Below are 55771 nucleotides of genomic sequence, written 5' to 3'. Positions count from 1 at the left end.
ATGAGCACGATCGCGAGGATCGGCAGCACGTAGGCGAGCCCCGTGATGACGCCACCGCGCGCGATCGCGATCGGGGTGTCGCGCTGCGCGTCGAGCATCTCGCCGGATGCCGCGCTCGGCGCCTCGAAACCGGTGACCGCGAACAGGGCGATCGGCACGATCGCGAGGAACCCGGCGGCCGTCGGCATGAAGTCTCCGGCGTCGATGCGGGCGACGCCGTGCGAGATGACGTAGATGACCGCCGTCACGACGAGCACCAGGAGCACGATGAGCTTGAGCGCCGCACCGATGTTGAGCAGCACCTTGCCGCGGCGCAGGCTGACGACCGCGACGAAGATCGCGACCCAGATGAACAGGAACTTGAAGAGGTAGTCGCCCCAGCTGCCGTCCGCGATCGGGAAGACGAAGCCCGACCACGCCTCCTCGGTGATGAAGGCGAGCGAGCCGCCCAGCCAGATCGGGTTGGTGACCCAGTACAGGATGCTCGAGATGCCGGCCCAGCGTCCGCCGAACGCGCGCTTGACCCAGGTGTACGGCCCGCCCTCCTGCGGGAACGCCGCGGCCGACTCGGCGAAGATCATCGCGTTCGGGATCATGAAGACGACCGCGAGGATCGTCGTCCAGATCAGCCCCTGCGGGCCGCCCTGACCGAGCGCGGTGATCGCGTCGACGCTGATGACGACGGCGACGATGAAGAAGACGATGTCGGCCCGTCGCAGCGACTTGAAGAGCCGGATCGCGCTCACGGCGGGGACGGCCTCATCGGCCGTCGCGGTGTCCTGGGGAATCATCGTCGATCTCCTCGCTCGGGTGTCCGTTGCGAGCATCCTGGCGTGCGAGCACCCCATCTGGCCAGCAGGCAGAGCAGAAGCGCTGCATCGGCGCAACTGATGCGCTACCCCGTGGACGCATCCGCATACAGCTCGCCCGGCCCCAGGATGCCGTCGGGCCTGATGGCTCCGACCCGGGACGGGACGAACAGATCTTCGCTGAGGGACTCGACGCACATGCGCAGGCAACCGGTCAGCACGCTGCGCTCACCGAACTGCGACCCCCGCAGCTTCGACCAGATCGGGCGGTCGTTGCCCTCGAGGGCCGTCTCCAATGCAGGAAGCAGCAGATCCTGGATCGTGCCGAGGGTGCCCCCAGGATGATCTCCTCCGGCGCGATCAGCCACGCGATCGCCGTGATCGCGGGCACCAGAGCTTCGGCGACCTTCCGGATCTCCGCGAGCGCTTCGGTCTCGCCCGCGCGGGCCGCGTCGACGATCGCCTGGGCGGTCGCGTGGGCGGGGGCGTCCTCATCGTCGAGGCCGTCCAGCGCCGGGCTCGACAGGGCGTGCAGCCCCAGCTGGGGGCCCAGGTGATCTCGCCCGCGCCGCCGTCGCGGCCCCGGTAGAGCTCGTTCTGCACGACGAGCCCGATGCCGATGCGCGCCTCGTCGGCGAAGACATAGACGAAATCCCGCACTTCGCCGTCGCGCGACCACTTCTCACCGAGCGCGGCCAACTTGGCGTCGTTCTCGACGCGGACGGGGCAGTCGAAGAGCTGGCCGACGGCGTCGGAGAGTGAGAAGCCGGTCCAGTCAGGCATGGTCATGGGCAGATCGATGGTGCCGTCGTCTTGCACGATGCCGGGTGTCGAGACGGTGACCGCGACGACGCTCGAGCGCTCAACGCCCGCCGCGCCCAGGAGGCCGGCGACGCACCGGTCGAGCAACGCGAGGCGCTCATGCCGCGAGGTGGCGATGGGCAGGGTCATTCGGCGCTCGCCCAGCACCTCGGCGGCGAGATCGGCGACCGTCGCCTGGATCTGTCCCGCCTCGAGCTGCAGTGCGACGAGGTGGGCGGCGCCGTAGCGGAAGCCGAAGCTGCGGGCCGGCCGGCCGACCGTGCGCACCGGCGTCGAGTTGATCTCGGTCACCCAGCCGCTGGCGATGAGGTCATCCAGGATGAGCTCGAGCGTGCGGCGGAGAGCCCCGATTCGCGCTGGAGGGCCGCCATCTTCATCGGGCCTGTCCGGAACAAGATCGCCAGCGTCTGCGCGGCGTTCTGCTGTCGCATCGCGACGTGATCCATCGTCATCCTCCAGACCCGATCATCGTAGGCGACCCGATAACGATTCTGCTATCGCCGCGCAAAATGTTTTGCTATCACCGCGCATAATTGCTAGCGTTCCCGATCAACGCCCGGAGCTGCTTCGCTCACGGGTCGAGACGGCTTCGAAGGAGAAGAGGGAACGTGGCATCGGGCAGCGGTTCGGTCGGCGTGGGAATCGTCGGCTGCGGGAACATCTCCGGCGCGTACTTCCGGGGACTCGACCGCTTCGACGGCCTACACATCGTGGGTTGTACCGATCTGGATCGTGGGCTCGCGACCGCCGCCGGCAAGCGCTACAGCGTGCCCGTCTTCGATTCGTCCGAGGCGCTCGCCGCGGACCCCGACGTGCAGATCCTCATCAACCTCACGCCGCCCCTCGCTCACGAGACGGTGACAAGGGCGCTCATCGCCTCGGACAAGAGCGTCTTCACCGAGAAGCCGCTGACCGCGTCGTTCGCGAGCGCCGCGACGCTCGTCGATGAGGCGCGCGAGCGGGGCGTGCTCTTCGGCTCCGCGCCCGATACGTTCCTCGGGGCAGCGGGCCAGACGGCGCGCGCCGCCGTGGACGACGGTCTCATCGGCGACGTGATCGGCGCCACGGCGTTCGTGACCCACAGCCGGGCCGAGCTCTGGCATCCGGACCCGACGTTCCTCTTCATCCGCGGCGGCGGCCCCGCGCTCGACATGGGCCCGTACTACGTGTCGGCTCTCGTGAACCTGCTCGGCCCGGTCGCCTCCTCTACGCCGCGGTGCGGATCGGCAGCACGGTGCGGCCGGTCAGCACACCGGGCCGCCGGATCGAGTCGGTCGACGTCGCCATCCCGACCCATAGCGGCGCCGTGCTGACCTTCGCCTCCGGTGCGATCGCGACCGTGCAGATGAGCTTCGACGTGTGGGAGCACCGACTGCCCTTCATCGAGCTGTACGGATCGAAGGGCACCCTGAGCGTGCCGGACCCGAACGATTACGACGGGGCGGTGAGCGTCCGCCTGAACGGCGAGAGCGAGTGGCGCGAACTGCCGCCCGTCATCCGGGGATTCACTGCGAGCGTCGACACCGACCAGCTCCCGCTGCGCGGGCCGGGCGTCGCCGACCTCGCTCACGCCCTCGCGGGCGAGCCGCTGCGCGTCGGCGCCGACTTCGCGCTGCATGTGATCGAGGTGCTCGACCACATCGCGAACGGGACGCGCGACGGGGCCGTCGCCCTGACCACGACCACCGATCGCCCCGCGCCGGCGAAGGAGACCTGGACTGCATGACCGTGACCGACACCGCCACCACGACCCGCGCCTTCGGCGTCGACCTCATCACGTTCTTCGACCCCGGCTTCTGGGGCCTCGGCGAGCGCGGCGACCTGCAGGAATTCGCGCGCCGCGAGCCGCGGCGCGTGTGGGACACGATGCTCGGCGCCCTGCTGGAGGCGGGGGTCTCGGAGCTCGAGATGACGTTCCCGCCCGCGGACCGACTGACGGCGCTCGCCGCCTATGGCTCGGCCGAGGCCTTCGTCGCCGAACTGCAGCGTCGCGAGCTGCACGTGGTCAGCGGCTATTTCGGCGACATCGAGCACGCCGCCGATGTGACCGATCCGGCCACGCGTGCCGCGATCCTCGAGGCCGCGGAGGCCGAGTCGGCGTTCCTCGCGTCGATCGGGGCGTCGTTCCTCGTCGCAGGACTGCCGATGCGACGCAACAACGAGCGCGGCGACGGGCTCGCCCCCGTCGACCTGGCGACAGCGGCGCCCATCGCCGACATCGCGAACGAGGTCGGCGCGGTCGCGCAGCGGCACGGCATCACCCTCGCCCTGCACCCGGAGAGCCACTCGGTGTTCTGGACCCCTCGCGACGTTGACCTGTTCCTGCTGCTGACCGACCCGTTCCTCGTCGCGTTCTGCCCCGACACCGGCCACATCGTGCTCGGCGGCGGCGACCCGGTGCAGCTCGTCTCGCGGCATCGCGAGCGTGTGGTCATGGCGCACTGGAAGGACGCGACCGGACCCTTCCGTGAGCACGTGCTCGTCGACGACCAGGTCTTCGGGCGGCACAAGCCGTACTTCCGGCCGGCAGGGGAGGGCGTGGTCGACTGGCGCGCCTTCGCCGCGACGCTCGCCGGCATCGGGTACGAGGGCGGCATCCTCCTCGAGCTCGACACCGCCTCCGACCCCGTCGCGCAGCTCGTCGCCGCGCGCGAGTATCTCGAGCACGCCACGCAGGGCCTGCTCTGACAGACCACCCACCAGGAGTGGATCCCACCCCACATCGCACCACGTACGGACAAAGGAGAACCGAAGTGACATTCTCGCGGAGCTTCACCGGGCAACGACGCCGTTCCCTCGCACGTCGCCTCGCGGTGGCGACCGCGACGGTCGCCACCGCCGCGCTCGCACTCACCGGCTGCTCGCTCTCGCCCAGCGGCGGCGGCAGCGACGACAGCAAGACCCTCACGGTCGCCATCTGGAAGGGCTACGGAGCAGACCTGCCGTTCGTCGCCAAGGACTTCAAGAAGGAGACCGGTGCCACCCTCAAGTTCCAGTACATCGACTCCGAGGCGAACCAGCTCCAACTGGTGAAGAAGGCGAACGGCGGCATCGACGTCGCGCTGCCGAACATCCAGTACATCGGGCCCGGGATCGCCGAGGGCGACTTCCACGCGCTCGACACGTCGAAGCTGACCAACTACAAGGACATCTTCCCGGCATTCTCCGGTCGCAAGGAGATCCGGCAGGGTGGCAAGCTCTACGGCATCCCGTGGACCTACGGCAGCACCGGCTTGTTCTACGACAAGACGAAGGTGACCTCCGGCCAGGACTCGCTCGACGTCTTGTGGGACCCCGAGTACAAGGGGAGATCGCGCTGATCGACGACCCGACCGTTCTGATCCCGATCACGGCGATGTACCTCGGTGAGGACCCGCAGAAGCCCGACATGACCAAGGTCGCGCCGGCCCTGCAGGCCCTGAAGGACAACTCGAAGGTGCTGTACTCCAGCACCGACGATCTCGCCAAGGCCATCTCGTCCGGCTCCGTCGTCGCGGGCGTCGGCAACTCGGATGCCATCGGCGGGCTCATCACCGGCGGCGTGACGGGTGCGCAGAACTTCACGTACGTGATCGCCAAGCAGGGCGCCGTGGGCTGGATCGACAACTGGGCCATCGCGGCCAAGACGAAGAAGCTCGACTTGGCATACAAGTGGCTCAACTACATGACCAGCAGCGCCTTCCTGAAGACGTGGGCCGAGAACCCGGCAGACGCCTCGCCTGCGCCCGCCAACAAGGCCGTCGTCGATTCGCTCAATCCGGAGACCGTCGAACGGCTGCAGGCCAACCCCGACAAGGTCAGCAGCTACTCCTTGCAACTTCCCGAGCCGGCCGACGTGCTGCAGTCGTGGATCGACGCCTGGACGAAGGTCAAGGCCGGCTCCTGATGTCCGACACCATCGCCCTCCAGACCCGTCGCCCTTCGGCGCGGCGGGTCCGGGGGCTCTGGGCACCGGAGCGCTGCTCACCCCGGGCGGGATCCTGCTGATCCTGTTCGCCGTGCTCCCGCTCGGGGCGCTGCTCGTCGTCGGCTTCACGACCGATGCCGGTGCCTTCACGCTCGACAACTTCGCAGAGATGCTCGGCACGCCGACCTATCTGATGCTGCTCGGCCGCACCCTGCTCATCGCGTTCGCCGTGACGGTGATCGCGATCGCACTCGGCTGGCCGGCCGCCTGGGCCCTCGCCCGGTACACGCGCCCCACGACGAAGCCGCTCATCCTCGGGTTCGTCATCATCCCCTACATCACGTCGCAGCTGCTGCTGATCTACGGCTTCGTCACCCTCATCCAGGCCGGCGGACCGATCATGTCGCTGCTGTCGGCGATCGGCTTGACCAGCCCGCAGAGCTCGATCATGTACACCCCGCTCGCGGCGATCCTCGTGATGGTGCAGGAGAGCCTGCCGACCGCGATCCTCGTCATGTACTCGGCGTCCGAGCAGATCGATCGCTCGGTGCTCGAGGCCTCGCGCACCCTCGGGGCCGGGAAGGGCTTCGTCTTCACCCGAGTCATCTGGCCGTTGTCGTCGGCGATGATCGGCGTCAACTTCGCGATCACCTTCGTGCAGACCGTCGGTGCGTTCGCCGAACCCGCGATCCTCGGCGGCCCGAGCGGTCAGATGCTCGGCAACGTCATCTCCTCCCAGCTCTCGACCGGCGTGCACCAGCAGTTCTCCGTCGCGATCTCGCTGGTGCTGCTGGTCGCAAGCCTCGCCATCGTCGGCATCGTGACGGGACTGCTCGGCTGGTCGCGTCGCGCGATCTCGGGGGTGGCCAGGTGAAGCCCGTGCTGCCCCGGCTGCTGAAGGTCTGGCTCGTGATCATGCTCGTCGTGCTGGCGCTGCCGCTGCTCAGCATGATCGCGCTCGGCCTCAACCACTCGCGTTACGGCACGTTCCCGTTCCAGTTCTCGCTCGAGTGGTACGCGGCGCTCGGCAACGACCAGGCGCTCGTCGATGCGCTCGCCACGAGCCTCAACCTCGCGACCCAGGCGACGATCTTCGCGGTCATCGTCGGCACGCTCCTCTCGATCGGGATGGTGCGATCCGGTCGGTTCGTGAACCTGCCGGTCAACGGTCTGCTGCTCTCTCCTCACGGTGCCCGCGCTGATCCTGGCCGCCGGGTTCGTGATCGTCTTCGGCTGGTTCGGCCTCGGCTCCGGATCCGTCGGGCTCATCGTCGCGTCGGTCGTGACCTCGATGCCGTTCGTCGTGCTCATCGTGAGCGGCCGGCTGCGCGAGCTGCAGGGGTCCTATGCCGAGGCGGCGCGATCGCTCGGCGCGGGGCCGCTGCGGGTGTTCTTCACGATCACCGTGCCGCTCATCGCGCCGTCGATCGTGGCGGGGGCGATGCTCGCGTTCGTCATCACCTTCAACAACTTCGCGATCCAGCTCTTCCTCGCGCCGATCGGCATCTCGACCCTGCCCGTGCAGATCTACTCGATGGTGCGGCTCGGCGTCACGCCCGACGTCGACGCGCTCGCGACGATCATCATCCTCGCGACGATCGTGCTGGTCGTCGTCATCAACTGGATCACCGGCAACGCCGCCAAGATCTTCACCGCCACGAACAGGGGTCGCTGATGTCCGAACTCACCGTCACCCAGGTCGCGAAGACCTTCAACGGAGCGGCCGCCCTGCTGCCGCTCGACCTGAGCGTCGCCGACGGCACGTTCTGCATCATGCTGGGGTCGTCGGGGTCCGGGAAGTCGACGCTGCTGCGCATCATCGCCGGGCTCGAGGAGCCCGACACGGGCAGCATCCGGATCGGCGCCCGCGACGTCTCGAAGCTGCCGGTCGAGAAGCGCAACATCGGGTTCGTCTTTCAGAACTACGCCCTGTTCCCGCACCTCAGCGTGCTGTCGAACGTCATGTACGGGCTGCGCGCCCGGCGCGCGCCGCGCGCCGGCGCGAAACGCAAGGCCGAGGAGATGCTGGGCCTCGTCGGTCTGGCCGGCTTCGAGACCCGATCGCCCGCGCAACTCTCCGGCGGCCAGCAGCAGCGCGTCGCGCTCGCCCGCGCGCTCGTCACAAGCCCCGAGCTGCTGCTGCTCGACGAGCCGCTGAGCGCCCTGGACCGCAAGATCCGGGGCGAGATGCAGCGCGAACTCAAGCGGATCCACCGCGAGACGGGCCTCACGACGGTCATGGTCACCCATGACCAGGAGGAGGCCATGGACCTCGGCGATCAGGTCATGATGCTCGACCGCGGCGCCGTGCAGCAGGACGACAGCCCCGAGGCCATGTACCGGGAGCCGGGCAACCGGTTCGTCGCGCAGTTCCTCGGCGGGCAGCTGCTCGGCAGGGGCGTCGTCCGCGCATCCGGCGGTGCCCCGCGCGTCGAGGTCGGATCGCTCTCGGTGCGCGCGGCGCAGGACGACCTCGCCGACGGCGCGGCTGTCGACGTGCTCGTCATGGCCGAGAGCGTGCGGATCGTGGGCGATGGGTCGGCCGACGCCTTCCCCGGTACGCTCGCGTCGCTGAGCTTCTTCGGCCCGTTCGCCCGCGCCGAGATCACGGCGGGCGAGCTCACCGTGCCGGTGACGATGCTCTCGCAGGAGGCCGAGGCCCTGCGGGTCGGCGACGGCGTGCGCTTCACGATCGCGCCCGAGGGACTGCACGCCTTCGCGTCTGACCTCGAGCGGATCGAGTAGCGGCTACTCGGCCCGCCCGGCGGCGTCGGCGCGGATGAGGTCGGCGGCGCGCTCGCCGACCATGAGCACCGTGATGACCGGGTTCACCGAGGGCACGGTCGGGAAGACGGAGGCGTCGGCGATCCGCAGACCTTCGACGCCGCGCACCCGGAGCCGGCGATCGACGACGGCGAGCTCGTCGTCGTCCGCGCCGATCCGGCAGGTGCCGCTCACGTGGTACACGGTCTGGTGGATCGCGCGCTCGACCGCGCTCAGCTCCTCATCGGACTGCACGTCGGCGCCGGGGAACACCTCGCGCACGATGCGGCTGCGGAACGGCTCGGCCTCGCCGATCGCCCGCGCGGCGCGCACGCCGGCGAGCAGCATCCGCTCGTCGTGGCCCTCCGGGTCGGTGAAATAGCGGTAGTCGATGAGGGGGCGGCATCCGGATCGGGGAGGCGATCCAGACCCGGCCGCGGCTCGACGGCTTCGCGACGTTCGGGGCGATCGCGACGATGTGCTCCGGGAAGACGATGCCGTGGTTCTTCGGGTGCTCCACCCACGCCTCGACGGGGAAGTGCATCATGACGTCGGGTCGCTCGGGGCGGCCGGCATCGACCTGCAGCATGGCGCCCGCGTCCCAGCCGCTCGCGCTGATGTCCGGCGGATCCTCGACGGTCTCCCACACGACCAGGCCCTCGGCGTGGTCCTGCAGGTTCTCGCCGACGCCGGGAAGCTCGACCGCGACCGGCACCCCCGCCGCCTCGAGTACGGCGCGCGGCCCGATCCCCGACAGCAGCAGCAGCCGGGGCGTGTCGATCGCCCCCGCGGCCACGACGATCTCCCGCCGGGCGCGCGCCACATGCACGACGCCCTCGGCATCCCGGTACTCGGCACCGATCGCGCGGCCGCCCTCCAGCAGCAACCGGGTCACCCGGGCGCCGGTCACGAGCGTCAGGTTCTCCCGCGCATCGAGGATCGGATGCAGGTACCAGATCGACGTCGAGCCGCGCACGTTGGTCGCGGGGTCGTAGCCGAGCTCGAAGAATCCGGTGCCGTGCGCGTCGACGTCGGTGCGCCCGTCGTTCCAGCGCTCCTGCACCGGCAGCCCGAGCGCCGTCGACGCGGCCTGCACGATGTCGGCGAGCACCGGGTTGCGGTCGGCCGTGGCCACCGGATGGATCGGGATGGCGAGCCGGTCGAAGTACGGCTGGAACGTGTCGGCGTCCCACCCCGCGGCACCGAGCTCCGCCCACTCGTCGAGGTCGGCGCGCAGCGGGCGCCAGGAGATCATCGTGTTGGTGGTCGAGCAGCCGCCGAGCAGCCGGGCGCGGGTCTGCCGGATGCCGGAGTTGCCTCGCGTCTGCGGCACGCTGCGGTAGTCGAGGTCGTACTCGCTCTCGACCATCTCGGCCCAGCGCCGCAGGTACCGCGCGCGGTCCTCGCCGCGGTCGTCCGGACCCCACTCGAGGACCCCGACGCTCACGCCGGGATCCTCGGTGAGGCGGGCGGCCACCACTCCGCCCGCGGTGCCGCCCCCGATCACGAGGTAGTCGACCTCGAGGTCGACCCGCTCCGGGTCGGAGGCGCCGGTGGTCATCGGTAATCGATCCACGTGGTCTTCAGGCCGGTGTACTGGTCGAGCGCGTGCGCCGACAGGTCGCGCCCGAAGCCCGACTGCCCGAACCCGCCGAACGGCACGGCGACGTCGATCGCGTCGACCCGGTTGACCGAGACCGTGCCGGCGCGCAGACGCGGCGCCACCCGGTGCACGCGCGCGAGGCTGTCCGACCAGAGCGAGGCGGCGAGACCGTAGCGGGAGCCGTTGGCGATCCGGATCGCCTCCTCCTCGGTGTCGAAGGGCGTGACGGCGAGCACCGGGCCGAAGATCTCCTCCTGGGCGATCACGGCATCCGGGGCCACGTCGCCGAACACGGTCGGCGGCACGTAGGCCGCCGTGGGCGAGCCGGCCACCTCGGAGCCGCCGGCGAGCAGCGTGCCCTCGCCGCGTCCGGTCTCGATGAAGCCGCGCACCCGCTCGGCCTGCTTCACGCTGACGAGCGGGCCCATCGCGGTCGCCGGGTCGAGCGGATCACCCGGCCGAATGCCGCGGACGCGGTCGAGCACCCGCTCGAGCAGCGCGTCCTGGACGGCGCGCTGCACCAGCAGGCGCGAGTTCGCGGAGCACACCTGCCCCTGGTTGGTGAAGATGCCGGCGATGACGCCGTCGGCGACGCGGTCGAGGTCGGCGGCGTCGGCGAACACGACGTTCGCGCTCTTGCCGCCGCACTCCAGCCACACCGGCTTGAGCGTCGACTCGCCCGCGTAGGTCATGAACAGCCGGCCGACCGCGGTCGAGCCCGTGAAGGTGATCGCATCGACGTCGGGATGCCGGCCCAGCGCCCGGCCGACCACCGGCCCGGGGCCCGGCACGACGTTGAGCACGCCGTCGGGCAGGCCGGCCTGAATCGCGAGCTCGGCGAGGCGGAGCGCGGTGAGCGGTGAGTCCTCGGCCGGCTTGAGCACGACCGAGTTGCCGGTCACGAGGGCCGGCGCGAGCTTCCAGATCGCCGTCTCGAGCGGGTAGTTCCACGGCACGATCGCGCCGACGACGCCGAGCGGCTCGCGGGTCACCAGGGCGAGGTCGCCCTCGCCGGTCGGCGGGATCTCGCCGGGGATCTTGTCGATGATCTCCGCGTACCACTTCAGGATCGCCGCGGAGCCCGGGATGTCGAAGGCCGACGTGTCGGCGATGAGCTTGCCGGCGTCCAGGGTCTCGAGCACGGCGAGCTCGGCGGCGTTGTCGAGGATCAGCTGCGCCAGCCGCAGCAGCACCTCCTGCCGCTCGCGGGCGGAGCGCCGCGACCACCGGCCGTCGTCGAACGCCCGGCGGGCCGCCGCGACGGCGAGGTCGGCATCCGCCTCGCCGCCGTCGGCGACCATGGCGAGCGTCGCGCCCGTCGCGGGATCGAGGTCGGCCCGTCGCGCCCCATCGACGGCCGGGGTGAACCGGCCGTCGATGAAGGCGTCGGCCCGAGGGGTGAGGCCCTCGGCGATCGCCGCCCAGTGGCCGCGGTCGAGGGCGGGGAGGAGCCGTCGTCACTCGGCTCCCACGGAGGTGATGTCGCCGGCCGCCATCTCGTGCGTCGGCACGAGCTGCCGGCGCGAGGTCCGCATGAGCACGTAGTACAGCGGGCAGACGATGACGAGGCCGACGATCCACGAGATGTCGACGCCGCCGAGCGCCTTCGCCACCGGCCCCTCGAAGAAGGGCGTGTTGACGAACGGCAGCTGGACGACGATGCCGACGAAGTAGCAGATCACCGCGTTGCGGTTGATGCGCCCGTAGATGCCGCCGTCCGGCCGGAACAGCGACGTGATGTCGTAGTTGCCGTGCCGCACGACGTAGTAGTCGACGAGGTTCACGGCGGTCCACGGGATCAGGACGATGAGCAGCAGCAGCAGCAGCGAGGTCAGGTTCGTCAGGAAGTCGGCCGAGGCGGCGAACCCGATCAACAGCGCGATGACGAACAGGATCACGGCGATGATGCTGCGCGTCCACGCTCGGGGGATCCACTTGGGCACGAGCGTCTGGCCGATGGTGATGATGGCGAGGCTGCCGCAGTACAGGTTCATCGCGTTGGTGATCGCGATGCCGACCCCGAACGCGAGGAGGGCGAGCCAGCTGATCCCCGGCACCAGATGCTGCAGCGCCGTCGACGTGTTCTCGATCTTCGGGAACGCGGCGCCCAGCAGCGCACCGAACGCCATGGTGATGAGCGAGCCGAGCACGCATCCGGCGAAGGTCGCCCAGAAGGCCGGGCGCACGCCGGTGTCCTTCGGCATGTAGCGCGTGTAGTCCGACACGTACGGCGCGTACGCGATCTGCCACAGCGCGGCGAGCGAGACCGTGCCCATGAATCCGGCCGCCGTGAGCGTACCGCTCGAGAAGGCGGCGGCGGGGACCGTGTGCGCGACGATGACGTAGACGAAGCACGCGACGAGTACGAGGCCGGCGACGATGCTCATGCCGGTGCCGAACGCGTGGATGAGGCGGTAGCCGAACACGACGCCGACGACGCTGATGAGGCCGATGATGACGGTCGACCAGAAGGTGCCGAGGTGCAGGAGGCCGTCGAGGGCCTGCCCGCCGAGCACCGCGTTCGAGGCGAAGAACGCGACGTACATGACCACGACGATCACGACGACCAGCAGGCTTCCCCACACGCCGAACTGCGCCCGGGTCTGCAGCATCTGCGGGATGCCCATCTGCGGACCCTGCGCGGCATGCAGCGCCATGACGATGCCGCCGAGGACGTTGCCGATCGCCATGGCGAGGATCGCCGCCCAGATCGGCAGTCCGTACACGACGGTGGAGAGAACGCCCGTCGCGATCGTCAGCATCATGATGTTGCTGCCGAACCAGATCGTGAACAGGTTGCGCGACTTGCCGTGGCGCTCGTTCTCGGGGATGTAATCGATGGTGCGGACTTCGGCGACGGGCGCCGCCGTTCGGGTCTCGGTGCTCATGTGCGCTCCTCAACGCGGGAGACGGCGCCGGTGCCGTCCGGATGCCCTATAGCGTCGTCCTGTCAGCGGCATCAGACAAATAAGGTTGGGCGAATCACTGCATCACTTGGGATGATGCCGAAACACACCGGCGGATGGAGGAGTCATGGCGCGTAAGCCGGACGTCACGCTCGCCCAGCTGCGTTACTTCATCGAGGCGGCCAACACGCTCTCGATGACGGCCGCGGCGGAGCAGCTGTTCGTCGCGCAGTCGGCGGTGTCGTCGGCGATCTCGCAGCTCGAGAAGCAGATGGGCGCCCAGCTGTTCGTGCGGCAGCGCTCGAAGGGTCTCGCGCTCACCGCCGCCGGCCAGCAGTTCCTCGGCGACGCCCGGGCGCTCCTTCTCAACCTCGATGAGGCGCTCGACACGGCGCGCGGCATCGACAACCAGGTGCGCGGCACGATCCGGATCGGCTGCTTCGTGACGCTCGCGCCGTTCGTGCTGCCGGCGATCGTCGCGCGGGTGCGGGCCGCGCACCCCTACCTCGACATCGAGGTCGACGAGGTGGATGCCGACGAGGCCCGCGAGGCGCTGCGCAGCGGCCGGGTGGAGCTGCTGATCGGCTACGACTTCGCGCTCGGCAACGACATCCGGCGCACCGTGCTCGCCGAGGCGCCGCCGCACGTGCTCATCGCGGCCGAGCATCCCCTCAGCGCGAAGAAGCGCGTGCACCTGCGGGAGCTCTCGCGCGAACCGATGATCCTGCTCGACCTGCCGCACAGCCGCGACTACTTCCTCGGCATCCTGGCGTCGGTCGGGCTGCAGCCCGAGATCCGGCACCGGACCATGAACTACGAGACCGTGCGGGCGTTCGTCGCGCACGGGCACGGATTCTCGATCCTCAACCAGCGCCCGCGGCACGACCTCAGCTACGACGGGGAGCGCGTCGTCGCGCTGCGGATCGCCGACGACGTTCCGGCGCTGCCGATCGTGCTCGCCTCGATGCGCTCGATCCGCACGACCGCGCGGGCGCGCGCCGTCGCCGAGGTCGCGAGTGAGGTGGTTGCGGAGGCGCTGCCGGCCTGAGCCCTCTCGGCGAGCGCGCGGGTCATCGCCCGTGCAGTGCCGGCTCCCGGTCGGGATTCCTCGTGCCGGATGCGGCGGCACGGTTCGATTTCGGTACAGAGTTTCGGCACGGCGCGCTCGGCGTGTCCCGGTAGTCGACGCAAGCGTCGGCACTCGTGCCGAAAACGATCGTTTTCGGCACAAGGGGAATCTCCCGATCGGCAGTCGGGGGCGACCCGTTCAGGGTGGGCGTGCTCGGCGAGTCCGAACTCGTTGGCTCCGTGGGCTGACTTACCGGAGTCCGCGGGCCTCTGAAATGAGGTCCGCGTAATAGTCCAACCCGCGCTTGCGGAGTTCCTGCACGTAGATGGGCCACGGCGGGACGTTGCTCATGTAGGGCTCGTCGTCCGGACCGTTCCAAAGGCCGCCGGCGCGCAGCGTTGACAGCCCGCCACCCCGCAAGGTGGACAGCCCGCCACCCCGCAGGGTGGATAGGCCTCCTCCTCGAAGCGTCGACAAGCCGCCCTCTCGAAGCGTGGAGAGGCCACCGTCTCGCAAGGTGGACAGGCCGCCGCCCCGGAGGGTCGACAGGCCCCCGTCGCGGAGTGTGGAGGCTCCGCCGCCTCGCGACGTAGACATGCCGCCGCCGGCACCCGTGTAGAGCCCGCCACCCGGGCCGGTGTAGAGGTTCCGAGGCCAACTCATGAGCCGAGCATAGAGATGGCGGCCGAAGCTGGGCACGGAAACGATGCTAGAGAGCGTTACTCAGTTATGCTCCGTTGATGCCACCCGGCTTCGCAAGGGTGCGGAGCCAGTGCCGGTGCGCCCAGTAGGTTGCGGCGCGGAGCGTGCGGAAGTAGCCGATCAGCTCGCGGTCCTCGCTGCGCTCGGCGTATGTGACGGTGCGGTAGCCCAGCTCCCCGCCGACGCGCAGGAGCCGCACGATCGCGTAGGGGCGCTCGTACTGCGCGGTCATCCCCCATTCGCCGGGTCCCTGCTCGACCGCGGCGAGGATCGGATGCCACGCCCCGGCATAGCCGGAGCGCGCTCGGGTGGCCGCGTCGAGCCCGTCTTGCGGGTCTGCGTTCACCGCCACGCCGTCGACTCCTAGCGAGGCCCCGGGGGCTGCGGGTCGGCGTCGCTCGCCCGGTGGCCGTACCAGGGCGCCAGGTCGCGATCGCGAGCCTCCCGCGGCACCGGGCCGAGCCGACGGACGGCGCTCGCGCACACCAGGGCCTCGCGGCCGCTGCCGTCCGGGGCGCGCCAGCGCAGCTCCACGCTGCGGTCGTTCCAGCCGGACGCGTCAGCGAGGACGTAGACCACCAGCTCGGGGTACCGCACCCACGCCCGGACCCGGATCGGCTCAGCCGGCCGGAACAGCAGATGCTCGGCCAAGCCGGCCTCCTCGGGCGTGAGGCTGAGCGGCTGCGGCCGCAGCGCCATCTCCTCGATCTGCCGCCGGCCGATCTCGTCGTAGATCGCCTCGTAGCGGCGATTGTGGGTCACGTCAGGCGTAGAGCCCGACGACGGCCCACGAGCCGTCCGACAGCGGCCGCACGTCGATCACGTACTGCTCGCCGTCGACGTCGCGTCCCTGGAGCCGCCACCCGGTCCACGAGCCCGGGAGTGGGTGCGTGATCGCGTCCGGGATCAGGACGTCGGCCGCGGTGATCCGCGACGGGGTACCTCCTGGATCACCCTCAGTCGCCGCGCTCGGCCGTCGTTGCGGCGCTCAGCATCAGTCCCGGCGCCGCGCGCGCCGCGCTCGATGAGCTGGAAGAACTCGGTTACGTCACCGCCGACGTCGACGCCGCCCACCGCAAGGGTCGCAGCGTCCGTTACTGCGTCGACCGCGCTCGCCTGACGGACGACCTGACGGCGTTCGTGAGCTGGATACTCCGCTGACCTAGAGGCGTTGACACGTACGTGTCAACGAGGGGTCCTTGACCTTTCCCGCTGCGCGATCGTAGTTCGCTCCGCGCCTTCGTTCCGGGCTTCCGCGGCATGTCCTCGCTCGCTGCGCTCCCTCCGGTATTCCACGGTCCCGGCACTCCATCGCTCCCGCTCTCAATCGATCCCCATGCCGGAAGGCCAAGGAAAACGGTTGGTGCGACGAATGGAGCAGATGATGAATCCCGGGGACGTTTTCGAGCATGTAGGCGGCTATGACGTGCGGGTCGACCCGATGGACGACCTCCAGTGCGAGAGCTGCCAGTGATGGGCGAGGTCGAAGCGATCACGATGACGGTTCCCACGACGTCGGCCGCCGACGCGACGCGCAAGATCACGGCGCGGCTCGAAGCGATCGCGCGCTACATCACCCAGGGGCGGACGCTCGCCAGCACCCAAGCCGTGCCCGTTCCCGACGACGACGTGGTGCTGTGTCGTGGACACCCTCACCCGCGGGGCGACGCGATGAGCGGCGCCGCGAGGGGCCGCACGGCCCCGATCGGTCTAAGGTCGACCGGGGAGGGACGATGCGAGGGCTGTTGGTTGGGGGATTCGCTCTCGGGATCCTGCTGCTCGTCTGCGGGCTGGTCTGGGGCCTCACCGTCGACGGCATCGGATCGCCGATGAGTCAGTGCGTCCACGCTTTGCAGAATCCGACATCGGGGATCGCGATTCCAGACGGCAGCACAGTGTCCGGCGGATACTCGCTGACCCCCTCGGCGTTGAATGCAGCTGGTCGACACCGGGCACCGACCAGTCGGGAGAGCACCTTTTCACTCATGGTGCCCTCCCGACCGTGATATCTATCGCCGGCGCCCTACTCGTGCTCGCCGCCTTGCTCTTGACGGCCCTCAGACGGGCGCGGCGCCGCTAGCACTCTTCGAGCTGTGGCGCCGTGGTGCCGGTGTCGGCGCTGTACCAGCACGTATTCGGCCCGTTCCAACCGTGCGACGTGTTGAGAGTCAGACGGTTGCCGTTGCCGCTGGGGTACGACTCCTGATCCACTCCCATGCAGTCAGTGAGAGCCAGGCTCGGATTCCCGATGCAGAAGCGGTTGTCCACCGCCTGCACGCTCCCGCCCATCAGGCCAGACGAGTCGACTCCGCGCGGTGCGAGCACATCCACGATGAGTGCAGACCAGCCGTAGTCCGCGATCGGAATCTGCTGCGGATACTCCAGCCCGATCGCGATCGAGTTCCGGTTGCAAGAGTCGCCCAGGTCGTTGTAGTCGGCATACGGCTTCACACCGGCCGGCGCCGACTCCACGTCCTCTCCCCAGGTACCACCGTCTGAACGGTGTACGACCAGCCGTAGTCCTTGGCGAAGGGCTGATCCTTAAAGCCCGAGTTGCAGAAGTCGCGGGTGCCGCCCTGGTAGTTGACGTTGTTCGTGTAGGCGTCGAGTCCGAACTCCAGGCCGAAGTCGGAGTACGTGTACCGCGGATCGTTCCCGTTGTTGACCGCGCCGTACCACTGATAGGTCTCGTTGAAGTCGATCAGCGAGCCATCCTGGGTGACGTTGATGAAGGCATCCTCGGGAGCCCAGTTGAGAGCGCTCGGGTTGTTGATATTGGGCGAAGCGAGGCTGCTCTTGCTCTTGCTCTTGCTCTTGATGGAGGTCTCGTTCGACTGGAGCTCGGCCACAGAATGGGCGGGCACCTTGGTGGCGTCCTGACCCACGAAGGCCGGCTTGCCCGTGGCGATGGGTGCCTGCGCGTTCTCGTCCTTGGCCAAGTTCTCCGCGGTGTCTGTCACGACGATGCTCGTGGCTCGAGGCACCGCCCCGTAGACGCTCGCCTCGCGAGCCAGGAAGTCCTTGACGCTGATGGAGCCGGTTGTCGCCCACTGCCCCTGAATGCCGCCCGCCTCAAACGTGACAGCGATTGCATTCCGCATGCTGCTCGCGATCTTCGCGGCACTGCCGAGCGAAGTCGGATGGTCGAACGGAATCGCTCGCTGCACCACGTCGGTTCCAGTCGGACCGACGTCGACCTTGGCTTGACGCGGCGCCGCCGCCGCTGTGGACCCTCCAACGATCGTGCCCGTTGCGATGAGCGCGGAGGTCGTGATCAGCGCGACCATTGCCCGCGTTTTCCCCTGCATGTTCGATCCCCTTAGTTTCAACGTTGAACCATGTGGGCTCTGTTTACTCCGCGCCGACAGAACACGACAAGTCCTCTCATTAGCGGACACCATTAATACTTGCAAGCATGAATGCTTGCTTGCTCCCAGCTGCAGGTGATCGACGCGTTTGGGAACCCCTGTGGCGTGAGCGTGAGGGCGGCAATGCCGAGGACCGCAACGACGAGGAGCCAGGCAGTGAGCCGGCCTCCTCGGGCGTGAGACTCGCCGGCTGCGCCCGCAGCGCTCCACCTCGATCTGCTGGCGGCTGATCTCGTCGCAGATACGTCGGCATCACCCGAATAGATGCAGATGGTCACACCGCACTATTTGCTCGATCCCGGGGGCCGTCCGAGACTTGCCGGGACAGGGGAAAGGACGCGCTCATGGCCGAGAACGTCGAGGTGCTGGTCGTCGGAGCCGGGCAGGCCGGCATCGCGATGAGCGAGCACCTCACCGCCCGCGGCATCGACCACGTCGTGCTGGAGCGGCACCGCATCGCCGAGCGCTGGCGCACCGAACGGTGGGACTCCCTCGTCGCCAACGGGCCGGCCTGGCACGACCGCTTCCCGGGGCGGGCCTTCGACCTCGACGACGACGCGTTCCCGGGCAAGGACCAGGTCGCCGACTACTTCGCCGCCTACGCCGAGCAGATCGGGGCGCCGGTGCGCACGGGGGTCGAGGTGCTGTCGGTGCGCCGTCACGACGGGCGTCCCGGATTCCGGGTACGGACGAGCGGTGGCGAGTACGACGCGCGCTACGTCGTCGCCGCGACGGGGGCGTTCCAGAAGCCCGTCATCCCGCCTCTCGTCCCGGCCGACGCCGGACTCGTGCAGCTGCACTCGAGCGCCTATCACAACCCCGCCCAGCTGCCGCCGGGGGCCGTGCTCGTGGTCGGTGCCGGGTCGTCGGGCGTGCAGATCGCGGCCGAGATCCAGCGCTCCGGTCGCCAGGTCTACCTCTCGGTCGGCCCGCACGACCGGCCGCCTCGGCGCTACCGCGGTCGCGACTTCGTCTGGTGGCTCGGGGTGCTCGGGCTCTGGGAGCGATCCACGCCCCCGCAGGGCGCCGAGCACGTCACGATCGCGGTGAGCGGCGCCGACGGCGGGCGCACCGTCGACTTCCGTGACCTCGCCGACGAGGGCATCACCCTCGTCGGGCGCACGCAGGCCTACCACGACGGGGTCGTGACCTTCGCGCCCGACCTGGCCGACAACATCCACCGCGGCGACGCCAACCACCTCGGCCTGCTCGAGGAGGCCGACGCGTGGGTGCAGCGCAACGGCGCCGACCTGCCGGAGGAGCCGGAGGCGAAGCTGCTCGGACCCGACCCCGAGTCGGTCGTGCATCCGCTCGCCGAGCTCGACCTGGCCGCCGCGGGCGTCGCGTCGATCGTCTGGGCCACGGGCTACACCGGCGACTACGGGTGGCTGCAGGTCGACGCCTTCGACGAGCGCGGGCGGCCGCAGCACCAGCGCGGTGTCTCGTCCGAGCCGGGTGTCTACTTCCTCGGCCTTCCCTGGCAGTCGCGCCGCGGGTCGAGCTTCATCTGGGGCGTCTGGCACGATGCGCAGTACCTGGCCGACGCCATCCAGATCCAGCGCGGCTATGCCGCGTACGACGGTCACGCCGCGGTCGCGGCAGGAGGAGCATCCCGATGATCCACACCCGGATCCGCCCGTTCAACACCAGGGACACCTACCCCGAGCAGAACCTCGACAACGACCTCTGCCAGGCGGTCGTCGCGAACGGGGTCGTCTACATCCGCGGCCAGATCGGCCAGGACCTCGACACGCGCGAGTCGATCGGCATCGGCGACGTCGAGGCGCAGGCCGAGAAGGCGATGGCGAACATCAAGATGCTCGTCGAGGAGGCCGGCGGCACCCTCGAGCACATCGTCAAGGTCACCGTCTACCTCGTCGACATCCGCTACCGCGAGGTCGTGTACCGGACGATGGGACGCTGGCTGAAGGGCGTCTACCCGGTCTCGACAGGCATCGTCGTGTCGGCGCTGGCTCGCCCGGAGTGGCTGGTCGAGATCGACGCCACCGCGGTGCTGTCGTGACGTTCTCCTCGCGGTGCGCGACGGCGGCGCGTTCGGGTCGCTCATCTGCTCGTCGTCGCCCGCGGTGGGGCCCGCTGCGTGCACCTGCGCGACGGCGCCGGCGCGGTGCACTCGCAGAACATCACCGACCCGCGGCTCGGCGCGCGGCTGCTCGACCTGCTCGAAGGCGGCACCCCCGCGCCCGAGGCGATGGATCGCGTGGTCGCGACCGATGCGACCGCGCCGTTCCGGCAGCTGGTCGCCGTCGACGCCGAGGGGCACACGGCCATCCACTCCGGACCGAACGCGCTCGGCACCGTCGGCGAGCACGAGGCGCCGGGCGCCGCGGCGGCGGGCAACCTGCTCGCGAGCGCCGAGGTGCCCCGCGTGCTGGTGCAGGCATGGAACGACGCGACCGGCCCCGTCGAGGCGCGGCTGCTCGCGGCGTTCGAGGCCGCCATGGCGGCAGGCGGCGAGGCCGGGCCCGTGCACAGCGCCGCGATCACCGTCGTGAGCGGGCACGGCTGGCGCACCACCGACCTGCGGGTGGACTGGAGCGACGACCCGCTCGCCGCGATGCGCGAGCTCGTCGAGCAGTGGCTGCCGCAGCGCGACGACTACATCCTGCGGGCCGAGGACCCGGCCCGGTCGCCGGGGTACGGGGTGCCGGGTGACGACCGCTGAGGTCGCCGCGCTGAAGGCGGCGGTTCAGGATGCCGTGGCGCGCGATCGCGACCGGCTCGTCGCGCTCGCCGACCGCATCCACGCGAACCCCGAGCTCGGCTGGAACGAGCACAGCGCGGCGGGCTGGGTCGCCGAGGAGCTGACCGCCGCCGGCTTCGACGTCGAGACCGGCGCCTACGGGCTGCCCACCGCGGTGCATGCCGTGCGCGGCATGGGATCGCGCCGGGTCGGCCTCGTCGCCGAGTACGACGCCCTGCCCGGCCTCGGCCACGCTTGCGGGCACAACCTCATCGCGGCGATCGGCGTCGGCGCCGCACTCGCGCTCGCAGAGGTCGCCGACGAGCTCGACCTCACCGTCGAGGTGTACGGCACGCCGGCCGAGGAGGGCGGCGGGGGCAAGATCGAGATGCTCGAGCGCGGCGCGTTCGCCGGCCTCGATCTCGCGATGATGGCGCATCCCGCGCCGCGCGATGTCGCCGAAGCCGAGCCGTTCGCCGTCTCGCACTCGCACATCGCCTACGACGGCGTCGCCGCCCACGCGGGCGCCTACCCCGATCGCGGCGTCAACGCGAACGACGCGTTCGTCATCGCGCAGGTGGCGATCGGGCTGCTGCGGCAGCAGCTGCCGAGCGGAACGCGGGTGCACGGGATCCAGACGGTCGGCGGGCAGGCGCCCAACGCCATCCCGGACCGCACGGAGGGCCGCTGGTACGTGCGGGCGACCACGCTCGCCGAGCTGGAGGTGCTCGACGAGCGGGTGCGGAGGTGCTTCGAGGCGGGCGCATTGGCGACCGGCACCACGTTGTCGATCACGCCGGAGAGCAGGCCGTACTCGGAGTTCCGCACCGACGCCGCGGCGCTCGCCGCGTACGTCGCGAACGCGACCGCGCTCGGCCGCGAGTTCGCCGGGCCCGACGACGACGTGCCGATGCGCCGTGCGTCCACCGACATGGGCAACGTGTCGCAATTGGTCCCGGCGATCCATCCCTACGTCGGGGTGGGGCCGACGACCGCCTCCAACCACCAGCCCGAGTTCGCCGCGGCGTGCGTCGGCCCGGTCGCCGAGCAGGCGCTGACCGACGCGGCGACCGCGCTCACCTGGACCGCGATCGACGTGTTCGCCGCGCGATGACCGGCACCTGCATCCGCAACGCCCGCCTCTACCTCGGCGCCGGGCGCTGGGAGAGCGGGAGCCTGTTCGTGCGCGACGGCCGGATCGCGGCGCGCGGGGTCGACGGCGCGATCGCGCAGCTGTGCGACGACGCGACAGAGATCGTGGATGCCCGGGGAGCCTCGGTGCTGCCCGGCTTCCACGACACCCACACCCACCCTGTGCTCGGAGGGATCGCGCTGCTCGGGATCGACCTGACCCCCGTGCACGACGCGGACGCGTACCACCGGCTGATCCGCGCATACGCGGCCGCGCATCCCGAGCTCGAGGTGATCGAGGGGTCGGGCTGGTACGGCGACGTCTACCCCGGCGGCACGCCGACACGGTGGATGCTCGACGAGCTCGTGCCCGACCGTCCGGCGATCCTGACGAGCCACGACGCGCACGGGGTGTGGGTCAACTCCGCGGCGCTCGCCGCGGCGGGCGTGGCCGACGACGTCCCGGACCCGGCGGGCGGGCGCTTCGTGCGCGACGAGCGCGGGAGGCTGACCGGACTGCTGCTCGACGCGGCGCAGGCGGCGATCGCGGGCATCCGGCCGACGGCGCGGGCGGGACTGGTGGAGGACGGCATCCGGGCGGCGCAGGAGCGCCTGCACGCCGTGGGCATCACGAGCTGGCACGACGCGGCGGTCGGGCCGAGCGAGCTCGGGCCCGACTCGTTCGACGCCTACCTGGCGCTCGACGCGAGCGGCGAGCTGCGCACGCGGGTGGCGCTGTGCCAGTGGTGGGACCGCGAACGGGGCCTCGAGCAGATCGCCGGGTTCGAGGAGCGCCGCGAGCGGGTGCGCGGCACGCGGCGCCTCCGCGCACGCATCGTCAAGGTCATGCAGGACGGCGTGATCGAGAACCGCACCGCGGCGATGCTCGAGCCGTACCGCGACGACCCCGGCAACCGCGGCGAATCGTTCATCGAGCCCGCGCGGCTGAACGAGCTCGTGGCGGCCCTCGACGCGCGCGGGTTCGACGTGCACCTGCACGCCGTGGGCGACCGGGCGGTGCGCGAGTGCCTCGACGCCGTGCAGCACGCGCGCGAGGTCAACGGCCCGACCGGCGGACGGCACCAGATCGCGCACGTCGACATCGTCGCCCCCGGCGACCTGCCGCGCTTCGCCGCGCTCGACGTGACGGCCAACGTGCAGATGCTGTGGGCGCGCCTGGATGCCGAGGTCGTCGAGCGCAAGCTGCCGGGGATCCGTGCCGGTGCGGCCCGCTCGCACTTCCCGTTCGGGTCGCTCCTGGCTCACGGGGCGCGGCTGGCCGGCGGGAGCGACTGGCCGGTCTCCGACCCGAACCCGCTGTGGGCGATCCACACCGGCGCGACCCGGCTCGCCCCTCGACCGATCCGCACGCCACGCCCACCTCGCTCACCGAGCCGATGCTGCCGGGGAGGCCATCGCGGTCGGCGCCGGCCTCGACGCCTACACCGGCGCCGCGGCTTGGGTCGGCCGGCTCGAGAACGAGACCGGCACACTGGCGCCCGGCTTCGCGGCCGATGTCGTGATCCTCGACCGCGACATCTCGAGCGGCGAGGGTCTCGACCTCGCCAACGTCGTCGCGACGTACCTCGACGGCGAGCGGCTCTGACCCCGGTGCCCATTTCGACCCGAAATGCAGGAGTGGTGGGCGGTGCATCGCCGCGGACACGGCATCCGTCCGGCGTGGTGACGTCTCATCTCCTGCATTTCGGAAGGCGCCACCCGCGCTCGGCCGACGCCGGCACGCGAGAATGACGGTGTGCCGAAGATCGTCGACCACGAGGCGCGCCGGCGCGAGATCGTCGACGCCTACCTCGCGGTGCTCGGCCGCGCGGGTGCGACCGGCACGACCGGGCGCACGGTGGCGGCGGAGCTCGGCCTCACCCCCGGCACGCTCTGGCACTACTTCGCCAGCGTCGAGCAGATCGCCGAGGCGGCCGCCCGCCGCGGCGTACTGCGCACGATCGAGCGGATCGCCGGGCGCACCGCCGGCCAGCGCGGGCTCGAGGCGCTGCTCGGCATCGCCGAGGAGGTGCTGCCGCTGGATGCCACGACGCGCGCCGAGGCGCAGGTCGTCGTCGCGTTCTGGGGCACGGCCGAGCCGCTCGCGAGTCCGGGGCTCCGGCTGGGACGCGTGCCGGAGTTCGAGGCGCTGACGACGACGGCGCTGCGGGAGGCGGTCGACGACGGCGAGCTCGCGGCGGCCACGCCGATCCGGAGCCTGGTGCGCCTGCTCGACTCGGTCTACGCGGGCGAGCAGGTCATCGCGGTCGCCGACGCGGGCGATCGCGAGAGCGAGGACCACCGTGCCGCCGTGGAGCTGTGCCTGCGGCCGTGGGCCGCCACCGAGCAGGCGCGCCGCCGCCTGCGCGCCTGGGCCGGCGGCCGCTGACGGCTCAGCAGTGGCAGGCGCCGCCCTCGCACGCGCACGCGTGGCCGCCGCGGCCGAGCGCCGGCACGTCGAGCGTCGGGTTGCGGTCGAAGAACCCCTCGGGCTTCATCACGAACCCGGTGTAGTCCACCGGCATGATCGGCCAGTCCTCGGTGCGCGGGAAGTGCGTGAGCCCGAACGTGTGCCAGAGCACGACGTCCTGCCCGTCGATGTCGCGGTCCCCGGCGATGTACGCGGGCAGGCCCGCGCCGCCCGGGTGCATGTTGACGGCGTAGCCCGCGGCCCACAGCTCGTCGCGCTCGTAGCGGGTGACCCAGAGGTGGTGGCCCGCGAAGCCGGCGCGCTTGCGCGAGAACGACTCGGCGTGGTTCGCGAGCGGCGCCTTGCCCTCCGGGTACAGCACGTACGAGGTGGGATGCCCGAGACGATTGGTGCGCTCGGCGCTGCTGACGCGCCACACCCGGCCCACGGTGCCGTCGGCATCCCGCACCCCTCGGTCTCGGTGCGCAGGCGGGTGGCCGTGCGAGCGATGGCCGCGCCCCACGGGTTGTCGTCGCCGAGCTCGACGCGCGTGATGTCGACCTCGTCGACCGCGTTCCGGATGCCGTCCACCGTCATGTCCAACCGCGCGCAGAACAGGTGCTGGTGCACGGGTGCGCCGAGCCCGGGCGCGAGCTCCGTCGCGTACGGGTAGTCGCCGCCGTCGTGCGCCCCGACGAAGACGATGCCGGTGGCCTTGGCCTCCACCTCGAACGTGCCGTCGAGGTAGAAATAGAAGTAGAAGCCGTAGTCGTAGTTGCCGACCGTGGTGAAGAACGAGACGACGAGCCGGCGCTGCCGCCGGGTGGCCGAGGTGAGGGTGAACTCGTCGGTGTGCTTCCAGAGGATGCCGTAGTCCTCCTCGTGGATGCAGATCGCGTTGCGGATGGTCTGCGGCGTGCCGAAGTCGTCGGCGATCACGGCGTCGAGATAGGTGATCTCGCCGAGGCAGTCGCAGCCGAGCTCGAGCGAGTTGGCGAGGCGGCCGAACTGGTACTCGCCCGCGTCGAAGTAGTTGTTCCAGCCGTGGGTGGGGCTCGGGTCGGCGTAGTTGACGACCATCTCCGAGATGGAGGCGCGGTACAGCACCGACCGCTCATCGCCGCGGTCGGTGAAGCTCACCTGGTGCAGCGTCAGGCCCTCGCGCCCGTTGAACCCGACGCGCACGCGCCAGTTCTGCCAGCTGAGCACGTCGTCCTCGAGGGTGAAGCTCACGCCCTCGGGCTGGGTGATCGAGATGGGCTTGAGGTCGGTGCGCATCGGTCCGGTGAGCGCCGGATCGAGGTAGTCGCCCGACTCCTGCGGGATGTGCTCGAACGCCGTCTCGATGACCCGCAGGCAGCGCTTCGAGATGACGTCGACGTGCGCCACGACGCCGTCGATCGGGTGCGCCCACGGGATGTCGCGCTCGTCCTCCATGTACAGCGCGAGCACGCGGAACATCCGCTTGCCCACCTCGTCGTCGTACCCGAAGACGCCCGCGGTCAGCGGCAGCGTGCGCACCTTGCTCAGGTCGGTCACGCCGCGCCTGGCCAGCGCCGCGACGAAGTCGGCGTCGGCCTTGACGATCTCATCGAGCAGCTCGATCTCCTCGTCGAGCACGGGCGCCGTGCCCTCGTGCGTCCCGAGCGGACGCGCCCGCACGACGGTGCCGCTCGTCACGTCGGTGATCGTCTCGACGACGGCGCCGGTCTCGACGTCGAGCAGCAGCGCGCCGACCTCGCGCGGCAGCTCCGCGGTGCCGGCGAGCACGTCGGCCTTGTCGGGCTCGCGCAGCATGACGTACCCGAACCGCGTCGCGTCGGAGACGTAGCCGGCGGCGGCGAGCACCTCCCGCGCGCGGTCGATCTCGGCGGCCGAGAGCGGGGAGAGCGGGTGGGTCGGGGTCATCGTCGGCTCCTTCGCGGGCTTTTGATTGACTCTAGCGTCAATAAAAGCCGACGAGGCAGACCGGACTCGCGATCGTCGTCCGGTCCGCCGGTACCGGCATCCCGTCGGGGTCGAGGTCGAAGACGACCACGGCGTCGTCGTCCTGGTGCGCCACGATCAGCCGGCCGTCCGGCGTCAGGGTCGCGCCGCGCGGCGTGCGCCCGCCGCTCGGGATGACGGCCACCCGCGCCAGCTCGGGCCCGCTCGTGTCGATGATCGTCACGGTGTCGCGGCCGCGGGTCGTCGCGTACAGCCGCGAGTGGGCGGCGGAGTACAGCAGCGCGGCCCCCGAGTCGCCGTCGCCCGCCTCGCCGGGCGGGAGGGTGCCGATCCCGCCGTGCACCTGGAAGCCGCCCGCCGTGCGGCGCAGCTCGTGCACGGTGTTGCCGAGCTCGCCGATCACGAACAGGCGCGACTGCGTCTCGTCGAAGGCGAGCTGCCTCGGTCCGGTGCCGGGCGGCAGCACGACATCGCGCTCCGGGCGCGGCTCGAGCACCCCGTCGCCGGTCACGTCGAACACGCAGACCCTGTCGAGGCCGAGGTCGGCGACGAGCAGCTGCCCCGTGACGGGGTCGAACTCCACGTGGTGCGGGTGGGCCGACTCCTGCTCGGCGCGCCCGGTCGGCACGACGGGGGCGGGTTGGGTGTGCACGCTCGTCGCGGCGCCGGGCCGGCCGTCGGCATCCAGCGGCAGGATCGCGATCGTGCCGCCGGAGTAGTTCGCGACCGCGAGCAGCCGCTCGTCGGCGTCGAGGCCGAGGTGCGCGGGATCGGCGCCGTGGCTGTCCTGCTCGCCGAGCGCCGTGAGCGTGCCCGCGTCGCCGCGCGCGAAGCCGACGACCCGGCCGTTCTCGAGCTCCGCGGTGCAGTAGACGCGAGCACCGTCGCGGGTGCGCGCGACCCAGGACGGGTTCACGGACTTCGCGGCGAGCCGTGCCTCGCCGATCCGTCGTTCACCGGATGCCGGGGCCTCCCACGTCGCCGCGAGCAGGCCCGGCGCGTGCCCGTCGACGAACGCCTTCCGCTCGGTGTAGGTGCCGATCAGCAGCTCCATGACGCTCCCTTCCGCGCCCATGTTCCTACATTGGGCTCATGAGCCCGTTCCCCTCCGCCCTCCCCGACCCCCGGGTCACGCCGCTGCGCGGCGGCCCCGTCGTACGCTGGGGCGTCCTCGGCCCCGGCAGGATCGCGGCCGACTTCACCGACGCCGTCCATGCCTACACCGACCAGCGGGTCGTCGCGGTCGGCTCCCGCTCCGCCGAACGGGCGCGGGCGTTCGCCGAGCCTCGCGGCATCATCCGCGTGCACGGCGACTACGAGCAGCTCGTCTCCGACCCCGAGGTCGACGTCGTCTACATCGCCACGCCGCACAGCGAGCACCGGGAGAACGCCCTGCTCGCGATCGCCGCGGGCAAGCACGTGCTCATCGAGAAGCCGATCGCGGTCACGGCGGCCGAGGCGCGCGACATCCGCGATGCGGCCGCCGCCGCGGGCGTGTTCGCGGGGAGGCCATGTGGTCGCGCTACCAGCCGCAGACCGACGTGCTCGTGCGCCTCGTCGCGGACGGCGGGCTCGGCGAGCTCCGCCTCGTGACCGCCGACTTCTCGGGGCGTTCCCGCTTCGACCCGTCCGGCCGTGCCTGGGATCCGGCGCTCGGCGGCGGGGCTCTCCTCGACCTCGGCGTGTACGTGCTGTGGTTCGCGCACCTCCTCCTCGGCGCGCCCGAGCGCATGACGGTCGCCGGCTCGCTGGCCCCGACCGGGGTGGACGACCAGGCGTCCCTGCTGCTGGAGTACGCGAACGGCGCGCAGGCGATGCTCGGCACCTCGCTGCTGTTCGCCTCGCCGAGCGGGGCCCTGGTCTGCGGTACCGACGCGCGGATCGAGGTCGATCCGATGTTCCTCGCGCCGGGCGGGCTCACGGTCGTCGGCCCCGAGGGGCGGCGCCTGCGCTACGCGGACGACTCGGGATTCGTCTTCCGAGACGGGCTCGCCTGGCAGGCGTCGGCGGTCGCCGAGTACATCGCCGGGGGCCGGGTCGATTCGCCGCTGCACCCGCTGTCGACCGCGATCGACGTGCTCGATTCGATCGACGAGGCCCGCCGCACACTCGGGGCGCTCTAGGACCTGCTGCCCGCGCTCGCGGATCAGTGCGGGTCGATCGGCTGCGCCGGCACGTTCCAGCCGTCGAGCACGAGTGCGCGCCCGGCCGGGTCGTCGTCGCGCCACCTGACATGCAGCTCGCGCGTCTCGCCGGGCAGCAGGGGCCGCGGGTCGCCGTCGGCGACCGGCCAGCCGGGCGCCTCGATCGGGCGCGCGTCATGGAGTGCGAGCGCGATCGCCGCGGGGCCGCCGACGTGCCGGATGCCGACCGTCCAGACGTCGCCGTCGATCTCCGCGTGCACCTCCACCTCGGCATCGGGCAGGTCGAGCAGGGGCGTCAGGTCGGCGCCGGTCGAGACGATCGTGCGCTCGATGTCGAGCACGCGGCCCTCGCGGCTGCGCCACTCGGCCTCCCAGATCACGACGGCGTCCCCGGGGAGGGCGTCGGCGGTCAGCGCGGTGACCCGCCGCGGCGCAGTGACCGGACCCTCCGTCGCGGCCGAGGTCTCCGCGAGGAGGGCGCCCGCCGCATCCCGCAGCCGCAGCGCGAGCGTCGAACCCGCGTCGAGACCGGCCTCGCTGCCGACCCACGCCTCGGCGCGGAGCGGTTCGCCCGCGGCGGCCGCGCGCTCGATCCGCAGCGTCACCCGGTCCGCCGCGAACGCCCGCGCCACGGCGTGATACGCAGGCTTCGGCTCGCCGTGGTAGTCGACGCTCGAGGTGCACCACGCGTTGGGGAAGCTCTCGTGCAGCTGCCACGGCAGCACCATGCTGCAGCGCGGAGCACGGCGCCGGTCGGCCTCCACCGCGTACTGCAGCCCGGCCGCCTGCAGCAGCTGGCTCGCCCGCAGCAGGCGGTCGACGTCGGTGAGCCGCTGGCCGAAGACCTCCTGCACGAGGGTCTCGTTGTCCCACCACTCGCCGAGGTGCCGGTAGACCGGGTTGTCGCGGCCCGCGGGCCACTGCTGCTCCGCGGGGATGAGCGCGTCGAGCGCCCGCCGGTTCGTCATGCCCTCGACGCCGAACTCGGTGTGGGCGAGCGAGGTGCCCGCGTTGTACAGCGTGTAGTGCGCGACGAGCCCCTGGTGCTCCCACGGGCCGTGCACGTCGTGCTGGTCGAGCGGCGCCTCCCGGATGCGATCCATCCGGTTGTGGAAGACGGGCCCGGTCGGCGACGTCGGCAGCCAGCCGCGGCGGGGTGCGAGCCGCTCGACCGCGTCGTGCATCGCGGCGAGCACGGGGGAGCGATCGTCCTCGAGCGGCCCGCGCTCGTCCTCGAGCTCGTTGCCGCCGCCGAACAGCACGAGGCTCGGGTGGTGGGTCAGCCCGGGCACCACCTCCTGGGCGACCGCGACGGCACCGGCGACGAACACCGGATCGCGCGACGGTGCGCTCTGCATGCCGGAGCTCGACTGCGGGAACTCCTGCCAGACCAGCAGCCCGGCCTCGTCGCACGCGCGATAGAATTCCTCCGACTCGAGCAGCCCGCCGCCCCAGACCCGCAGCAGCCGCGCGCCGGAGCCCGCCGCAAGGCCGACCAGGTGCCGGATGCGCGCCCCGTCGATCGTGCCGTAGCGCGCGTCGACGGGCACCCAGTTCCATCCCACGAGCGGCACCTCGGTGCCGTTGACCGCGAGCGCGTAGTCGTGGGCGCCCTCCGGCGCCCCGGGGTTCGGGTGCCACTCGATCGTGCGGAACCCGATCGGCAGGACGCGCGTCTCGTCCCCGGCGCTGACCCGCAGCTCGTACAGCGTCGGCGCGCCGAGTCGGGCGGGCCACCAGAGCTCCGGATCGTCGACAGCCAGCTCGAGGCGGTTGTGGCCCGGCGCGGCGGTCGCCTCGACCCGCGCACGCACCGTGCCGCCGGCCGTCAACTCCGCGACGACGGCGGTCCGCCCGGCCGCATCGAGCACGATGCCCACCTCGACGGTGCCGCGCCCGTCGGCGACCCGCGCGTCGGCGCTCACGCGGGCGAGCTGCGCCCGACCGATCCGCAGCCGCACGGGGCGCCACAGGCCCTGGTGCGGCATCCGGGGGCAGAAGTCCCAGCCCGCCGTCATCCGCGGGGCGAGCCGGGTCACGCGCTCGGTTCTACCGACCTGCGGCTCGGCGTCGGGAGCGGGCGCGACCACGATGGCCAGCTGGTGCCGTCCGGGCTCGGCGGGCAGCGCGATCCGGGATGCCGTGAACATGCCGTCGACCGACCCGACGTCCTCCCCGTCCCAGTAGACCGTGCCGCCGGGGTCGAGGCCGTCCAGCTCCAGCACGACACGGTCGTCCGGCTCGAGTCGGGGCACGTCGACGACCCGCCGGTAGACCCACGAGCGGGTCGCGGCCCACTCGCCCGCGCGGCTGTCCCGCCCGTGCCGCGGGTCGGGCGCCTGCCCGTCGCCGACGAGGTCGTCGAGCACGGACCCCGGCACGCGCGCGGGGAACCACCCGCCGCGGCCGGCGGCCGACGCGCTCACGCTGTTCAGGCCCGCCGCCGGGATGCCGACGCGCCACCGCCACGTCTCGCCGAGCGCCTCGTGCAGCTCCCACCCGTCGTCGAGGAGCAGCACGGTCGTCACCGGCAACATGGTGCCAGACGCTCCCTGCCCCATCCGCCCTCCTACGCTGAAGACATGCGCACCCGCACCGCCTCGAACGACACGTCCGGCTCCGCCGTCGGCGACGGGCACAGCTGATGGACTTCGCACCGCTGCGCGCCGCTGCCGAGGCGACCCTGCCCGCCGACGCCTGGTCGTTCTACCAGGGCACGGCCGACGGCCGGTTCGATGCCGAGCGGGACGCCCGCGCCTGGGACCGCTGGGATCTCGTGCCCCGCGTCATGACCGGGCTCACCGCGATCGACACCACGGTCGAGCTCGGCGGCCACCGGTTCGCCTCGCCGATCATGCTCGCCGCGAGCGCGTCGCAGGGCGGCGCGCACCCCGACGGCGAGCTCGCGACCGCCGCCGCCGCGGGTGCCGCCGGCATGCTCATGAGCTACTCGAACAACGCGACCGTCGACGTCGAGCGCTTCGGTGCCGCCGCGACGTCGCCGTGGTGGGCGCAGATCTATCTGCAGCATGATCGCTCGGCCACGACCGACTACGTGGCCCGCTGCGCGGCGGCCGGCGCGTCCGCGCTCGTGCTCACGGTGGACGTGCCCGGCATCCTGGCCGACGCCGCGTTCCGGCGCGTGCCGCTCACGGGCGCGGTCGCGGTGCGCGGGAACGTGCCGCTGACCGGCGCCGGGGCGGGCTTCGCGGCCGACACCTCGATCACGCCCGACGACCTCGCCGAGCTCGTCGCGAGCGCCGGCCTGCCGGTCTGGGCGAAGGGCGTGCTGACTCCGGATGACGCCCTCCGAGCTCTCGACGCCGGCGCCGCGGGCGTCATCGTGTCCAACCACGGCCGGCGGCAGCTCGCCGGCGTCGTGCCGGTCGCGGCGGTGCTGCGCGAGATCGTCGAGGCCGTCGACCGGCGGGCGCCCGTGATCGTCGACGGCGGCATCCGCTCCGGTGCCGACGTGGTGCGGGCGCTCGCGCTCGGGGCGGCGGCGGTGGGCATCGGCCGCCCGGTGCTGTGGGCGCTCGCCGCGGGCGGCCGGGAAGCCCTCGAGACGATGCTCGCGACCCTCGCCGAGGAGACGGCCGTCACGATCGCCGGACTCGGCGCCGCGAGCGTGGCGGACATCACGCCCCGCATGGTGCGGCCCGCCTGGGGAGAGGACCGATGAGCGAGATCGTCGTGCAGGAGTTCGTGACGCTCGACGGCGTCATCCAGGGGCCCGGGATGTTCGAGGAGGACCGCGACGGCGGCTTCGCGCTGGGCGGCTGGCAGTCCCGTCACCGCGACGACGACCCCGAACTGGACGCGATCATCCAGGACTGGGAGAGCCGGACCGGCGCCCTCCTGCTCGGGCGACGGACCTACGACATCTGGCTGGGCGCGTGGGCGGTGTGGAGCGAGGACGCGGAGGGGTTCCTCGGCGAGCAGACCCGCCGCTACAACCGCATCCCCAAGTACGTCGCCTCGACAACGCTGACCGATCCCACCTGGCGCAACACCCGTGTGCTCCGCGACGTGCCGGGCGAGGTCGCCCGGCTCCGGGCGGAGCATCGTGATGGCGAGATCCGGGTCTGGGGCAGCTCGCGGCTCGTGGCGATCCTCGCCGCGCACGACCTCGTCGACGAGTACCGGCTCGCGGTCTACCCCATCGTGCTCGGCACCGGCAAGCGCCTGTTCGCCGACGGGTTCCCGCTCTCGCGATTCGAGCGCGGCGAGGTGCGGCCCCTCGGCTCGGGCGTGACGGTGACGACCTACCGGCGTTCGACGGCGGGCTGAGGCAGCATCCGGCCACCGGTGCGCACCCGCGGGCGGCGCGCCGGCGGGCGGTGCTCCGTCGCACCCGGATGCGGTTGCGGACGCTCGAGAGCCGAGCCCTCGATGTCGACGTGCGGCAGCATCCGGTCGAGCCAGCGCGGCAGCCACCAGGCGGCGCGCCCGGCCAGGTGCATGAGTGACGGGATCAGCACCATGCGCACCACGAAGGCGTCGAACAGCACCCCCGCCGCGAGCCCGAATCCGAGCGGCTTGATGGCGGTGAGGTGCGAGAAGACGAACCCGCCGAAGACCGAGATCATGATGATCGCGGCGGCCGTGACGACGGCGCGCCCGTGGCGCAGGCCGGAGGCGACCGCCGCCCGCGCTGGGACGCCGTGCACGTACGCCTCCCGCATCCCGGAGACCAGGAACAGCTGGTAGTCCATCGCGAGCCCGAACAGCACGCCCACGATGATCACCGGCGCGAAGTTGAGCACCGGTCCGGGGTCGTGCACGCCGAAGACGCCGCCGAGCCAGCCCCACTGATACACCGCCGTCATGGCGCCGAGCGCGGCGAGGAACGACAGCACGAACCCGGCCGTGGCCATGACCGGCACGAGCAGCGACCGGAACACGACGAGCATGATGATCAGCGAGAGCCCGACCACGACCGCGAGATAGGTCGGCAGGATGCTGGCCAGCTTCTCCGAGATGTCGATGTTGCCGCTCGCCTGGCCTGCGACGTCGACGCCGACCCCGGAGCCGAGCGACACGTCGTCGCGCAGGGTGTGCACGAGCTGCTCGGTCGAGACGCTCGACGGTCCCCCGTCGGCACCACCTGGAACGCGATGAAGTCGCGCGCGCCGTTCACGCCGATCGGCGCGACGCCCGCGACGTGATCCTGCGCCATGAGCGTGTCGACGATGCCGGCCTCGGTCGTGGTGAGGTCGGCCTTCGACGCGGCGTGCGGCAGGGATGCCGTGACGAGCAGGGCCCCGTTGCGTCCGGCCCCGAACTCCTGCGCCACGGTCTCGTACGCGCGGTACGACGACGAGTCCTGCGCCTGGGCGGAGCCGTCGGGCAGCCCGAGCCGCATCGAGAGCGCGGGCACCGCGATGGCGAGCAGCGCGACGATCGCGAGGGCGCCGCCGAGCACGGCGCGTCGCGTGCGGATCGGGCGCGGGGTCGTCTGCGCGTGACCGGGGTGGCCGATGCGGGCGCGTGCGCGTCTGCTCAGCACGCGCATCCCGAGCAGGGACAACAGCGCCGGGGTCAGCGTGATCGCCACGAGCACGGCGACGAGCACGCACGCGGCGCCGACGACGCCCATGAGGGTCAGGAACGGGATGCCCGTCACGACCAGCGCGAGCAGCGCGATCAGCACGGTCGAGCCGGCGAACACGACGGCGCCGCCCGAGGTGCCGTTGGCCAGTCCGATCGACGCGGCCGGCGGCATCCTCCTTCAGCTGCCGCCGGTGCCGGTTGATGATGAAGAGCGAGTAGTCGATGCCCACCGCGAGGCCCAGCATGAGGCCGAGCACCGGCGTGACGGATCCCATCTCGATCGTGCCGGAGAAGGCGAGTGCACCGGCGACCCCGACCCCCACGCCGACCAGGGACGACACGAGCGGCATGACGGCGGGCAGCACGGCCCCGAACATCACGACCAGCACGAGCGCGGCGATGATGACGCCCGTGATCTCACCCGGACCGACGATGCCGTCGACCTGGTCGGAGAACTCGCTGGAGGAGTCGATCCGCACGCCGGGGATGTGCGCGGCGTCGATGACCGACGCGACACCGGCCTTCTGGCTCGCGGGCAGCTCGAGCAGGGTGTCGCGGAACTGCACGACGCCGATCGCGGTGCTGCCGTCGGCGGAGACCATCCGCAGGTCCTTCGAGGCCGAGAGCAGGCGCGTGCCCGCGTCGAGCTGCGCCGCCCGGGCGTCGAGCTCGCCGAGCTGGGCGGAGATGTCGGCGCCCTGCGCCTTCGCGGCGGCGAGCTGCGCGCGTGCCGCGGTCAGCTGCTCCTGCGCGGCGACGAGCTTCGCCGCGTTCGCCTGCTGCTGCGCCCGTGTGTCGTACGGATCGATCGTCGAGGAGACCCCTTCTTCCGATCGATCCGGTCGAGCAGGCCGGCAATGTCCTTCTGCTGTGCCGAGCTCAAGGCGGTGCCGTCCGCGCTGCGGAACACGATCGTGCCGGTCGCCCCGCCGACTTTGCCGAGCTCGCGCTCGAGTTGCGTGGTGACCTTGTCGGTCGCCGTACCGGGGATGTCGAAGGTCGACGAGAGCGTCCCGCCGAACAGCGCGAAGGCTCCGCCCGCGATGGCGAGCAGCAGCACCCAGGCGCCGACGACGCTCCAGCGGTGCCGGGCGGAGAACCGACCGAGCCGGTCGAGGAGTGCGGCCATGGGAGCGCCTTTCGGGTCGCGGTGCGAGAGGCGCATCGTCGAGCCGTCGGCGAGCGTAATCGACAAATGTCGGAAAAACGACATATGTTGCTGACAGAACGCCGGGAGCGGCCGGACTGGCAGAATCGGCGGGATGGATCCTCGGATCGCCCGCACGCGCCGCAGCCTGCAGGAGGCGCTGTTCGAACTCGCGCGGGAGCGGCCGCTCGACGACATCCCGGTGGGCGACATCGCGGAGCGCGCGGGCGTCAACCGCTCGAGCTTCTACCAGCACTACGCCGACAAGGAGATCCTCCTGGCCGACGCGCTCGACGCGGCGGCCGACGAGGCGGAGGCCAACCTGCCCGAGGCGGTCGACATGGCCGACGCGCCGCCTCTCGCCGTCTCGACCTACTTCGCCCACATCGCCGATCACGCCGAGCTGTATCGGCGGGTCCTCGGCGACCACGGATCGGCGGTCGCGACGGCGCGGCTGCGGGCCCGGGTGGAGCGCATCGTGCGCGACGAGGTCGGCCGCTCCGCCGACTTCCCCGACCTGCCGCTCGACGTCGTGGCGGCCGGCATCACCGGCTCGGTGCTGGGGATCATCGGCGCGTGGCTCACGCGCGACCCGCTGCCCTCACCCGAGACGGCCGCGGCCTGGGTGTGGGGCGTCATCCTCGGCCCCGGCTCCCGCGCCCGCTGAGCCCGGATGCCGCGCCCCCTCGGCGGCGAGGCTGCGGGTGATCGGGCGCGCACTCGATCGGTGCCAGGCTGGTGACATGACCTACATCGCCGATCCGGCCCGCTACGACGGCTCCATGATCTACCGCCGCACCGGCCGCTCCGGCCTCGACCTGCCGCTGCTGTCGCTCGGTTACTGGCACAACTTCGGCGACGATCTGCCCTTCGAGCGGCAGCGCGCGATCAGCCGGCGGGCGTTCGACCTCGGCATCACGCACCACGACCTCGCGAACAACTACGGACCGCCCTACGGCGCTGCGGAGGTCAACTTCGGCCGGCTCATGCGGGAGGACTTCGCGCCGTATCGCGATGAGCTCGTCATCTCGACCAAGGCGGGCTGGGACATGTGGCCCGGCCCGTACGGGCAGGGCGGCGGCTCGCGCAAGTACGTGCTCGCGTCGCTCGATCAATCGCTGCAGCGCATGGGTCTCGACTACGTCGACATCTTCTACTCGCACCGCTTCGACTCGTCCACGCCGCTCGAGGAGACCGCGGCGGCGCTCGCGACCGCCGTCACCAGCGGCAAGGCGCTCTACATCGGGATCTCCTCGTACGACGCGGACCACACGCGGAAGATGGCGGAGCTGCTGCGCGAGCTCGGCACGCCCCTGCTCATCCACCAGCCCTCGTACTCCCTGCTCAACCGCTGGATCGAGACCGAGGGCCTGCTCGACGCGACAGCCGAGGTCGGCGCCGGCGTCATCGGGTTCACCGCGCTCGCCCAGGGCCTGCTCACGAGCAAGTACCTCGGCGACACCCACGAGGCGCGTGCGTCGCGCGCGTCGTTCAACGGCGCGTGGGTGACCGACGACATCGTGCGCCGGCTGCGCGCGCTCAACGAGATCGCCGCCGCGCGCGACCAGTCGCTGGCCCAGCTCGCGCTGGCGTGGGCGCTGCGCGACGAGCGCGTCACCTCGCTCGTCATCGGCGCCTCATCGCCCGAGCAGCTCGATCAGAACGTCGGCGCGCTCGCCCGGCTCGACTTCGCGGCCGACGAGCTGGCCCGCATCGACGAGCTCGTGGATGGCGCGGTCGACGTCGACATGTGGCGCGGCGCGCGCAACGGCGAGGTGTCGTGACCGGACCGTCGCTCACCGTCGTCCTCGACGACGACCCGACCGGCACCCAGTCGGCGACGGATGTCACGGTGCTGCTGCGCTGGGACGTCGACGCGATCGCCGAGGTGCTCGCGTCGGAGGGGTCGGTCTACCTGCAGACGAACTCGCGCGCGATCGACGAGGCCGCGGCGACGGCGCTCGCCGAGCGGATCCGCGGCGAGCTGGGCGAGGTGTCGCGCCGGCTCGGCCGGGAGATCCTCGTCCTGCTGCGCGGCGACTCGACCCTGCGCGGGCACGTGTTCGCCGAGGCGGACGTGTTCGCCGGCGACGACGGCCGCGTCCTCTTCGTTCCGGCGTTCCCGCAGGGCGGCCGGACGACGATCGGCTCGGTGCACCGGGTCGTGATCGACGGCGTCGACACCCCGGTGGGTGAGACGGAGTTCGCCGCCGATCCGGTGTTCGGATACCGCAGCTCCGACCTCGTCGAGTGGACGCGAGAGCGCGGCGGCCGGCGCGCGATCCCCGTGCCGCTCGAGGCTCTGCGCTCCACCGCAGGTGGCGCGGTCGCGGAGGCGCTCGCGGCGGCGGGGCCGCGCCTGCTCGTCGTGCCCGACGTGCAGACCGACGACGACATCCGGCTCGTGCATGCGGGGCTGCAGCGCGCGCTCGCCGACGGCGCGCACGTCGTCGTGCGGTCGGCCGCGACCCTGGCGGCTCTCTGCGCCGGCCGGCTCAGCACCGGCTACCTGTCGCGACCGATCCGGGTCGAGGCCGGCGGGGTTCTCGTCGTCTGCGGCTCGCACACCGGCGCCGCGTCGGCACAGCTCGCTCGGCTGACCGACTCGCTCGGGTACGACCCGGTCGTGATCGCGACCGACGACGCGTTCGCCGACCCGGATGCCGCGGGCGCCGCCGCAGCACAGGCCGCCCGCGAGCTGCTGGCACGGCATCCGGTCGTCGTCGTAAGCACCGAACGCGTGCGCCGCACCGCCGACGACACGCTCGCCCACGGCGAGCTCGTCATGCGCGCGCTCATGGCCGCGACGACGCCGCTGGTCGGCGAGGTGGGCGCGGTCGTCTCGAAGGGCGGCATCACGTCGGCGGAGGTCGCGCGCGTCGCGTTCGCCGCGAGCCGCGCTCGGGTGCGCGGGCAGGTGGCCGCGGGGATCTCGGTGTGGGACCTCGGCGCGGGCGACCGGCACGGGGTGCAGGTCGTCGTGCCGGGCAACGTGGGCGGCGCGGAGACGCTCGTCGACGTCGTCGGCGCGCTGGGTGAAGGGAACGGAGCACGATGAGGATCGCGATCACCGGAGGAGCGGGGTTCCTGGGCGTCAGCCTGGCCCGCCGGATCCTGCAGGCGGGCAGCCTCGCCGCGGGGGAGCAGCCCCAGCCAAGGTGGACGAGCTGCTGCTCGTCGACCTGTTCCCGCCGCCCGCCGATCTGGCCGACGACCCGCGCGTGACCGCGCTCGTCGGCGACATCGACGATGCCGCGGACCGCCTGGGCGACCTCGACGCGATCTTCCACCTCGCCGGCGTCGTCAGCGGCGCGGCGGAGGCGGACTTCGACCTCGGGATGCGGACCAACCTCGACGGATTCCGCGCCATCCTCGAGCACGCCCGCTCGCTGCCGACCCCGCCGGTGCTCGTCTTCACGAGCTCGCTCGCGGTGTTCGGCGCCGACCCCGCGATCGGACCGCAGGAGACGGTCGACGACGACACGCTCCCGCGGCCGCAGACCAGCTACGGCATCCAGAAGTTCATCGGCGAGCAGCTGGTCGCCGACTACACGCGCAAGGGCTTCGTGCGGGGCCGCAGCGTGCGGCTCATCACGGTGGCGGTGCGTCCCGGCAAGGCGAACGCCGCCGCGTCGAGCTTCATGTCGAGCATCATCCGCGAGCCGCTCGCCGGCGTGAGGGCGGTCTGCCCCGTGCCGCCCGACACCCCTTCGCGATCTCGTCGCCCGCCAAGACGCTCGACGGCATCCTGCTGGCCGCGACGGCGTCGGACGAGACCTGGGGCAGCACGACCGCCGTCACGCTGCCCGCCCTCACGACGACCCCGCGCGAGATGACCGATGCCCTGGAGCGGGTGGCGGGCCCCGAGACGGTCGCCCTCATCGACTGGGTCGAGGACCCGACGATCCGCGCCATCGTCGACACCTGGCCGGCGCGCGTCATCACCCCGCGCGCGTCGTCGCTGGGCCTCGAGCCGGAGCCCGACTTCGAGTCGGTGCTCGCCCAGTACGTCGCCGCGTACCCACCCGCCCGCGGCTGAGCGGCCCGGTACCCGCTGGTATAGTCGTCGGGTTGGCCAACGCCGACCCGCGCCCGTAGCTCAACGGATAGAGCATCTGACTACGGATCAGAAGGTTGGGGGTTCGAATCCCTTCGGGCGCACCGAGATGGCCCGCTCGCCGTGAGGCGTCGGTGGCGGCTGGCATCGTGTCGCCATGACGGACGCAGCGCCGCAGCCCTTCCGCATCGCGACATCCCCCGGCGTGATCGAGGATCTTGGGGAACGTCTCGCGCAAACGCGCCTGCTGCCCGAGTCGCCGAACCGTCCGTGGTCGGCCCTCCGCGCCGATCATCTCGCCGACCTGGTGGATTCGTGGCGCCGTTTCGACTGGACGGCGCGGGAGGGGTGGCTCAACTCCTTCCCGCAGTTCACCGCGGAGATCGACACCGCTCGACTGCACTTCGTGCACCGTCCGCCGCCGACTTCCGATGCGCCCGTCGTGCTGCTCATGCACGGCTGGCCGCACACCTTCGCGCTCCAGCTCGCGCTCGTGGAGGCCGTCCCGGAGTTCGGGTTCGTCGTGCCGAGCCTTCCGGGCTTCGCCTACTCGGGCGCCTATCGCGGCCGGATGACGGAGGCTCGGCTGGCGCGCACGATGGTCGCGCTGATGTCGGACGTCCTCGGCTACGAGCGCTTCCTGACGTACGGCGAGGACGTGACGGCCAACGTCAGCGATCTGATCGCCGCCTCGCGCCCCGACGCGGCCGCCGGCATCCTGGTCACCCACGCGCACTTCCCCACGCAGGAGGAGCGCGCGGCGCTCACCGATCCGGATGCCGCCCGCTTCTTCGAGGGCCTCGCCGCGTCGAGCCGCGACTTCTCCGGCTACGCGCACGAGCAGGGCACGCGCCCCGACACGCTCGCCACCGCGCTCAACGACTCTCCCGCGGGTCTCCTGGCGTGGATCGCCGAGAAGCTGATCGAGTGGAGCGACACCCCGCGCGACGATCCGCGCGCGGTGCACCGCCGTCTCTCGGTCGAGCGGATCCTCACCGAGGCGACGATCTACTGGACGACGCAGAGCATCGCCACCTCGTTCCGCCCGTACTTCGACGAGGGCGACGCCCCGCCGGTACCGCGGGTGACCGTGCCGGCGAGCGTGCACATCCAGCGGCACGAGCACGACTATCCCGAGTCCTGTGCGCGGGACTTCTACGAGAACCTTCTCGAGTTCGAGCGATTGCCCGAGGGCGGCCACTTCGCCGCGGCCGAGGCGCCCGAGGCCATCGGCGACCGGCTACGGCGACTCGCCGAGCGGGTCGCGCCGCGCTGATCGCGGACGCGCGCAGGCCGGCTCGTCAGCGCTGGTAGCGCCCGACCGAGACCGACCGGCCGTCATCGAACCGCAGCCCGGTCACCGCGCCGTGCTCGACGACCCAGGTGAGGTCGTAGCTCGCGCGGTAGCTCGGCGGCCAGAAAGAGCCGAAACGGCCGTCGGCATCCACGTACCAGCTGCCGGCGGTGGGGCCGCCGTGCTCGACGTACGTGGTCGTCCCGTCGGCCTCGAAGGTCTGGGTGGCGCCGTCCTCGTACAGCAGCGAGGCGCCTGCCACGGCCTCCGGGATCTGCTCCGCGGTGACGGCGTCGCCGTCGCGGACGTCAGCGGGTGGGTTGGTCATGGTGTCTCCTGAGAAGTGTCGATAAAAGGGGAGGCGGGGTCAGTTGAGGTCGCGTTCGAACGACGTCAGCTGCTCGTCGTAATCGCCCGGCGCGGCGCCGGCCGGGCGCGGGAAGGCGCCGGAGCCCGGGTGCACCGGGTCCACCAGGCCCGCGTATCCGGGGTGCCGCGCCAGGAACTCGCCGACGACCGGGCAGATGACGGTGATCGTGTCGCCGGCGGCCTGCACCTCGTCGAGCACGCGCGCGATCAACTCGGTGGCGACCCGGCGCTTGCGGAAGCCGTGGTCCACCCACATGCTCAGCAGCACGACGCGGCCGCCGACGTACCGGTAGGTGAACTCGGCGACCACCTCCTCGTTGACGTACGCCTCCCAGCGCCCGTGCTCGCTGTCGTTGATGACGTCGAGCTCCCACGCCGAGGCGTCCGGATCATCACCCGCGTCGCGAAGAGCCGCGACCAGTTCGGCGTTGGTCTGCTCTCGCTCGGTCTGCTCCGCCGTGATCGACATGTGGTCCTCCTCCGCGACAGGACTATCGAGTCCAGTACATCCAGCTTGCCCCCTTTTCGGCGAGCCGGCGACGTACCATCGGCAGCGCCCCCGAAAGCACGCGCACGGCGGTGGCAGCAGGACACTCGGCGGCCGGCGACAGGGACCATGACCTCAGAACACGAGCGGCGCGCGATCGCGGGCGATCCCGGCGACGCGGTCGCCCCGGACCCTGCAGCGGTGCAGCACACCATCTGGGCGCGGAGCATCGCCTCGCAGCTCGGCCGGTTCCTGCGCGCCGAATCCGCCAGCTCCGGCATCCTGCTGGCCGCAATCGTCGCCGCCGTGGTCTGGGCGAGCGTCGACCTCGGGTCGTACAGCGGAGTCTGGCGCCTCCCGCTGTCGGTGCAGGTCGGCGACGTCCGGCTCGGCATGCCGCTGCGCGACTGGATCAGCGAGGGCCTGATGACGTTCTTCTTCCTCGTCGTCGGGCTCGAGGCGCGCCGCGAGTTCGACCTCGGTGAGCTGCGCGATCGACGTCAGCTGCTGATGCCGCTCGCGGCCGGCATCGCCGGCATGGCCCTTCCGGTCGCGATCTTCCTCGTCGCCAACGCGGGGGCCGGCCGCCCACGGCTGGGGCGTGGCGATGTCGACGGACACCGCCCTCGCCCTCGGGTTGCTCGCCATCCTGGGCACGCGGCTGCCGGAGAGGCTGCGCGGATTCGTCGTCACCGTCTTCATCGTCGACGACCTCGTCGCGCTCGTCGTGATCGCGGTCGTGTACAGCCACGACATCCACTGGATCCCGCTCGTGGTCGCGGTGCTCGCCTGGGCCGTCATCCCGATCATGGTGCGACTCGGGCCGAACTGGCCGGCGCTGGCGTACGTGGTGGTCGGGGTGGTCTGCTGGGGCGGCCTCTACTACGGCGGCGTGGATCCGGTGGTCGCCGGGCTCGCCATCGGACTGACCGGACCGGCGTACTCACCGGGCCCCGACAGCCTCGAGACGGCGACGCGGCTGGTGCGTCGCTTCCGCGAGCAGCCGACCTCGCAGCTCGCGCGCAGCGCGGGCGCCGGCCTCCTCAACACGATCTCGCCGAACGAGCGTCTCCAGACGCTGTACCTGCCCGTCGCGTCGTTCGTCATCGTGCCGTTGTTCGCCCTGGCCAACGCCGGCATCCCGATCGCTCCCGCCTTCCTCGCCACCGCGTACACCTCGCCGATCACGATCGGCATCGTCCTCGGCTACGTCGTGGGCAAACCGGTCGCCGTGTTCGGGATCTCCCGGCTCATCGCGGCGGTCACGCGCGGTCGGCTCCGCCCGCCGGTCGGTTGGGCGGCGGTCGCCGGCAGCGGGCTCATCGCGGGAGTCGGCTTCACGGTCGCCGTGCTCGTGGCGTCGCTGGCGTTCCGGGGGACGGAGCTCGCCCAGGCCAAGCTGGGGATCCTGACCGCCGCCGCCGTGTCGGCCGTGCTGACGTGGGCCCTGTTCCGGATCACCGCGGCACTGCCGCCGCAGCGGCGCGCCCAGGCGCTCCTCGGCACGGTGCGCGGGCTGACCGACCTCTCGCCGGATGTCGATCCGGATCGCGACCACATCCGAGGGCCCGACGACGCGTTGGTGACCGTGGTCGAATACGGCGATTTCGAATGCCCGTACTGCGGCCGGGCCGAAACCCATGTCCGCCGGCTGCTGACCGACGTGAGTGTGCGCTTCGTGTGGCGGCACCTGCCTCTGCCGGACGTGCATCCGCACGCGCAGCTCGCGGCGCAGGCGGCGGAGGCGGCCGGCGCGCAGGGCCGGTTCTGGCCGATGCACGACCTCCTGCTGCAGCACCAGAGCGCACTGGAGCCCGACGACATCCGGCGCTACGCCGAGCAGCTCGAGCTGGATCTCGACCAGTTCGACCGCGACCTCACCCGGCATCGATATGCCGCACGGATCGCCGCCGACGTCGAGTCGGCGGACGTGAGCGGCGTCCCCGGGACCCCGACGTTCTTCATCGACGGCCGCCGGCATTACGGCGCGTACGACGTCGCGTCTCTCGAGGCGGGGGTCGCGGCCGCTCGGGATGCCGCCAGCGCACGGCAGGGCGGCGCTGCGTCTCGGTGACGCTGAGCGAGACGCGCCGGGGTCGTTTGACACCGCGATGAACCGCGGCGAAGGTGGATGAAAACATCCGTCTGGTTGGACGCTGATCGGAGAAGCTCATGGCTGGGAACGACTTCATCTCGAACGCGGTGCATCGCAGTGGCGAGACCGCGCAGGACACGCAGAGGCTCGGGGAGATGGTCGACGCCGCCGGCGGCGGACCGGCCCCGAGTCCGAGCGAGGCGCCCAGCGACGCGTCGATCCTGAACTTCGCGCTGAACCTGGAGTACCTCGAGGCCGAGTTCTATCTGCGCGCCACGGGCAGCGCCCTGCCGGACGAGCTCACGACGGGCACCGGCACACGCGGCGAGGTGTCGGGCGGCAAGCCGGTGCCGTTCCAGAACCCGGTCGTGCGCAAGTTCGCCCAGGAGATCGCCTCCGACGAGAAGCAGCACGTCACCTTCCTGCGCGGCGCTCTCGGGAGTGCCGCGGTGTCGCGTCCGGCGATCTCGCTCGACCAGAGCTTCACGGCCGCGGCGCGCGCGGCCGGCCTGATCGGCGAAGCCGACACCTTCGATCCATACGAGAACGAGCTCAACTTCCTGTTCGCGGCCTACCTGTTCGAGGATGTCGGCGTGACGGCCTTCAAGGGCGCCGCCCCGTTCATCGCGAACAAGACCTATCTCGATGCGGCGGCCGGTCTCCTCGCCACGGAGGCGTACCACGCGGGCATCGTCCGGCTCTCGCTCTACAACCAGGGCGTCATCGACGAGGCGGTCTTCGGCGCCGTGCAGAAAATCTCGGACGTGCGCAACGCGGTCGACCACGTCGGCGACGACGACCAGAGCATCGGCGACGCCGACACGCTCAACCTCATCCCCACCGACGGCAACGGTGGCGCCTTCGGGCGCACGCCCCAGCACATCCTCAACATCGTCTATCTGACGCCGGAGCGCGCCACCCAGGGGGCTTCTACCCCGCCGGGCTGAACGGCGACCTGGTCGAGAGCGCCGGGGACTGAACCGACCCGGCGGTTCCGATGACGACCCGGATCACGTCGGCACCGGCTCCGTCGCGGGCGCTCGCGCCGGAGCCGGGCCCCGACGCGAGCGCGCAGCCGTCGCGCGGGCGGTTGCTGTCCTGGCTGACGACGACCGATCACAAGACGATCGGCAATCTCTATCTCGTCACGTCGTTCCTGTACTTCTGCGTCGGCGGGGTGCTTGCGCTGGTCATCCGCACGGAGCTGTTCACGCCGGGCCTGGATGTCGTGCAGTCGAACGAGCAGTACAACCAGCTCTTCACGATGCACGGCACGATCATGCTGCTGATGTTCGCGACGCCGCTGTTCGCGGGCTTCGCGAACGCGATCATGCCGCTGCAGATCGGCGCCCCGGATGTCGCGTTCCCGCGGCTGAACGCGCTGGCCTACTGGCTCTACTTCTTCGGCTCGCTGCTGGTCGTCGCCGGCTTCTTCACGCCGCAGGGCGCCGCCGATTTCGGCTGGACGGCGTACGCCCCCTCAACGAGACGACCTTCACGCCGGGTCTCGGCGGCAACCTGTGGGTCTTCGGCCTGGCGATGAGCGGTTTCGGCACGATCCTCGGTGCGGTGAACTTCATCACGACGATCATCACGATGCGGGCGCCGGGCATGACCATGTTCCGGATGCCGATCATGAGCTGGAACGTGCTCGTGACGTCGATCCTCGTCCTCGTCGCCTTCCCGGTTCTGGCCGCAGCGCTCCTGGCGCTCGGCGCCGACCGGGTCTTCGGCGCCCACATCTTCAACGCCGCCAACGGGGGAGCGATCATGTGGCAGCACCTGTTCTGGTTCTTCGGGCATCCCGAGGTCTACATCATCGCCGTCCCGTTCTTCGGCATCGTCAGCGAGGTGTTCCCGGTCTTCAGCCGCAAGCCGATCTTCGGGTACAAGACACTCGTCTACGCCACCATCGCGATCGTCGCCCTCTCGGTCACGGTGTGGGCGCACCACATGTACGTCACGGGGTCGGTGCTGCTGCCGTTCTTCTCGCTCATGACGATGCTGATCGCGGTGCCGACGGGCGTGAAGATCTTCAACTGGATCGGCACGATGTGGCGCGGCTCCGTCACGTTCGAGACGCCCATGATCTGGGCGATCGGCTTCCTCATCACCTTCACCTTCGGTGGGCTCACGGGCGTCATCCAGGCCTCGCCGCCGCTGGATTTCCACCTGTCCGACTCGTACTTCGTCGTCGCGCACATCCACTACGTGGTGTTCGGCACGGTGGTGTTCGCGATGTTCTCGGGCTTCTACTTCTGGTGGCCCAAGTGGACCGGCAAGATGCTGAACGAGCGCCTGGGCAAGATCCACTTCTGGCTGCTGTTCATCGGCTTCCACACCACGTTCCTCATCCAGCACTGGCTCGGCGTGCTCGGCATGCCGCGCCGGTATGCCTCGTACCTCCCCAGCGACGGCTTCACCTGGTTGAACCAGATCTCCACGGTCGGGGCCGTGATCCTCGGCATCTCCATGCTGCCGTTCCTGCTGAACGTGTGGATCACCGCCCGCCGGGCGCCGAAGGTCAACGTGGACGACCCGTGGGGCAATGCGCGTTCGCTGGAGTGGGCGACGTCGTGCCCGCCGCCGCGGCACAACTTCACCTCGATCCCGCGGATCCGGTCCGAGTCGCCGGCGTTCGACCTGCACCACCCCGAGGCGGGGCCGGCCATCGCCATCGGATCAGGTCCGGCCGACGCGCCCGAGGGCGTGACGGCCGGCGGATGAGCGGTCGCGACGTCGCGGTCGCCACCCCTGCGCGCGCGGTTGAGCCGTGCGGTCGCGCCCGGTAGCCTCGAATTCACCCGTCTGGTTGAAACAGCCGGACCGACACCGGAAGGATCGTTCATGGCTCCGGTCAATCGAGGATTCGCGGGCCGCCCGCGCGGCGGCGCCGACTCGCGGCTTCCCCCGGCCAGACGCTCGTGTCCGGTTGGCCCGTGCTGACGGCCGGCCCCACACCCCCGGTGCAGCCGGACGAGTGGGAGTTCAGCGTCGAGACCGAGAAGGGGCAGACGTCCCGATGGAGCTGGGACGAGATGCACGCGCTCGGGGTCGACGACATCGAGATCGACATCCACTGCGTCACGCACTGGTCTCGGCTCGGAATGAACTGGCGCGGCGTCTCGCTCGACAAGATCTTCGCGCAGGTCACGACGTCATCCGACTACGTGATGGCCCACAGCTACGGCGGCTACACGACCAACATCCCGCTCGACGAGCTCCTGGACGGGCGGGCGTGGATCGCGTTCGAAGCCGACGGCCGGCCGCTGACCGCCGAGCACGGCGGCCCGGCCCGGCTTCTGGTGCCGCACCTGTACTTCTGGAAGAGCGCCAAGTGGGTGCGGGGTCTGCGGATGATGGAGCGCGAGCAGCCCGGGTTCTGGGAGAGCAACGGGTACAGCATCCACGGCGACCCGTGGAAGGAAGAGCGGTACTGGTGAGCCTCACCTCCAGCCCGGCGACCGAGCGGCGCGTCGCCTGGCGGGTCGGCACCGTCGTCGGCGTGCAGCAGGAGACGCCCCGTTCTCGCCGGATCACCCTCGACGTGCCCGGATGGCCCGGCAGCCTAGGTGGCCAGCATGTCGACGTGCGACTCACGGCCGATGACGGCTATCAGGCCAGCCGGTCGTACTCGCTGGCGTCCGCCGGCGAGGGCGGCGTCATCCAGCTCGCCGTCGATCGCCTCCCGGACGGGGAGGTGTCGCCGTACCTGAACGACGTCCTGGCGGTGGGTGATGAGGTGGAGGTGCACGGCCCCCTCGGCGGGTGGTTCGTCTGGCAGCCCTCGGCGTCCGCCGAACCGGTGCGGCCCGTCCAGCTCATCGCCGGCGGCTCGGGCGTCGTGCCGATGGTGTCGATCATCCGCACCCACGTGCAGGCGGGCGACGCCGCGCCGTTCCGGATGCTGTACTCGATCCGCAGCCCGGCCGACGTCTTCTTCCGCGAGGAGCTGGCCGCGGCGGAATCCGCCGGCCTGCTGAGCACCGAGTACGTCTACACGCGCGAGGCGCCTCCCGGCTCGACCACGCCGGCCGGACGGATCACGCGGGAGCGGTTCGCTGCGGCGCTGACCCCCGCCGAGCAGGAACCGACGGTCTACGTCTGCGGTGCGACCCCTTCGTCGAGGGGGTCCTGAATTGGGCGCTCGAGCTCGGGCACGACCCGAAGCGCCTGCGCGCCGAGCGGTACGGAGGATGAAGATGACCCACATCGACGGCAATGCGATGTCGGGCGTGCTCAGCGAACTGCTCACGGTGGAGCCCACCACGGCCAGGTCGCGGTGCGCGAACTGCGGCGACGTCGCCGCACTCGCCATGGCTCTCGTCTATCCGGACGCGGCCGGCTGGGTGGCGCGATGCCGGGCCTGCCACGAGGTGCTCGCCACGGTCGTGCGCGGAGACGGCAGAACCTGGCTCAGCCTGCGGGGTATGACGGCCATCGAGCTCGAGCGGTAGTCGCCACCCGCGGCGACCGGGTCGAGCGCGCTCGCGCGCCGGTCGCCGCAGACCCGGCGGGTCAGTCGGGCAGTTCCTCGGCGTCCGGCTTCTCGGCCTTGCCGCCCATCGCCATGTCGTCAGTGCCCATGGCGTGCTCGTCCATGCCGTGCTCGCCCATGGCGTGTTCCTCCATGGTGTGCTCGCCCATGGCGTGCTCCGAGCCGTCCATGTGCGGCGTCATTCCGTCGCCCATCCGGGGCATCTCCGCCGCCGGTTCCATCTTCTCGTCGCTCATCGATCCCGTCCTTCGTCGTGCCGATACGAAAACATCCGGATGGATGATTTCGAGATCAAGCCAAGCGACCCGGGAGCGTGGATGTCAAGGCGGGTCCGCGCCGACGGCCACCCGCTTCAGTCGTGGGCGTCGTCGTCGAGCAGCGCCCGCATCGAGGCGACGACCACCTCGCGACGCTTCCCGCGTTCCTGCGCCGTGATCGCGTCGCGCTCTGCGGGGTGCACCTGCCAGGTGAGGGCCAGGCTGCGGCTCAACGCGAGGATCGTCTCCGGCGTGTACCGGCGGGTGATCCTGCCCACCTGCTGGGCCTGCAGGATGCGCGCGGCGTGTTCCTGGGAGGCGGCGTCCAGGGCCGGGATGTGCAGATGGTTCAGGCCCCGCTCGAGCTGCGCCCAGAAAGTGATCCGCCAGGTCTGGGGTGAATCGGCGTACGCGTCGAACACCCGCCCGGCGTATTCCGCCAGGTCCGACTCGTCGAAATGGATGGTCTGCTGGAGGGCGAGCATCCGGTCCTCGAACGCCGCGAGGAAGAGCCGCTCCTTGCTGCCGAAGTACTGGTAGATCGCCTGCTTGTTCGCGCGTGCCCGGCGAGCGATCGTCTCGACACGTGCGCCGGCGATCCCATGCGCGCTGAACTCCTCGATGGCCGCTTCGAGCAGGCGCCTACGGGTTTCGGCGGAGTTGTATGCCATGGGTTCAGGCAGACCGTATCAACTGTTCCGAGGATTTCGCACGCCACCGGCGGCGCTCAAACTGGACGAATTCGTCCAGCGCGGGGCAGAATGACCGTGATGAAGGCGGCTGGCAGGGTGATGGGTTGAAAGATCATTTCGCGCAGGTCCTGGCGCGCGAGCGCGCGGGCCTGGCCGCCGTCACCGACGGACCCACGCTCGCCGGCTGGAGCCGCGGCGTGGTCGACGAGTTGTCGGCGCCGCAGTCGCCGTACGCACTCGCGCTGCGTCCGACGGGTGAGGTGACCGACCGGGCCGACTTCCTCGATCGATGGCGCGAGCTCATCGCCGAGACGGTGGATCGGCTGCTCCGGTCCGGCGCCACGAGCGCGACGGCCGGCGCGTCCGGCGACATCGATGGCGACAGGACCGCGGTGCTGGTCCTGGCGGCGCTGCACGGGGAAGCATCCTGAGCCAGCTCGCCCAGGACCCGTGGCCGCTGATCGCCGCGCTCGATCTGGCGCTGGCGCCCCTCCTGGCCGTCCCCGCCCGCCCGGCGAGGTCGGCCACGGACGGTCCCGACGCTCAGCCGGCAGGAACGATGTCGCCCGCCGCCGCGCGCAGCGCCGCGGCGACACGCGAGGCGATCAGCACATTCCCCTCCTGATCGGGGTGAAGCCCGTCGAACAGGTGACGCGCCTCCGACTCGGCGAGGAGGTCGCGCCCGTCGACCAGGTGGATCGCAGAGTCTCCCCGTCCGGCCAGATCACGCACCACCTCGTGGACGCCGTCGCGGAGATCGCGGAGCGTCATCCCGTTCGCGTTCGGGGTCGACTCGCGCGCGGGGCAGCCGATCGGCGAGGTCACGAGCAGCGGGGTGCCCGGATGCCCCTCCCGGACCCGGCGGATGAAGTCCGCCACCTGGCCACGCCAGCTGCGGGCGGAGAAGGAGAGCCGCCCGTACACGTTGATGCCCAGGCACAGGCTGATGAGCTCTGCCGGCAGCGCCGCGATCTGGCGGGCGACGACCGGGTCGAGATGGCATTCGGCGCTGAAGCCCAGGCACGTCAGGTCGAGATCGAGCCGCCGCGCCACGAGCGCGGGCCAGGTCTCGGAGGGGCCCGGGCTGGCCACGCACTGCGTGATCGAGCTGCCGTAGGCGACCCACCGCGGGGCGCTTCTCGACGGCTCTGCGGCGGCCGCGTCGCGCACGGCCGCGCGTCGTACGACGACCTCTCCGCCCTGCGGCAGCCAGAGCGCGACGGCGGCATCCGATCCCGGCAGGTCGAAGTCGAGGGATGCCGGTCCCGCGACCTTCCGGCGCGCTCGCAGCTCCCCGTCCACCACCAGGTCGAACGGCAGGGGCTCCGCGCCCGCCACATCGAGCTCGAGTTCGAGCCGGCGGGCATCCGTGCGCATCTCCAGCCGGACCCCGCGGCGGCGCGCGCACGTTCGAACAGCTCGGGCGCAAAGGCGAGCGGTGCATCCTCGGGATCGAGGCGCCACGGCCGGATGCCGCCCGCGACCCGCTCCCAGGTCACGGCGCCGCGCCACAGCTCGGGCCGCGTCGCCGGGTCGACCGAACCGGCGGTCACGAGACGTCGCCGGGCATGGCATCGGGTCCGTGTGGTCTGCGCATCGCTCCGTCTTCGGCTCTCGTCCGCTGGGCCGTTGCCCGTCGCCAGCGGTCGTCGTCCGGGGTCAGCCTAGGGCCGCGGTCAATCGAGACCAGCACCGCCGGTGCGCCAGGCCGGACTGCGTGCCGCGATGATGACGAACACCGTGGCGATGAGAGCCAGCGCACCGTATCCGAGCGCGATATCCGGCAGTGACAGCGTGCGGGAGAGCTGGCCGGAGATGAGGCTGGGGATCGTGGCACCGCTGTAGCTGAGGAGGTAGATCACGGCGAAGATCGGTGCCCGGTCGACGACGGTGCTGCCCCACAGCAGGCCGCGCGTCGCGGCACTGATGGCGATCCCCTGACCGGCTCCGGCGACGACGGTCGCTCCGATGAACAGCGGCAACGCGCCACTGGTGATCGCCGTGATCACACCGATCCATCCGGCGAGGAAGGCCGCCATGCCGATGCGTTGCGCTCCCGCGGGCGTGAACCGACCGCCGAGCGGAGCGCCCAGTGCGCTGGGCGCCATGTACGCGGCGAACACCAGCCCCAGGACGACGGAACTGCCGGTATGGAGTTGATTCTCGACGAGCGCGGGCACGAACGCCTGGTAGAAGGCGCCCGTCGCCCACGTGGCCAGCAGGACCGCGGCGGCGACGGGAAGCACGGGCCTGACCCGGGGGCGACGCGGACGCTGGGCCGCAGCGAACGCCAGGCGCCCGGCATGGGGTCGGCCGTCTCCGGGCTGAGTGCGATGAGCGCGACGGACGCGAGGAGCAGACCGATGACGGCGAGGAGGGTGAGATCGCGCGGCCACGGAGCGAACTGGATCAGGGCGCCCGACCCGATGGCGCCGATGGCGAGACCGAGCATGACCGTCTGGCTGGAGGCGACGGAGGCCAGCCAGGTCGGCCTGGCGGGTGCCGCGTCGACGATGTAGGCGGTCAGGCTGCTGCTGGCCAGTCCGGCACCGAAGCCCATGAGCACCCGGGCGGCGATCAGGATGCCGATGTCGTGCACGTTCAAGAGCAGGCCGCAGCCCAGCACGAGCAGCACCAGGCTGGCGATCGCGATGGGCCGTCGACCGAGATGGCCGGACAGGCGTCCCAGAATCAGCAGCGTGACGAGGGTGGCGGCGGAGTACGCGACGACGGCGATGGCGATGCCGGCGTTGGTGAACCCGTCCTCGGCCCGGTAGACGTTGAACAGTGGAATCGTCGAGCCCACCCCGGCGAACACCGCCACCAGGGAGATCACGGCGGAGACGAACGCGAGTCCGCGCATCCCTCCCCGCCTGCCCGCGTCTCGAATCGTCACGATAGGACGATATCGTCCTGTTTCTCGGTCCGCTCGGTGCGGCCGGATTCGGATCCCCTCCGGCGCGCCGACAGAATGTCCTTCGTGAACAACGTCTCCCGCCTCGATCGTCTCGTCGGCATCGACGTCGGCGGCACCAAGACGCATCTCGCGGCGATCGGACCCGATGGCGCGCGCCGCGACGTCATCCGGCCATCGGCCGACTGGCGACACGACATGCTGTTCTCCGACGACGGCAACCTGCCCCGGCTCGCCGAGTGGATCGCCACCCACGCCGTCGTAGGACCGGGCACGTCCGTGGCGGTCGGCCTGCACGACGGTGACACGGAGCAGCAGCTCGCGCTCGCGCGGGACGTGCTGTCGGGCGGCCTCGGCATCCGGGTGCGCGTCGAGAACGACGGCGAGCTCATCGTGCCCGCGGCCGGCCCGGAGCCGGCGATCGCCCTCGTCGTGGGCACGGGTTCGATCGTGTCGGGGCGCGATGCCGATGGGCGGCAGATCGGAGCGGGCGGCCACGGGTGGATGCTCGGCGACTGGGGCAGCGCGCCCGGTCTCGTGCGCGAAGCGCTCGTGCGCGTGCTGCCGCTGGTCGACGACGGCATCGAGGACGCGATCATCCCGCTGCTCGCGGACGCGTTCGGGGTGGCGGTGCACGACCTCGCGACCTCGACGACGGTCGACGCCTCGCAGGACCGCTGGGGCGACGCCGCACCCGTCGTCTTCTCGGCGGCGGATGCCGGATCGGCCGTCGCGCTGGAGACGATCGAGGATGCCGCGGATCGCCTGGTCGCCGAGATCGCGTCGGTGCAGCGCCGCGGCGCCCTCGGCGAGAAGGTCGTCGCCGCGGGCGGGGTCGTCTCGTCGCAGCCTCGGCTGCGGGCGGCCCTCGCCGCGCGCCTCGCCGTCCTCCCGCGCCCGCTCGGACTGCAGCTGCTCGAGGCGCCCCCGGTCGACGGCGCACTGCGCCTGGCCGCCGACGCCGCGGCGGTCTGACGGAGGCGCCCGGCGTCAGTGCTCCGGGTGGGTCGTCGCAGCGGGCCTGCGCACGAACAGTGCAAGCGCGATGACCGCGAACGACAGGATGCCGCCGGCGAGGAACGCCAGGTGCGCGCCATCGGCGGCGGCCGCGGCCGACGGGAGGTCGGGGTCCGCCGTGCCGGTGGCCGTGATCCCGGTCGCGTACAGGGCGACGAAGATCGCCGTCCCGGCCGCGCCGGCCACCTGCTGCAGTGTCGCGATCGTGGCGCTGCCCTGCGAGTAGAGCTGCGGGGGCAGCGAGCCGAGCGAGGCGCTGAACGCCGGCGTGAACAGGAACGCGAGCGACAGCATCAGCACGATGTGGGCGCCCAGCAGCACGATCCACGAGGAGCCCTCGCCGAGCCCCAGCGCCAGCGTCCAGAGCGACACGGCGAGGCCGATGGATCCCGGGATGACCAGGCGACGCGGGCCGAAGCGGTCGTACAGCCGGCCCACCGTCGGTCCTGCGAGTCCCATCAGCAGCCCACCCGGCAGCAGCAGGGCGCCGACCCAGATGGGCTCGAGCCCGAGGGTGTAGCGCGCGAACTGCGGCAGCACGATGAACGCGCCGAACAGCGCGACCATCGCGGCCGTCATCATGGCGACCGAGACCGCGAAGTCGCGGGAGAGGAAGGTCCGCAGGTCGAGCAGCGCGGAATCGGTGCGCTGCAGCACGACCTGCCGCCACCCGAAGGCGCCGAGGGTCAGCAGGCCGGCCACGATCGGGATCCACGGCGGCACCGCGGCCTCGCCGACCGCGCCCGCACCGATCTGGCTGAGGCCGAAGACCAGCGCGGAGAAGGCGAGGGCCGACAGGATCACCGAGGCCGTGTCGAGGGGTACGCGGCGGGTCTCCGAGACGTTCGGCACGCGGCGCACGCCGATGAGGAGCATCGTGAGCGCGATGGGCAGCATGACCCAGAACAACCCCTGCCACGGCAGCACCTGGATGAGCGCGCCCGAGACGATCGGCCCGACCGCGGGCGCGACCGACATGACGATCGAGACGCGCCCCATCACCCGGCCGCGCTCCTGTGCCGGCACGATCGTCATGACCGTGGTCATCATGAGCGGCATCATGATCGCCGTGCCCACCGCCTGGATGACGCGGCCGGCCACCAGGATCTCGAAGACCGGTGACAGAGCCGCGACGATCGTGCCGGTCACGAAGCTCGACATCGCGACGGTGAAGACCGTGCGGGTGTTCAGGCGCTGCATCAGCCATCCGGTGATCGGAATGACGACGGCCATCGTGAGCGCGAACGCGGTCGTCAGCCACTGACCCTTCGTCGCATCGATGTGCAGCGACTCCTGGATGCGCGGCAGCGCGACGGCCATCATCGTCTCGTTCAGGAAGACCACGAAGACGGCGGCGAGCAGCAGCGCGAGGGCGGTGCGGTTGCGGCGGGCCACCGCCGCGTCGGGGGTGACGGCGGAAGGGGAGGCGGGCGCGAGGGCGACCTCGTCGCGGGCGAAGGTGTCGGTCATGTGAGGCTCCTCAGCTCGATTGCTGCAAAAAATAAAGCACACTGCATTAAGTGAAGTCAAGTGGTAGCCTCGATGTCATGACGAACCAGGAGTACGGGCAGTTCTGCGGGCTCGCCCGCGCGGCCGAGATCGTCGGTCAGCGCTGGACCCTGCTGATCCTGCGCGACCTGAGCGTGGGACCCCGCCGATACTCCGACCTCGTCGGGGGATTGCCCGGCATCCCGACCAACACGCTCGCCTCGCGGCTGAAGGAGCTCGAGGAGGCGGGCCTCGTCATGCGTGCCGCGCCCGCCGGCGGCGATCGATCGGTGGTCTACGGCCTCACTCCGCGGGGGAGGAGCTCGGTCCGGCGCTCGACGCGCTCTCGCGCTGGGGCGCCGGCGGCATGCGCACGCCGCGCGAGGGCGAGATCGTCACCACGGCATCCATCGTCTCCGCATTGAAGGTGGCGGCCGGCGACGGGGTCGTGCCGAAGAGCTGGAACACGACCTACACCGTGCAGGTCGGCGAGATCGTCGCGCACCTCGTGATGCGCGCGGGCGTCATCACGGTCGGCCCGGGCGCCGCCGAGAACCCGGACCTCATCATCGTCGCCGGGCCGCAGATCCGTGACGTGCTGGCCGGGGAGCTGGATGCGCAGACGGCCGTCAGTACGGGCGTCGTCCGGCTCGAGGGCGACCCGGCACTGTTCGAGCGCTTCGCCGACACCCTGCGCGTTCCGTACAGCCCCCACGTGCCGGCGGGCGCCTGACCCGAGCCCGATGCCTAGTCTGGGCATCATGACCGCTGCCGTGCCCGTTCCCGGATCGCCCGAGTGGCTGCGCCCGCTCGGCACGACCGGGTTGACCGTGTCGGCGATCGGGGCGGGCGGGGGACCGCTCGGCGGGATGCCGGACGCGAGGCAGGCCATCGGCCTCGTGCGCCACCTGCTCGACAGCCCGATCCGGGTCATCGACACCTCCAACGGCTACTCGGACGGCGCGAGCGAAAAGCGCATCGGCGCCGGGATCGCCCAGCACGGCGGGCTGCCCGACGGTTACCTCATCGCGACCAAGGTCGACGCGCGCGGCGGCGACTACTCGGGTGCGCGCATCCGCGACTCGATCCACGAGAGTCAGGACCGCCTGGGTCTGGAGACCTTCCCGCTCGTGCACCTGCACGACCCCGAGTACCATCCCGAGGCCGGATTCGACCTTCCGGGGGCGCGATCGAGGCGCTGGTCGCCCTGCGCGACGAGGGCGTCATCGAGCACCTCGGCATCGGCGCGGGGCACACCCCGACCATCGAGCGCCTGCTCGACCTGGGCGTCTTCGAGGTCGTCCTCACCCACTCGCGCCTCACGCTCCTCGACCGGGGAGCCGACGCCCTCGTGCAGCGCGCGCACGAGGCGGGGATCGGCGTCATGAACGCCGGGATCCTCGGTAGCGGGATGCTGGAGTCCCGGGGCGGGGAGCGATACGGCTACCGTCCGGCCCGCCCCGAGGTCCGCGAGGCCGCCCAGCGGCTGCATGACCTCGCCGACGAATCGGGAGTCGACCTTCCGACCGCCGCCGTCGTCGCGTCACTGCGCGACCCCCGCATCGACGCGACGCTGGTCGGTTCCACGAATCCCGCGCGCTTCGACGCGATGCTCACC

55 protein-coding genes, 1 tRNA gene and 9 pseudogenes (2 of these 65 only partly in view) are annotated in these 55771 nt (G+C 71.3%); 39 read left to right on the top strand and 26 right to left on the bottom strand.

Going from position 1 to position 55771, the window contains the following annotated elements; all coding sequences use genetic code 11:
* From QQK35_RS08445 to QQK35_RS08435, 3 genes are all read right to left on the bottom strand, one after another.
* A protein-coding gene (locus QQK35_RS08445) for an APC family permease (RefSeq protein WP_284253786.1) crosses the window boundary here: on the bottom strand, window positions 1-791 show its 5' portion. 742 nt of this gene lie to the left of the window's left edge; 791 of the gene's 1533 nt are visible here — the first part of the coding sequence; the start codon lies at window positions 789-791; the stop codon falls past the left edge of the window.
* 104 nt (window positions 792-895) lie between these two features.
* Window positions 896-1177: a hypothetical protein gene (locus QQK35_RS08440; RefSeq protein ID WP_284253785.1), complete on the bottom strand. Its 282-nt coding sequence runs from the start codon at window positions 1175-1177 to the stop codon at window positions 896-898.
* The gene (locus QQK35_RS08435) at window positions 1170-1922 is read right to left on the bottom strand and encodes an ROK family protein (protein WP_284253784.1); all 753 of its coding nucleotides are present in this window, start codon (window positions 1920-1922) and stop codon (window positions 1170-1172) included. Before QQK35_RS08435 ends, QQK35_RS08440 begins: the two co-directional genes overlap by 8 nt.
* Window positions 1923-2239: 317 nt before the next feature.
* On the opposite strand from QQK35_RS08435, the gene QQK35_RS08430 reads away from it, so the two are divergent.
* The 5 genes and pseudogenes from QQK35_RS08430 to QQK35_RS08405 all read left to right on the top strand — a co-directional run bounded on the left by QQK35_RS08430 (window position 2240) and on the right by QQK35_RS08405 (window position 6412).
* Window positions 2240-2944 (top strand): Gfo/Idh/MocA family protein, encoded by a 705-nt coding sequence (locus QQK35_RS08430; RefSeq protein WP_284253783.1) that lies wholly within the window; start codon window positions 2240-2242, stop codon window positions 2942-2944.
* Window positions 2938-3357, top strand: a complete 420-nt coding sequence (locus QQK35_RS08425) for a Gfo/Idh/MocA family oxidoreductase (protein ID WP_284253782.1) — start codon at window positions 2938-2940, stop codon at window positions 3355-3357. The genes QQK35_RS08430 and QQK35_RS08425 overlap by 7 nt, the downstream gene beginning before the upstream one ends.
* Window positions 3354-4319: a sugar phosphate isomerase/epimerase family protein gene (locus tag QQK35_RS08420; protein WP_284253781.1), complete on the top strand. Its 966-nt coding sequence runs from the start codon at window positions 3354-3356 to the stop codon at window positions 4317-4319. The genes QQK35_RS08425 and QQK35_RS08420 overlap by 4 nt, the downstream gene beginning before the upstream one ends.
* Window positions 4320-4336: 17 nt before the next feature.
* Window positions 4337-5517: pseudogene (locus QQK35_RS20380) on the top strand (ABC transporter substrate-binding protein).
* A 112-nt stretch (window positions 5518-5629) separates the two neighbouring features.
* Entirely contained in the window at window positions 5630-6412 is a 783-nt protein-coding gene (locus QQK35_RS08405) for an ABC transporter permease (protein ID WP_284253777.1), read from the top strand.
* 103 nt (window positions 6413-6515) lie between these two features.
* Here the strand turns inward: QQK35_RS08405 and QQK35_RS08400 are convergent, their stop codons facing one another.
* Window positions 6516-6641 (bottom strand): hypothetical protein, encoded by a 126-nt coding sequence (locus QQK35_RS08400; RefSeq protein WP_284253776.1) that lies wholly within the window; start codon window positions 6639-6641, stop codon window positions 6516-6518.
* Between the two features lie 86 nt (window positions 6642-6727).
* Between QQK35_RS08400 and QQK35_RS08395 the strand changes: the two genes are divergently transcribed.
* Window positions 6728-7213 carry an ABC transporter permease gene (locus QQK35_RS08395; protein WP_284253775.1) on the top strand — a complete coding sequence of 162 codons (486 nt, stop codon included), beginning with the start codon at window positions 6728-6730 and terminating at the stop codon, window positions 7211-7213.
* Window positions 7214-7317: 104 nt separating this feature from the next.
* A pseudogene (locus tag QQK35_RS08390) lies at window positions 7318-8283 on the top strand (ABC transporter ATP-binding protein); the annotation flags it as partial.
* Window positions 8284-8286: 3 nt separating this feature from the next.
* On the opposite strand, the gene QQK35_RS08385 reads toward QQK35_RS08390, so the two are convergent.
* The 4 genes from QQK35_RS08385 to QQK35_RS08370 form a co-directional block, all read right to left on the bottom strand.
* On the bottom strand, window positions 8287-8649 hold the full coding sequence (locus QQK35_RS08385; protein ID WP_284253773.1) for a GMC oxidoreductase: 363 nt from the start codon (window positions 8647-8649) through the stop codon (window positions 8287-8289).
* Complete coding sequence (locus QQK35_RS08380; protein WP_284253772.1) at window positions 8543-9862, bottom strand: GMC family oxidoreductase; 1320 nt, start codon at window positions 9860-9862, stop codon at window positions 8543-8545. The genes QQK35_RS08385 and QQK35_RS08380 overlap by 107 nt, the downstream gene beginning before the upstream one ends.
* Window positions 9859-11283, bottom strand: a complete 1425-nt coding sequence (locus QQK35_RS08375) for an aldehyde dehydrogenase family protein (protein WP_284255650.1) — start codon at window positions 11281-11283, stop codon at window positions 9859-9861. Before QQK35_RS08375 ends, QQK35_RS08380 begins: the two co-directional genes overlap by 4 nt.
* A 78-nt stretch (window positions 11284-11361) precedes the next feature.
* A complete protein-coding gene (locus tag QQK35_RS08370) occupies window positions 11362-12792 on the bottom strand; it encodes a purine-cytosine permease family protein (RefSeq protein ID WP_284253771.1) in 1431 nt (476 codons plus the stop codon).
* 145 nt (window positions 12793-12937) lie between these two features.
* On the opposite strand from QQK35_RS08370, the gene QQK35_RS08365 reads away from it, so the two are divergent.
* The gene (locus QQK35_RS08365; RefSeq protein ID WP_284253770.1) at window positions 12938-13858 is read left to right on the top strand and encodes a LysR substrate-binding domain-containing protein; all 921 of its coding nucleotides are present in this window, start codon (window positions 12938-12940) and stop codon (window positions 13856-13858) included.
* A gap of 748 nt (window positions 13859-14606) precedes the next feature.
* Here the strand turns inward: QQK35_RS08365 and QQK35_RS08360 are convergent.
* The 4 genes from QQK35_RS08360 to QQK35_RS08345 all read right to left on the bottom strand — a co-directional run bounded on the left by QQK35_RS08360 (window position 14607) and on the right by QQK35_RS08345 (window position 17868).
* The gene (locus tag QQK35_RS08360; RefSeq protein ID WP_284253769.1) at window positions 14607-14933 is read right to left on the bottom strand and encodes a hypothetical protein; all 327 of its coding nucleotides are present in this window, start codon (window positions 14931-14933) and stop codon (window positions 14607-14609) included.
* A gap of 11 nt (window positions 14934-14944) precedes the next feature.
* Window positions 14945-15343 carry a hypothetical protein gene (locus tag QQK35_RS08355; protein WP_284253768.1) on the bottom strand — a complete coding sequence of 133 codons (399 nt, stop codon included), beginning with the start codon at window positions 15341-15343 and terminating at the stop codon, window positions 14945-14947.
* 1314 nt (window positions 15344-16657) lie between these two features.
* The gene (locus tag QQK35_RS08350) at window positions 16658-17053 is read right to left on the bottom strand and encodes a hypothetical protein (RefSeq protein WP_284253767.1); all 396 of its coding nucleotides are present in this window, start codon (window positions 17051-17053) and stop codon (window positions 16658-16660) included.
* Window positions 17029-17868 carry a hypothetical protein gene (locus QQK35_RS08345; RefSeq protein WP_284253766.1) on the bottom strand — a complete coding sequence of 280 codons (840 nt, stop codon included), beginning with the start codon at window positions 17866-17868 and terminating at the stop codon, window positions 17029-17031. The genes QQK35_RS08350 and QQK35_RS08345 overlap by 25 nt, the downstream gene beginning before the upstream one ends.
* A 425-nt stretch (window positions 17869-18293) precedes the next feature.
* On the opposite strand from QQK35_RS08345, the gene QQK35_RS08340 reads away from it, so the two are divergent.
* From QQK35_RS08340 to QQK35_RS08315, 7 genes and pseudogenes are all read left to right on the top strand, one after another.
* A complete protein-coding gene (locus QQK35_RS08340; protein WP_284253765.1) occupies window positions 18294-19568 on the top strand; it encodes a flavin-containing monooxygenase in 1275 nt (424 codons plus the stop codon).
* The gene (locus tag QQK35_RS08335; RefSeq protein WP_284253764.1) at window positions 19565-19972 is read left to right on the top strand and encodes a RidA family protein; all 408 of its coding nucleotides are present in this window, start codon (window positions 19565-19567) and stop codon (window positions 19970-19972) included. Before QQK35_RS08340 ends, QQK35_RS08335 begins: the two co-directional genes overlap by 4 nt.
* A gap of 78 nt (window positions 19973-20050) precedes the next feature.
* A complete protein-coding gene (locus tag QQK35_RS08330; RefSeq protein WP_284253763.1) occupies window positions 20051-20635 on the top strand; it encodes a DUF1028 domain-containing protein in 585 nt (194 codons plus the stop codon).
* Window positions 20622-21767: a M20 family metallopeptidase gene (locus QQK35_RS08325; RefSeq protein WP_344200078.1), complete on the top strand. Its 1146-nt coding sequence runs from the start codon at window positions 20622-20624 to the stop codon at window positions 21765-21767. The genes QQK35_RS08330 and QQK35_RS08325 overlap by 14 nt, the downstream gene beginning before the upstream one ends.
* A pseudogene (locus tag QQK35_RS08320) lies at window positions 21764-23119 on the top strand (amidohydrolase); the annotation flags it as partial. The gene QQK35_RS08325 and the pseudogene QQK35_RS08320, both read left to right, overlap by 4 nt.
* Entirely contained in the window at window positions 23001-23390 is a 390-nt protein-coding gene (locus QQK35_RS20375; protein ID WP_431311840.1) for an amidohydrolase family protein, read from the top strand. The pseudogene QQK35_RS08320 and the gene QQK35_RS20375, both read left to right, overlap by 119 nt.
* A 150-nt stretch (window positions 23391-23540) precedes the next feature.
* On the top strand, window positions 23541-24173 hold the full coding sequence (locus QQK35_RS08315) for a TetR/AcrR family transcriptional regulator (protein WP_284253761.1): 633 nt from the start codon (window positions 23541-23543) through the stop codon (window positions 24171-24173).
* A 4-nt stretch (window positions 24174-24177) separates the two neighbouring features.
* On the opposite strand, the pseudogene QQK35_RS08305 reads toward QQK35_RS08315, so the two are convergent.
* Window positions 24178-26102: pseudogene (locus QQK35_RS08305) on the bottom strand (primary-amine oxidase).
* 37 nt (window positions 26103-26139) lie between these two features.
* The gene (locus QQK35_RS08300; protein WP_284253758.1) at window positions 26140-27195 is read right to left on the bottom strand and encodes a lactonase family protein; all 1056 of its coding nucleotides are present in this window, start codon (window positions 27193-27195) and stop codon (window positions 26140-26142) included.
* 38 nt (window positions 27196-27233) lie between these two features.
* Here QQK35_RS08300 and QQK35_RS08295 point away from each other — a divergent pair, with 38 nt between their 5' ends.
* Both QQK35_RS08295 and QQK35_RS08290 read left to right on the top strand, forming a co-directional pair.
* Window positions 27234-27734 (top strand): Gfo/Idh/MocA family protein, encoded by a 501-nt coding sequence (locus QQK35_RS08295; protein ID WP_284253757.1) that lies wholly within the window; start codon window positions 27234-27236, stop codon window positions 27732-27734.
* Window positions 27653-28264 (top strand): Gfo/Idh/MocA family protein, encoded by a 612-nt coding sequence (locus tag QQK35_RS08290; protein WP_284253756.1) that lies wholly within the window; start codon window positions 27653-27655, stop codon window positions 28262-28264. The genes QQK35_RS08295 and QQK35_RS08290 overlap by 82 nt, the downstream gene beginning before the upstream one ends.
* 23 nt (window positions 28265-28287) lie before the next feature.
* Here the strand turns inward: QQK35_RS08290 and QQK35_RS08285 are convergent, their stop codons facing one another.
* Entirely contained in the window at window positions 28288-30813 is a 2526-nt protein-coding gene (locus tag QQK35_RS08285; protein ID WP_425564926.1) for a glycosyl hydrolase 2 galactose-binding domain-containing protein, read from the bottom strand.
* A 116-nt stretch (window positions 30814-30929) separates the two neighbouring features.
* Between QQK35_RS08285 and QQK35_RS08280 the strand changes: the two genes are divergently transcribed.
* Window positions 30930-31967 carry an alpha-hydroxy acid oxidase gene (locus QQK35_RS08280; protein ID WP_284253754.1) on the top strand — a complete coding sequence of 346 codons (1038 nt, stop codon included), beginning with the start codon at window positions 30930-30932 and terminating at the stop codon, window positions 31965-31967.
* Complete coding sequence (locus QQK35_RS08275) at window positions 31964-32575, top strand: dihydrofolate reductase family protein (protein ID WP_284253753.1); 612 nt, start codon at window positions 31964-31966, stop codon at window positions 32573-32575. Before QQK35_RS08280 ends, QQK35_RS08275 begins: the two co-directional genes overlap by 4 nt.
* On the opposite strand, the gene QQK35_RS19745 is transcribed toward QQK35_RS08275, so the two are convergent.
* The 3 genes and pseudogenes from QQK35_RS19745 to QQK35_RS19735 form a co-directional block, all read right to left on the bottom strand.
* Window positions 32551-33327, bottom strand: a complete 777-nt coding sequence (locus QQK35_RS19745) for an MMPL family transporter (protein WP_348535003.1) — start codon at window positions 33325-33327, stop codon at window positions 32551-32553. The two genes, QQK35_RS08275 and QQK35_RS19745, sit on opposite strands and share 25 nt — an antisense overlap.
* 500 nt (window positions 33328-33827) lie before the next feature.
* Window positions 33828-34010 (bottom strand): annotated as a pseudogene (locus tag QQK35_RS19740) (MMPL family transporter); the annotation flags it as partial.
* A gap of 58 nt (window positions 34011-34068) precedes the next feature.
* Window positions 34069-34578 (bottom strand): annotated as a pseudogene (locus QQK35_RS19735) (MMPL family transporter); the annotation flags it as partial.
* A 522-nt stretch (window positions 34579-35100) separates the two neighbouring features.
* On the opposite strand from QQK35_RS19735, the gene QQK35_RS08265 reads away from it, so the two are divergent.
* The 7 genes from QQK35_RS08265 (at window position 35101) to QQK35_RS08235 (ending at window position 40318) form a co-directional block, all read left to right on the top strand.
* Window positions 35101-35652: a TetR/AcrR family transcriptional regulator gene (locus QQK35_RS08265; RefSeq protein ID WP_284253752.1), complete on the top strand. Its 552-nt coding sequence runs from the start codon at window positions 35101-35103 to the stop codon at window positions 35650-35652.
* Between the two features lie 76 nt (window positions 35653-35728).
* Window positions 35729-36769 (top strand): L-glyceraldehyde 3-phosphate reductase, encoded by a 1041-nt coding sequence (gene mgrA, locus QQK35_RS08260; RefSeq protein WP_284253751.1) that lies wholly within the window; start codon window positions 35729-35731, stop codon window positions 36767-36769.
* Window positions 36766-38043, top strand: a complete 1278-nt coding sequence (locus tag QQK35_RS08255; RefSeq protein WP_284253750.1) for a four-carbon acid sugar kinase family protein — start codon at window positions 36766-36768, stop codon at window positions 38041-38043. Before mgrA ends, QQK35_RS08255 begins: the two co-directional genes overlap by 4 nt.
* Before the next feature lie 100 nt (window positions 38044-38143).
* Window positions 38144-38821, top strand: a complete 678-nt coding sequence (locus QQK35_RS08250) for an NAD-dependent epimerase/dehydratase family protein (RefSeq protein WP_284253749.1) — start codon at window positions 38144-38146, stop codon at window positions 38819-38821.
* Window positions 38818-39024 carry a hypothetical protein gene (locus QQK35_RS08245; RefSeq protein WP_284253748.1) on the top strand — a complete coding sequence of 69 codons (207 nt, stop codon included), beginning with the start codon at window positions 38818-38820 and terminating at the stop codon, window positions 39022-39024. Before QQK35_RS08250 ends, QQK35_RS08245 begins: the two co-directional genes overlap by 4 nt.
* A gap of 49 nt (window positions 39025-39073) precedes the next feature.
* A tRNA-Arg gene (locus QQK35_RS08240) sits at window positions 39074-39146 on the top strand.
* Between the two features lie 53 nt (window positions 39147-39199).
* Window positions 39200-40318 carry an epoxide hydrolase family protein gene (locus QQK35_RS08235; RefSeq protein ID WP_284253747.1) on the top strand — a complete coding sequence of 373 codons (1119 nt, stop codon included), beginning with the start codon at window positions 39200-39202 and terminating at the stop codon, window positions 40316-40318.
* Between the two features lie 25 nt (window positions 40319-40343).
* On the opposite strand, the gene QQK35_RS08230 is transcribed toward QQK35_RS08235, so the two are convergent.
* Both QQK35_RS08230 and QQK35_RS08225 read right to left on the bottom strand, forming a co-directional pair.
* On the bottom strand, window positions 40344-40664 hold the full coding sequence (locus QQK35_RS08230) for a hypothetical protein (protein ID WP_284253746.1): 321 nt from the start codon (window positions 40662-40664) through the stop codon (window positions 40344-40346).
* 39 nt (window positions 40665-40703) lie between these two features.
* A complete protein-coding gene (locus tag QQK35_RS08225) occupies window positions 40704-41174 on the bottom strand; it encodes a GNAT family N-acetyltransferase (protein WP_284253745.1) in 471 nt (156 codons plus the stop codon).
* A 147-nt stretch (window positions 41175-41321) separates the two neighbouring features.
* Here QQK35_RS08225 and QQK35_RS20370 point away from each other — a divergent pair.
* The 7 genes and pseudogenes from QQK35_RS20370 to QQK35_RS08190 all read left to right on the top strand — a co-directional run.
* A pseudogene (locus QQK35_RS20370) lies at window positions 41322-42582 on the top strand (Na+/H+ antiporter NhaA); the annotation flags it as partial.
* 33 nt (window positions 42583-42615) lie between these two features.
* Window positions 42616-43266, top strand: a complete 651-nt coding sequence (locus QQK35_RS20365; protein WP_431311839.1) for a DsbA family protein — start codon at window positions 42616-42618, stop codon at window positions 43264-43266.
* A 98-nt stretch (window positions 43267-43364) separates the two neighbouring features.
* Window positions 43365-44234, top strand: coding sequence for a ferritin-like domain-containing protein (locus QQK35_RS08210; protein ID WP_284253741.1), 870 nt, complete (start codon window positions 43365-43367; stop codon window positions 44232-44234).
* Between the two features lie 50 nt (window positions 44235-44284).
* Window positions 44285-46014: pseudogene (gene ctaD / locus QQK35_RS08205) on the top strand (aa3-type cytochrome oxidase subunit I).
* A gap of 212 nt (window positions 46015-46226) precedes the next feature.
* Window positions 46227-46730 carry a molybdopterin-dependent oxidoreductase gene (locus QQK35_RS08200; protein ID WP_284253740.1) on the top strand — a complete coding sequence of 168 codons (504 nt, stop codon included), beginning with the start codon at window positions 46227-46229 and terminating at the stop codon, window positions 46728-46730.
* Window positions 46727-47425, top strand: coding sequence for an FAD-binding oxidoreductase (locus QQK35_RS08195; protein ID WP_348534912.1), 699 nt, complete (start codon window positions 46727-46729; stop codon window positions 47423-47425). Before QQK35_RS08200 ends, QQK35_RS08195 begins: the two co-directional genes overlap by 4 nt.
* A gap of 64 nt (window positions 47426-47489) precedes the next feature.
* The gene (locus QQK35_RS08190; RefSeq protein ID WP_284253739.1) at window positions 47490-47744 is read left to right on the top strand and encodes a DUF6510 family protein; all 255 of its coding nucleotides are present in this window, start codon (window positions 47490-47492) and stop codon (window positions 47742-47744) included.
* A 61-nt stretch (window positions 47745-47805) separates the two neighbouring features.
* On the opposite strand, the gene QQK35_RS08185 is transcribed toward QQK35_RS08190, so the two are convergent.
* Entirely contained in the window at window positions 47806-48021 is a 216-nt protein-coding gene (locus QQK35_RS08185) for a hypothetical protein (RefSeq protein WP_284253738.1), read from the bottom strand.
* Between the two features lie 116 nt (window positions 48022-48137).
* A complete protein-coding gene (locus QQK35_RS08180; RefSeq protein ID WP_284253737.1) occupies window positions 48138-48713 on the bottom strand; it encodes a TetR/AcrR family transcriptional regulator in 576 nt (191 codons plus the stop codon).
* Between QQK35_RS08180 and QQK35_RS08175 the strand changes: the two genes are divergently transcribed.
* Entirely contained in the window at window positions 48707-49165 is a 459-nt protein-coding gene (locus QQK35_RS08175; protein WP_284253735.1) for a hypothetical protein, read from the top strand. The two genes, QQK35_RS08180 and QQK35_RS08175, sit on opposite strands and share 7 nt — an antisense overlap.
* 112 nt (window positions 49166-49277) lie before the next feature.
* Here the strand turns inward: QQK35_RS08175 and QQK35_RS08170 are convergent, their stop codons facing one another.
* The 3 genes from QQK35_RS08170 to QQK35_RS08160 all read right to left on the bottom strand — a co-directional run bounded on the left by QQK35_RS08170 (window position 49278) and on the right by QQK35_RS08160 (window position 51630).
* Window positions 49278-50111, bottom strand: a complete 834-nt coding sequence (locus tag QQK35_RS08170; protein WP_284253734.1) for a GDSL-type esterase/lipase family protein — start codon at window positions 50109-50111, stop codon at window positions 49278-49280.
* Between the two features lie 299 nt (window positions 50112-50410).
* Window positions 50411-50773, bottom strand: coding sequence for a hypothetical protein (locus tag QQK35_RS08165; RefSeq protein ID WP_284253733.1), 363 nt, complete (start codon window positions 50771-50773; stop codon window positions 50411-50413).
* On the bottom strand, window positions 50740-51630 hold the full coding sequence (locus tag QQK35_RS08160) for an MFS transporter (RefSeq protein ID WP_284253732.1): 891 nt from the start codon (window positions 51628-51630) through the stop codon (window positions 50740-50742). Before QQK35_RS08160 ends, QQK35_RS08165 begins: the two co-directional genes overlap by 34 nt.
* A gap of 84 nt (window positions 51631-51714) precedes the next feature.
* Here QQK35_RS08160 and QQK35_RS08155 point away from each other — a divergent pair, with 84 nt between their 5' ends.
* Window positions 51715-52623 carry a BadF/BadG/BcrA/BcrD ATPase family protein gene (locus QQK35_RS08155; protein WP_284253731.1) on the top strand — a complete coding sequence of 303 codons (909 nt, stop codon included), beginning with the start codon at window positions 51715-51717 and terminating at the stop codon, window positions 52621-52623.
* Between the two features lie 15 nt (window positions 52624-52638).
* On the opposite strand, the gene QQK35_RS08150 is transcribed toward QQK35_RS08155, so the two are convergent.
* Window positions 52639-54135, bottom strand: a complete 1497-nt coding sequence (locus tag QQK35_RS08150; RefSeq protein ID WP_284253730.1) for a DHA2 family efflux MFS transporter permease subunit — start codon at window positions 54133-54135, stop codon at window positions 52639-52641.
* Window positions 54136-54212: 77 nt separating this feature from the next.
* Here QQK35_RS08150 and QQK35_RS08145 point away from each other — a divergent pair, with 77 nt between their 5' ends.
* From QQK35_RS08145 to QQK35_RS08130, 4 genes and pseudogenes are all read left to right on the top strand, one after another.
* On the top strand, window positions 54213-54578 hold the full coding sequence (locus QQK35_RS08145) for a winged helix-turn-helix transcriptional regulator (RefSeq protein ID WP_284253729.1): 366 nt from the start codon (window positions 54213-54215) through the stop codon (window positions 54576-54578).
* A 2-nt stretch (window positions 54579-54580) separates the two neighbouring features.
* Window positions 54581-54886, top strand: a complete 306-nt coding sequence (locus QQK35_RS08140) for an SCP2 sterol-binding domain-containing protein (protein ID WP_284253728.1) — start codon at window positions 54581-54583, stop codon at window positions 54884-54886.
* Window positions 54768-55247, top strand: a pseudogene (locus QQK35_RS19730) (aldo/keto reductase); the annotation flags it as partial. The gene QQK35_RS08140 and the pseudogene QQK35_RS19730, both read left to right, overlap by 119 nt.
* Before the next feature lie 74 nt (window positions 55248-55321).
* Window positions 55322-55771 carry the 5' portion of an aldo/keto reductase gene (locus QQK35_RS08130; RefSeq protein WP_284255648.1) on the top strand. The gene runs 90 nt beyond the window's last position, so only the first 450 of its 540 coding nucleotides appear in the window; its start codon is at window positions 55322-55324; the stop codon falls past the right edge of the window.

It is taken from the genome of Pseudolysinimonas kribbensis (assembly GCF_030161895.1).
Classification (GTDB): Bacteria; Actinomycetota; Actinomycetes; order Actinomycetales; family Microbacteriaceae; genus Pseudolysinimonas; species Pseudolysinimonas kribbensis.
This window is presented reverse-complemented; position numbering and strand designations above follow the sequence as displayed.

Coding starts and splice junctions, on each gene's coding strand:
- QQK35_RS08420 (WP_284253781.1), top strand. CDS start 3,354: ATGACCGTGACCGACACCGCCACCACGACCCGCGCCTTCGGCGTCGAC.
- QQK35_RS08300 (WP_284253758.1), bottom strand. CDS start 27,195: ATGGAGCTGCTGATCGGCACCTACACCGAGCGGAAGGCGTTCGTCGAC.
- QQK35_RS08145 (WP_284253729.1), top strand. CDS start 54,213: ATGACGAACCAGGAGTACGGGCAGTTCTGCGGGCTCGCCCGCGCGGCC.
- QQK35_RS08245 (WP_284253748.1), top strand. CDS start 38,818: ATGACCGATGCCCTGGAGCGGGTGGCGGGCCCCGAGACGGTCGCCCTC.
- QQK35_RS08380 (WP_284253772.1), bottom strand. CDS start 9,862: ATGACCACCGGCGCCTCCGACCCGGAGCGGGTCGACCTCGAGGTCGAC.
- QQK35_RS08210 (WP_284253741.1), top strand. CDS start 43,365: ATGGCTGGGAACGACTTCATCTCGAACGCGGTGCATCGCAGTGGCGAG.
- QQK35_RS08345 (WP_284253766.1), bottom strand. CDS start 17,868: ATGGTCGCGCTGATCACGACCTCCGCGCTCATCGCAACGGGCACGATC.
- QQK35_RS08295 (WP_284253757.1), top strand. CDS start 27,234: ATGAGCCCGTTCCCCTCCGCCCTCCCCGACCCCCGGGTCACGCCGCTG.
- QQK35_RS08235 (WP_284253747.1), top strand. CDS start 39,200: ATGACGGACGCAGCGCCGCAGCCCTTCCGCATCGCGACATCCCCCGGC.
- QQK35_RS08265 (WP_284253752.1), top strand. CDS start 35,101: ATGGATCCTCGGATCGCCCGCACGCGCCGCAGCCTGCAGGAGGCGCTG.
- QQK35_RS08165 (WP_284253733.1), bottom strand. CDS start 50,773: ATGGCGGCCTTCCTCGCCGGATGGATCGGTGTGATCACGGCGATCACC.
- mgrA (WP_284253751.1), top strand. CDS start 35,729: ATGACCTACATCGCCGATCCGGCCCGCTACGACGGCTCCATGATCTAC.
- QQK35_RS08275 (WP_284253753.1), top strand. CDS start 31,964: ATGAGCGAGATCGTCGTGCAGGAGTTCGTGACGCTCGACGGCGTCATC.
- QQK35_RS08225 (WP_284253745.1), bottom strand. CDS start 41,174: ATGTCGATCACGGCGGAGCAGACCGAGCGAGAGCAGACCAACGCCGAA.
- QQK35_RS08400 (WP_284253776.1), bottom strand. CDS start 6,641: ATGACCGCGAAGATCGTCGCCTGGGTCGCGAGGTTGAGGCTCGTGGCG.
- QQK35_RS08385 (WP_284253773.1), bottom strand. CDS start 8,649: ATGCTGCTCGCCGGCGTGCGCGCCGCGCGGGCGATCGGCGAGGCCGAG.
- QQK35_RS08290 (WP_284253756.1), top strand. CDS start 27,653: ATGTGGTCGCGCTACCAGCCGCAGACCGACGTGCTCGTGCGCCTCGTC.
- QQK35_RS08185 (WP_284253738.1), bottom strand. CDS start 48,021: ATGAGCGACGAGAAGATGGAACCGGCGGCGGAGATGCCCCGGATGGGC.
- QQK35_RS08365 (WP_284253770.1), top strand. CDS start 12,938: ATGGCGCGTAAGCCGGACGTCACGCTCGCCCAGCTGCGTTACTTCATC.
- QQK35_RS08335 (WP_284253764.1), top strand. CDS start 19,565: ATGATCCACACCCGGATCCGCCCGTTCAACACCAGGGACACCTACCCC.
- QQK35_RS08150 (WP_284253730.1), bottom strand. CDS start 54,135: ATGACCGACACCTTCGCCCGCGACGAGGTCGCCCTCGCGCCCGCCTCC.
- QQK35_RS08230 (WP_284253746.1), bottom strand. CDS start 40,664: ATGACCAACCCACCCGCTGACGTCCGCGACGGCGACGCCGTCACCGCG.
- QQK35_RS08180 (WP_284253737.1), bottom strand. CDS start 48,713: ATGGCATACAACTCCGCCGAAACCCGTAGGCGCCTGCTCGAAGCGGCC.
- QQK35_RS08175 (WP_284253735.1), top strand. CDS start 48,707: ATGCCATGGGTTCAGGCAGACCGTATCAACTGTTCCGAGGATTTCGCA.
- QQK35_RS08340 (WP_284253765.1), top strand. CDS start 18,294: ATGGCCGAGAACGTCGAGGTGCTGGTCGTCGGAGCCGGGCAGGCCGGC.
- QQK35_RS08370 (WP_284253771.1), bottom strand. CDS start 12,792: ATGAGCACCGAGACCCGAACGGCGGCGCCCGTCGCCGAAGTCCGCACC.
- QQK35_RS08280 (WP_284253754.1), top strand. CDS start 30,930: ATGGACTTCGCACCGCTGCGCGCCGCTGCCGAGGCGACCCTGCCCGCC.
- QQK35_RS08170 (WP_284253734.1), bottom strand. CDS start 50,111: ATGCGCACGGATGCCCGCCGGCTCGAACTCGAGCTCGATGTGGCGGGC.
- QQK35_RS08190 (WP_284253739.1), top strand. CDS start 47,490: ATGACCCACATCGACGGCAATGCGATGTCGGGCGTGCTCAGCGAACTG.